We start from the raw sequence: 57671 nt of genomic DNA, 5'->3' as shown, positions 1-57671 counted from the left end.
CTGAATACCCTGATCAATTATGCTGACTTTGTCACCAGCCAACCAGAAAAAGATTTTCCACTGCGCCAATTCCGGGGTCGTCACAACTCCAGCTCTCAGGCTGTGGGCTATGGCAAGTCGATGATGCTTTTCCACATGCTCGAGTTCCGCTTGGGAAAAGAGATCTTCACCAAATCCCTGCAGGATTTCTACACACAAAATCTTTTCAAGAAGACTTCCTTCCAAGATATTCAAAGAAGTTTCGAGAAGGTCGCGAATCAAAACCTGGAACCCTTCTTCAGTCAGTGGCTGGATCGCGTGGGCGCCCCCCAACTGGAGCTCAGCGATGTGAAACTGATGAAGTGGTATGATGGCTCGGTCACGGCCACTTATATGCTGAGCCAAACCCAGGAAAGACCTTATGACCTGAATATCCCTGTCGTGTGGACGCTTGAATCTGGTGCGGAAATCCGACAGATCGCACGTTTGACGGAAAAAAGTCAGGTGTACTCTTTCACATCTCACTCTCGCCCTGTGAAAATCGCAATTGACCCTGACTTTAGAATCTTCCGCCATCTTTACAGCGAAGAACGCCCGGCAACGCTGTCCTCGGTTTTAGGCAGCAGTGAAATCCATTACTACTTTGACTCCAGCGATAAAAATGCGCGCAGGTTTGCCGACGTCTGGTCTGCCAAAACTGACGGCAAAGACGTCTATCATGACCTCACTCAGGACATCGCGATCCCGGAAAAAGGTGCGCTGGTTTTCATTGGGGATCAATCCACCTTCGTGAACTTTATAAAGCAGGAGCTGGCGGATCAAAAGTTCAACATCACAGACAAAACTCTGACAGTGGATGGGCAGACCTTTAATCTGAACGAGGTCAGCTCGGTTTTTGTCGCTCGTCTTAAACAGCGTCCCCAGCAGACCGTGGTATGGGTTCGCTGGAGTGCTGACAACAATCCTGTGGAATGGGCCGGACGCCTGACCCACTACGGAACTTTCGGTGTGCTCGTCTTTAAAGGCCGCCCGGTTGTCCTGAAAAGCACTTGGCCGGTTCTGCAGTCGCCTCTGCAGAAACCTCTTTAAGCAGATCTTCCATCGCTTTGACTTCGGCCTCCAGGGGGCCGAAGCGCTTTTTCAGCTCCCGGCTGATTCTCATCGTCAAAGCAGCGTAACCGCGGCGGGATGAAAATCTCCAGGCCGGATGTTTACGATAAGAGCGAAGATTCTTTTTCAAGGTCTCCAGCTCTTCGGCAAAAACCAAAGAACTTTCATAGATCTCATCCAGCGTCAGATTGCTGAGATTTCCCAGCTCGGCCATACAAATCAGTTCCAGTCGTCTGATCCCCTGATGGTCCCGGGCCTTATAGCACGTTTGCACCTTTTGCCACATTTTCAAGGACCACTGCTGAAAGGTCTCTGAAGATTCAGATTGCATATCCGGATGCAGCAGGCGCGCCAGTTTTCGATAGGTCGAGCGCAGGATCAGATCCTGTTCTGCGATTTCTGAAGAGGGCGCCTCTTCCTGTGAAACCTGACCAATCATTTGATGCAAAAAATCCTTCAAATGCGAAGGCATGGGCTTTAAAAGCTTCTGCTGGTAGGACTGGCTGCTGTTTTGCCAAAGGCGCGCCAACAATTTCCAATCCCCGCACTTCATGGCAATTTGAAACACCTCTTTAAAAAGATCGTATCCCACGGCAGGATCGGCAAAGTGCCGGCTCATGACGTCATCCCCGGCCTCACTGAAATAGTAATACAAAGAACGGGAATGGCGATTCAAAGATCCCAGCCCGCCCTCGGAACTCCCCGCCAGTTCAGCCGCAGGAAAAAGACTTCCTGTCACAAAATGTTCAAGTCTGTTTTCACCTTCTGGAGCGGGCTCTTTACTGGCCCACTTCAAACGCTGTTGCCGCAGGTTCTCGATGACAAATTTCCAGTCCTCGTCCCCTGCCTGATACTGGTGTTCTTCTTCCTTCAGCAGTGCATAGGCCTGCGCCAAACTGACGTTGGCGGTTTCAGCGACATGTTTTAGATGAAGATGAAAGGTCGTGAGGGTGCGGTACCGGCGCTCCAGCTGCTCGCCGGCCAAGCGCTCTTTGCGGAAGGTCAGATTGTACCAGTCCTCGTAAAGCAACTGATCCCAGCGCAAAAAATCAGCATGGTCTTTTTCCAGCTTGCGGATTTTTTTCAGCAGACTAGCTGTGGCCGAAAACATTTCCGTGCGTATTTTATAGTCATCGATCACCGAAAGACAGCGCGACGCACAGGAACCCACAGGTTCACCATCAAAGTTGAGATCATCAGGATGCATAAGGAGCAATGCCATATCACGGCTCCCTGGACACCGCTAATAAAATCAGCCTTTCGCTGAATCATTCAGCAATGATGACAAGCGCTATGAGGGCTTTGCTGGGCATCTCAATTTGAGACAAGATTAAACTCCGCCCATGGACCTTCCGCCCGTGTTCAGACAAACCCTTCAAATTCCGATAGGTTCTAAATGAAAAAGACAATGACCAAATCCGTGAACGTGATACTTTTGGGCCTGACTCTTTCTTTGATTTCTTGCCAGACCACTCCGCAAAGACAGCCCAGTTCGGTGAATGTACCATCGGAACTTAAACCTGTTATTGAAAATCTTTATCGCGAAAAGTTTCAGTCTGAAATTACCAAAGAGCAGTTGGAAATCATCAAACGTAAACGCGGCAACGGACACTCTCCGCGTAAGAACGATGCGTTTCCTCCCCCAACACCTCCTTACGAAAAAGAGTTCAAAACCCTGACGGCCCAGTATCAGAAAAGTCAGCAGAAGCAGGATGACGATTTGAAAAAGGCTCAGGCCCTACTGTCCTCGGTTCGCACCGACACTCCGGTATCCATTTTGGCGCAGGATACGACACCCTGGCGCCAGCAAAGGCAGGAAGTGGAACTGAAGAACCCCCATGATTTTTTGCTGACTCAGGGCCGCCCCAACCACGTCTTCAATTTTGACCGTGTTCGCAGCTCTGATTTTGAAATTCGCATCAAAAACTATTTACTCAGCCATGATGATCCTTATGAGGAAAGAAAGAATGATTTCCTGGAGGCCTCCATCACGTGTGATGCTCCATTTGCTGTGAAACGAACTTTCTCGAACAAAAAGTATGGGGCTCGCCAGACGGCGACCTTCCGCCTTTATGACAGCAAGTACAATGGCGAAAACCTGCGCCTGGTGCCGAGCCCATGGGTGAAGGAATGCGAATTCAAGGCCGGGGAAAAAGGCGCTGCTGCTCTGTACGGCGCTCGCTTCGTGGAACCAAAAAACCCTTATCTGGATCTGCACAGCTTGGTCGAGGGTTGCCTTATGCCTCGCACGGACAACCTTTCAGGTATTCAGAAGTTCTTCCTGACCGACAAATTTGATTCCATGACCTGCCCCGAGGCCGTGCCGGCTGTCATCAATCTGCCAGAGGCGGAGGATTCTTTGAAGGCCAAGGCGGAGGTTCTGCTGGGTCAGCCTTTGCCGACCAATTTCATGGGTCTGCATGATCCGCTGGCGCCTTTGGATTTTTCAAAGGCTCCGTATTTCGACAGTATCTATGTTTCCTATCTTGTGTTCCGTGCGGATTACTATGGCACCTTTATGGCGCGCCTGCTGGAGTTTCATGCACAGCGTGGAACGAAAATCAAAATTCTGGTGGCGGGTGTGATCACTTTGGAGAAGGACGTCAAAATGCTGCACGCCCTGGTCGCACGCAACCCCAACATTCAGCTGCAGGAACTGAAATATCAGATTCCGGCCGGAGGCTCGTTGGGAGATCGTTTTGATCGCCTGCACCGCTCTATGCACGTCAAACTGCTTTTGACCCTGTCAAAATCCCAGCCTCAGAACAACGTGGCCTTCATTGGGGGCCGCAATATTCATGACGGATTTATCTTCAAAACCCCCTACGATTATCCGAACCCTGACATGGTCAACTACGTCAAGGGAGACGAAAGTTTCGTACACTGGCGGGATTTCGAGTTTAAAATCCACTCTCAAGATTTTACCGAAAAAGTGGCGGCCCACTTCCTGACCATCTGGGACCGGGATGCCAAGACCATGCAGTTCCGCAGTATCAACATCAATCTGCCACTGGCTTCACAGGCCTCGCCATCCTACTTTAACAACCGCGAGCCCCTGATTCGCCACTATGTCTCTGTCCCCTACAAAGACGAACAGCGCCTGATCGACCTGTATGTTGAGATGCTCGACAGTGCAAAGAAAAAGATCATGATTTCCACCCCCTATTTCCGTCCGCCCAAACCCATCTTTGAGGCCCTGGAGAGAGCGGCCGCCCGCGGTGTGGAGGTGACCGTCATCACACGCTTGGATCTTAAGGGCGACACCGTGGACTGGATTTTAAGTGAATCCAACAAACCCACGGTTAACAAACTATATGAAAAGATCGCCCTTTACGAATACACCGAACCCAAGGTGATTTTACACTCTAAGATCGTTTTGATCGACGATGTGTTTTCGTTCCTGGGATCTGTGAACTGGAATAAGCGCAGCTTCTTCCACGACATGGAAAACGGCACCATGATTTATGGAGCGGCCTACAACCGGGAAATGACGGACATCTACAATCAGTATAAACGCGATTCCCGCCTTATTGAGGAGAAACTGAAAAGAAACTATTTCAAAGCTCTGATTGTCGGAATTTTTGACACTGAATTCTAAAACCGGAATTTTTTATTAAAAGCCCAACATGACGTAAAAGAAATTTGGGGGCTCCAGCCCCGTCTGATAAAACAAAGGCCTTCAATTAACAGGAGGCCTTTTGTGCTTAAGTTCATTCTTCCCCTGATCTTATTTGGTGCCACATCTGCTCAAGCATCTTTCGTTGCGGTGACTGAGTGCAAATCAGCCTCCAGCACCCATACACTCAAGCTGATTCAAGTCGGCGCCGACGTTCTGGCAAAACTAGACAATAAAAGAGAACTCAATGGCGGTGAATTTGGCGGCCGCAACCCAGGGCAAAAGAAGTACAAAATTACCGGCAAAACCCTGACAACCTATCGGGTGCACGGCATCAGCCTGCCGGAACTGCGTGAAAGTGGTCACGCCACAGAATTGGTCGCAGGCATGATGTTTTCGCGATCAGAATTCGATGGCGAGTACGACATGGTCTATTCTTACGCCAGTGAACTGATTCACGATCTTGAGTGCAAATAAGAAAAACTCATCCTCTGATGCAGAGAAAAATAAAAAACCCACAGTCCTGACAGGCTGTGGGTTTTTGCTATTTGCTCCTTGAGGACTCTTTTAGTGAGTGGTGTCGAGCATTTTAACGACTTCCTCGATATGCTCTGTCTCCATGCGCACCATTGAGCGGATCAATTCTTCCAGAGCAACATCGTCGTGACAATGCTTCAGAACAGCTTTGTATTTCTCCAAAGCTGCCTCTTCAAATTCAAGGCTTTCTTTAAGAATATCCAAAACCTTGTGAGTTTTAGTCTCTGGCACTGGGGATACGCGCAAAGTGGGATGCCCACCCAAGGCTGTCACTTTCTCACCGATAATGGACGCGTGCTGATAACCTTCATTGGCCTGGTCGTGGAACCATTTAACGATAGGAATACGATTAGGCCCCTTCACCATCAAAGCGTAGTGAAGATAACGAACCACGCCGGAGATCTCCATCTCGATAATTTCATTCAATAGATCAACAACGATTTTATTTTTATCTGTCATAAGACCTCCCTGTCCATTCATAGGAATGATTGCAGAAAGCAGACCTCAAAGCAACAAGTGAAAACTTACTGAAAATAACCAAACTTGATAATCGTTTTCGATAAAAGATGTTCTAAAAAACAAAAGACCTTTTTTAACCGGAAAACCGTTCAAAAAGGTCGCAGCGCAGGCGTGCTCTAAGCACTTCGAAGCGAGAAAGCCCCGACGACAAGAATAACATGATATTCTTGCGCAACCGCAAGAAGAACACGGGCAGAAGCCCGCAGCACAACGCGGTCGATGGGGCCTATTTTAACATATTTATTCATCATCCAATTCGTCGTCACCCACCACACCGAGATTGTACTTTTCTATGCGATATCGCATGGATCGGAACGAGATGTGAAGCAATTTAGCCGCTCTCTTTTTCACTCCACCGGCAGCATGAATGGCCTTGATCAAAAGTTCTTTTTCAATCTGACCCATCACCTTATCCAGATCCACCCCATCGTCACCGATTTCGATTTCATTGGAAGAGGCCATCTTGCGCCCTGACGATGTGTTGACCATCGGAGGCAGGGATTCCGGCAGAATCGTCGCCCCACCTTCCAAAGCCACAGTGCGCTCGATCATGTTTTCAAGCTCACGCACGTTTCCTGGGTAGTCGTACTTTTTCAGAATCTCCATGGCTTCAGCGCTGATCGCACCGATATTCTTGTTCAAGCGCTCGTTGTACTTTTTCAAGAAGTGATTGGCCAGCAGCGGGATGTCATCACGACGATCGCGCAGGCTTGGAGTTTTAATATTGATGACATTCAAGCGATAGAACAAATCCTGACGGAAGCCGCCTTTTTGTACCATTTCCTCAAGATTACGGTTGGTTGCCGCGATGATGCGAACATCCACTTTCATATCGTCCGTCGCACCCACACGACGAATCACGCGTTCCTGAATCGCACGAAGAAGCTTTACCTGAATCGTCAAAGGCAACTCGCCGACCTCATCCAGGAACAATGTTCCGCCGTCTGCCACCTCGAAAAGACCCGCTTTATCAGCCACTGCTCCGGTGAAAGAGCCTTTTTTGTGACCGAACATCTCTGATTCCATCAGGTTTTCCGGGATCGCACCGCAGTTCACGGTCACAAACGGACGATCTTTCAAAGGTCCGTTATAGTGAATCGCCTTGGCGACCACCTCTTTACCCGTACCGGATTCCCCGGTGATCAAAACATTTGTCGGTGTTTGCGCCACACGTTTTACCATATCGTAAATTGCGTGCATCGCCTGAGAGTTCCCCACCATGTTCTGGAAGGAGTACTCTTTCACCAATTCCTTTTTCAAGGATCTGTTTTCCACTTCCAAATTGCGGGAACGAAGAGCATTTTGAATGTTCAAACGAACTTCGTCGATCTTAAATGGCTTGGTCAGATAGTCATAGGCACCCATTTTCATGGCTTCCACGGCTGTTTCGGTTGTACCGAAAGCTGTGATCAGCATGAACACTGTGTCTGGATAGGATTCTTTGACATGCTTTAAAAGTTCGATCCCCGTTACATGAGGCATCTGCAAGTCAGAGATGATCATATCGAATGTTTTTTTAGTCAGAAGGTCTTTAGCTTTTTGGCCGTCTTCAGCCAAAGTGATCTCATAGCCTTCTTTTTTCAGCATGATCTCTAAAAACTCGCGGATTGATTCTTCGTCATCGACAACAAGAATTCTCGACTTCATGTTATGTGCTCCCACGTCCTTGTGTTAAAAACTATTCTCTCAGTTCGCTCTGGGGAAAGTCAAAATAAACTCAGTACCTGCGCCCACTTCACTCTCGACAAAGACTTGTGCCCCATGCCCCTCAAGAATCTTATGTGTCACAGCTAGACCAAGGCCTGTGCCTTTGGGTTTCGTTGTGTGAAATGGTTCAAACATTTTCTTCTTCGTGACTTCACTCATCCCGCTGCCAGTGTCACGAATGCGCACGCGCACTTCTTTATCCGTGACCAGGGCCTTCACCGCCAACTGCGGATTCTGAGAATCATTCATAGCCTGGTAAGAATTGATGATGATATTTAGGAATGCCTGCTTCAGCTTATCCCGGCGCCCCAGGATCTTCAGCGAGTCGCCGTACTCACGGACTTGCTCAACATCCGCACGAACCTGGGCATTGAGCTTCATGGAGTCCAGAATCTCGGTCAAAAGAGACGACAAGTCCACCGGATCTGTCGGCGGCACTTCCGGTCGAGCATAATCCAGGAACTCGGTGATCAGGTTGTTCAAACGGTCAATTTCACGCAGAACAATCTTCATCAGACGACGGTCATCATCATTGGTCACTGTCTGCGTCAGCAGCTCGATACTGCCACTGATACCCGCCAGGGGATTGCGGATCTCATGGGCGATCCCCGCCGCCAGTCCCCCCACCGCCGCCAGTTTTTCATTTTGACGGGCAGCATACTCCAACTGACGAATTTTGGTCAGATCATCAAAAAGTCCGATCGACAGATGAGCTTTCAGCTCGGGACTGTAGATTTTCGACAGGGTCATGCCCAGTATCTTTTGATTGGCGTCATTGGGGGAAGTGTATTTCACATCGCCCTTGAATAGACCTTCGGTCTTTTTTGTCTCAGGGAACAAGGCATACCAGTTCTGATTCACAAGATCCGGATAGCCCAGGATTTCGGCAGCAGAGGAATTGGCTTTAACCACCTCCCCTGATTCAGTGAACGAAACCATTCCGGTGGGAATATTTTCGACCAAAACTTCGTTCAGCTCCTGGGCCGAACGAAGACTCGCTCCGGTCTCTGTCAACTCTTTACCCACAGACTGAAGCTGTTCGCTCAGATATCCCGAAAGCGCCGCCACCGAGAAGAAGGCAATGTTGTTCAGCGCCAGAAGAAAAAAGAAGTTCAGAGCCTTCATCTCTGGAGAGAACAAAGCCGCAATGGTAAAGAAGATGCTTGTGAACAACGCCAGTGTCACCGCACCCACCCCACGGCAGGCAATGCCCGCCAGCAGGATATTCACCAGATGCATGAACAAGAACAGGGACTGATTGATTCCCGAGTGATAAATCAACAACGAGATCAAGAGCGAATCAACCACAAAGCCGACAAAAAGCCAGCTTGGATTTTTAAGCAGGCGCTCCCATTCGGCAAACCACATGATGTGCAGGCCGAAGGCAATGCTTAAAATTCCATAAAACGGCCCCAGCACCTGCCAGTTGATGAAGCCCTCCTGAAACACACTGGAAATCACACTGATCAGAAGAATCAACGCAAAAAGGCTGACGCGTGCAAATTCCACCGTCAGCCCCTGATTTTGACTTTTCTGCAAAGCAAAACTTAAACGCATCTATTGAACCACATCCGCCATGTTGAAGATCGGCAGATACATCGCAACAACCAGAACCGCGATAATCCCGCCCAGAACCACCATCAAAAGTGGTTCAAGCAAAGAGGTCATGGCTTTTACGGCCGTCTCAACTTCATCCTCGTAGAAATCCGCGATCTTACCCAGCATAATATCCATAGTACCGGACTGCTCGCCGATGGAAATCATCTGAACGACCATGTCCGGGAAGGCTTTTTCCTTCGCCAGAGGAGACGCAAAAGTACGCCCCGCAGTCACAGACTCTTTACAGCGCAACAAGGATTGTTCAATCACCGCATTACCTGCAGTTTTCGCTGAGATCTCAATGGCTTCAATCAACCCCACCCCGGATGCCAGCAAAGTCGACAAAGTTCTTGTCAAACGGGCAATGGCGGATTTTTGCACCACTTCACCAAACACCGGCGCTTTCATGATGAAGCGGTCAAAGGTGTCCTTCCCGGCATCCGTTTTCAGCCATTGCATCAATGCCATAGGGCCAAGCACAGCAATCCCCAGATAGATGTACCAATTATTGATCATGGAGTTACTCAGGGAAACCACCATCATGGTCAGCATTGGCGGTTCTTTGCCAGAGGACGAGAAGAACTCCATAAATTTAGGAATGATAAAGACCAGGATACCCGCGATCACAATCATCGCCACAATGATGATGACAATTGGATAAACCAAGGCCCCCTTGACCTGGGCTTTGATTTTCTCGGACTTTTCCATGTAACTTGCCAGACGCTGAAGAATACCGTCCAGAATACCGGCCTCTTCGCCCGCCTGGATCATATTCACATACAATTTATCAAAGACATTCGGCACCTGGGACATGGCCTCCGCCAGACGACGCCCGCCTTCGATCGAGGTCTTAACCTGAGCCGAGGCTTCCTTCAAAAGGCCCGGACGCAGACCCTCTGAAAGAATCTTCAAAGAATCCACCACCGGAATACCAGCGTTGATCAGGGTCGCAAACTGACGCGTGAAGATCTGCAAATCCTTCCCCTTCACTGACGGGGCAAAGATGCTGGCACTTTTACCGACCGAGGCGCGAGTCGCGCCGAAGGCCACCACACGAACCGGCAACAGCTGCTGCGCACGCAGACGGATGATGGCTTCCTGCTGGGACGCCGCCTCGATCTCGCCTTGAACCATTTGTCCGGTTGCATTTTTAGCTTGGTACTGAAATTTTGCCATCTTAGATACCTACCTTCTTCAGAAGCTGATCCAGGTTATCAGGTTGTCGGGACACCTCAAATGCGGTCTTCAGATCCACACGTCGGCGAATCAGATGCTGCAACAAAGACTGATTCAAGGTCAGGATGCCGGAGTTTTCCGGAGCCTGAAGCAACAGACCTTCCAGGGCTTTAAAATCCTGCTCTTCAACCAGGGCTCGCACCTGAGGTTTCATCAGCAGAACTTCGTGCGCGAAAATCTTTTCGCCACTCAGACCCGCCACAGGATACTGCCCTGAAGCCACGGTCAGCACTTCCGCCAGCCTTGGAGCTCCGTGCTCGGCATAGCGCTCTCCCAAAGTGGAAAGCACACGACGAAGAGCATTGGTCACAGACGGTGCTTTCATCGAATAGATCACAAAAATACCTTGTTCTGCCAAAGACATGGCCTCTAACAAAGAGTCCTCGTCTGAATAACCATCAAACACCACCATGTCCACTCCGGACATCAGGCATTCTCTTTCTTCGGCACGGGCAAACTCACCGCTGTGATAGATGTAACAAGCCTTGGCTTCCTTGACCTGTGGGAAGGCCTTGCGTGAATAAACAACACCCAGGAAAGACTTTTCCTCGGAAAGCTTCTGCAAAATACGATGCAAAGCCCAGACCTGCCCTGCTTCTCCGGGGCCAGAGAGCAGAACCAACCCCTTCATGCGCAGACACGCATCAAGAAGCGAAGGAGGCAGTTGAATTTCCTGCTTTCCTCCATCCAGATCCATATCCAGAACGGCTTTCATGGTGCTATCGTGCTGGAAAAATGAAAAACCAATTCTCAGACTGTCCAGAGCGGCCTCGCCCTGCACGACGCCGGTTGTTTCAAGCACCGCCTTTTGCTGAGTGCTCAGCAAGCTCTGCTGCAGCAGATTCCATTCCGTCATCAATGCCGGCGATGAACGCAAACTGGTCCATCCCGATGAAACGCGAATTCGCGGCTCGCTACCGACCAAAAACAAAAACTCTTCAGCCTTCTTGGCTTTCGCCTGCAAAAGTAGTTCGGTCAAACTCATTAGGTGTCCTTCACTGATGCATTGAGCACTTCTTCAATAGTTGTTACGCCACGTTTTAGCTTTAACAAGGCACTTCGACGCAAGGTTCTCATCCCTTGTTCGCGTGCCAGATAACGAAGTTGTCCCGTGGAAGCACCCTTTAAGATGGCTTCCTTCATTTTCTCGGTCATAGCCAACAATTCATAAATCGCCAGACGTCCCTTGATGCCCGTGTTGTTGCAGTTGGCGCAGCCTTTTCCACGCATCAATTTGTAATCGCCGATTTCCGCCTGTGGCACACCAAGGTTCAACAAGGTCTGCGCTGGGACTTCCACCGGAGCCTTACAGGACTCACACACCTTACCCACCAGACGCTGCGCCACGATCAGATTCACAGTCGATGTGATGATATAAGGGGCAACACCCATTTCTGTCAGACGAATGACCGTGCCCGGAGCATCATTGGTATGCAGCGTACTGACAACCAAGTGCCCCGTGGATGCGGCCTTAAAGGCGATCTCTGCCGTTTCCAGGTCACGAATCTCCCCCACCATGACGATGTCAGGGTCCTGACGAAGAAACGATTTCAAGGCGCTGGAAAAATTCAGATCAATATCCGGATTCATCTGAACCTGATTGATCCCCTCAAGGTTGAACTCAACAGGATCTTCCGCCGTGGAGATATTCACATCAGGTTTGTTCAGTTCTGCCAGTGCCGAATAAATGGTCGTTGTCTTACCGGACCCCGTGGGGCCCGTGATCAAAACCATCCCCTGTGGCAGATTGATAGTGGCCTTAAACAACTTCAGATCGTCTTCTTCAAATCCGAGCTTGGTCATATCCAGCTGCAAATTGGATTTATCCAATAGACGAAGAACCACTTTTTCGCCCCACAACGTGGGCAGCACGCTGACACGGAAATCCATTTCTTTAGCTTTGGTGCGCACTTTCAGACGACCATCCTGAGGACGGCGCTTTTCCGCAATATCCAGCTTGGACATGATCTTGATACGCGAGGCGATGGCCGCCGCAGTTCCTGCGGGCGGAGCCGTTGCTTCCACTAGGTTCCCGTCGATACGAAAACGCACGCGGTACTTTTTTTCATAAGGTTCAAAGTGGATATCAGAAACCTTTTTGCGAATCGCATCAGCCAGAATGGAGTTCACGAACTTGATGATCGGCGCATCTTCCTGACCGCCATCCTGATCGATGATTTCGGCCTGAGGGCCGATACCGAGAATAAGATCATCATCATCCCCGGTGCTCATGGTATTCAGCGACTTGGTATTGATGCTGCCGCCGTAGTACTTTTCAATACCAGAAGTGATGGCACTCTCTGTCCCCACCACAGCCTGAATGCGGCAGCGGGTGATAAAGCGTAAATCTTCTTTGACTATAATGTTGCTGGGGTCAGCAAAGGCGACGACAAGCGTGTTGCCTGCTTTCTGCAAAGGAATCAATGTGTTCTTTTCACATATATCCTTGGGAATCATTGCAATGACGGACTGATCAATCTCAAAGGTATTAACTTCAACCCCCGGAACTGCGAAATGCTTTTCAACAGCACGAAGGATCTGGTTATCTTTTAAGAATCCCAACTGGATGATGGAATTGGTCAGTTTTTGGCCGGTTTTCTTTTGCTCTTCCATTGCAGCTTGCAATTGGTCAGGCTTCAGCAAACCTTGCTTAACTAAAATTTCCCCGATTTTGAGTGAAGACATTAGGACTCCCCTGGACTAAATTTACTCCAGGGTGCCATTTTTTGTAACTAGACGGAGGAAGAGTTTTCTTCTAAAAACTTGGTCCAGCTCTGACGAATCTCTTCCCTACCAAGGTCATGGTCTGGTTTTAGTCTCTGCAACCACAACAATGTCAAAGCTTCTGCCACAAGAACAGGATGCAACACCCGAAGGTCGGCCTTCTCGGCTTCTTCCAACAGAAGATTCTGCAAAGGCAGCAGGTTCAGATCCAATGCATATCCCGTCACATTCATATAATTAAAATAAGACAAGTCCGCAAGCAGCGCCTGCTGCGCGGATAGATCCACGGTGTTGACCACAATTCCGGCGCTCACCGCTTGCATTGTCAGTTCATCCGTAGGCAGAGCATGAAAGCGAATTCCCAGATGTGAGCGCTGCAAAGCCTGTTGGTGATCCCATAGCCCGTCACGATCCCCCACAAGATAAATATCCCCAATTCCCATCAATGCCAGAACCGAGGCCACCACGCGCGCTTCTTCGTTGTGCCCGACAACGAACGCTGGCGCCCGGATATCAAGATCTCGTGCCTGGGATACCAGAACCTGCCGTAAAGCCTCATGCAGCAACACTCGCGGATACCAGGCCCCATCTTCAAGGAAGAAGGAATCCAAAACATCCACCAAGCGCACCTGAGTGGTGGACACTTTCATCGCGGGCAAAATCACCGGAGATAACTTGGGCTCCACTTTCACGGCTGCGGCGTCAGCGAAAACGTCTTCTGAAAACTCGCTGAAAACTGCAAACTCCCAGCCCCAGCCCTTTTCAGACGACAGTCGCTGCAGAAATCTAACCAGCTGACCGTGAGTTCCCGAGGTGCGAACCTCATGTATTTTCAGGGTGCTCATCAAAGTACTTTCTGGCTTCCGCCATATCCCTCTGGATTTGATTTTTCAGTTCATCGATGCCGGAAAATTTTCTTTCCTCACGCAAGAAGTGCTTCAAATACACTTCGACTTCCACCCCATACAAGTGGGCGTCAAAATCAAACAAGTGGGTTTCAATTTTAACCGGGCCTTTGCCATTTTCCTGAAATGTCGGATTGACACCGATATTTGTGATCGACGGATGCAGGTGGGCGCCAATCCGGGTCAGCGTGCAGTAAACCCCCTGGCGTGGCATGAACTCCACATCCGGGTGAATATTCGCGGTCGGCACACCGATGGTGCGCCCACGCTGAAAACCCTTCTCTACGTGGCCACGCACGTAATAAGTTCGACCCAAAAGCTCATTGGCTTTTTCAACCTCCCCGGTCTTCAGATGTTCGCGAATGCGTGTGGAGGACACGACGATGCCCTCTTTCTGAAACGGCGGAATGATGATCAGGCGAATTCCTTTTTCAGCACAATATCTTTCCAGGAAGGGAATGTTCCCCGCACGGTCTGCACCGAAGTTGAAATCATGACCCACCACCAAAGTCTTTGGATGAAGCTGAGCCAGAACATACTGATCCAGGAACTCTTGTGGGGTCACCTTGGCAAAATCCCTGGTGAACTCCTCAATAATGACGTTTTCAATGCCACGTTTTTCGAATTGTTCCTGCTGGTCCTTAAGATCAAACAGACGGTAGGTCGCCCGTTCGGGATGAAGAACCTTCACAGGGTGAGGGTGAAATGTATAAACCACCGAGGGGACGCCAAAATACTGAGCTTCGCGAACGACATTCTCGATAAGTTGCTGATGGCCCAGATGGACCCCGTCGAAATTCCCTATAGTGACAACAGAGGCCGCCAACGGCGCACTCAGGTGTTTGGCTCCTGGATAAACATGCATATTTTTCAATATACCCCCTTCCCCACTCTTCGGTAAATCGTTTTGGCGCTTCTGGGCCCCTCGCCCCCGACGCGGAAATACTTCTTAGGCCCCCCTGTTAAACCTTGAATTTTTTAATAAATTTGCTATGTTGCGACGCGTGCAAAAGGACCTGATTCAGCATCTTACCTTCAAACTCGAAGTCCTGCTTCGTTTCTTCTCCCGACGCCGGGGATTTTGGCTTCGTTGTATCCTGTGCTGGCTGATTGGCTGTCTGGCTCTGTCCAATGACGAAATCACGTCCTACGACCAGCGCTTTCAACTGCGTGGCGACCAAAAGACCTCATCCCAGATTGTTCTGATCACGATTCGTCAGTCCGACTTTTCCATGATCTATGATTCCCGCACCAACTTCCTGGACAATATGAGCGAAGTGACGGACATCACCGACAGCTTCTTCTGGAACAAGCCCCTGTGGTCCGAACTGCTTTTGCGCATTCTTCGTCAAAACCCAAAGTCTGTGGGTGTGACACTTTACTTCGGGGATAACGTCGGCTCCGTGCGAATGACCCCTGAAGAACAGCGGCTGTTCCTGGACCCTCGGGTGGTTTGGGCTTCCACGACCAACTCTTTGGAGCGCATCCTGATGCCTGTGTTCAGCAACCGCGAACACACCAATCTGGGTTCAAATGAACTCCGACGTGACGAAGACGGAGTTGTTCGTCGGGTCTTCCCCCAAAGAGCTGAAATGCCTCATCTGGTGGAAAAAATCACGGGCAAGAAGTTTCCGACCCAACTGGCAGGACTTCCAATCAATTATCGCGGTTCCAGCCGGGTCTTTAAGCAATACAGCCTAAGCGAGATCCTGTATGACGAACTTCCGGCCAACGCCTTCACCGACAAAATCATCCTGATCGGTGCGGAAACCTCTTCGGCTCCCGTGTATATGACACCGATGGGAACACTTTCCCGTACAGAGATTCTGGCACATATCACGGACACTGTTCTGGGTAACAAATGGATCCAGCGCCTGCCGTTTATTTGGTATGCTGCGGGATTCTTCGTGCTGATGCTGTTTGCGGTTTTTGTGATTACCACTTACCCGCAGTCTGTGGCCTTGTTCTGTATTGTGTGGATCGGCACCCTATTGGCGGCCCTGTCGGCCTGGGTGTTTGACAGCTTCTATTTCTGGTCCCCGGCCTTTTCTCCGTTTATTCTTCTTGGCGCCAGCTGGATCATCTTCATCGGATATCAGGCCACGAAGATTGAGCAACAAAACTTCCGCCTGCAGCAGGAACAGGAATATCTGGCCGAGCTCGAGCAGCTTAAAAACAACTTCGTCAGCCTGATCTCCCACGACCTGAAAACACCGATCGCCAAAATCCAGGCCATTGTGGATCGACTGCTGACCCAACACTCGCAGGAAGAGGAGCTGGGACAGGACCTGAAGTCTTTACGCCTGTTCAGTGAAGAACTGAATCGATACATCCAGTCCATCCTGAAGGTCCTGCGTGTGGAGTCCCGGGACTTCAAGATCAACAAAGAAGTGGCGGACATTAACGAGATCATCGAAGAAGCCCTGCAACACCTGCGTCCTTTGGCGCGCGAACGGGGCATTGAAATACACACCGCCCTGGAACCGATGTTCTCGGCGGAATTCGATACGACACTGCTTAAAGAGGTTGTGATCAACCTGATTGAAAATGCGATCAAGTACACGCCTCGCGGCGGTCAGATCGAAGTGATTTCCCATGAGTCCGAAGAAGATATTCATGTTCTGGTGAAAGACACCGGTGAAGGAATCAAACCCGAAGACATGGAAAAAGTCTGGGGCAAATTTACTCGCGGAAGCGATCAGGACCTGCGCACCAAGGGAACGGGACTGGGTCTTTATTTGGTTAAATATTTTATTGAACTCCATGGTGGTAAAGTGACGATGGAAAGTAAAGTGGGCCAAGGCACCACTGTTTCCTTCACCTTGCCGCTGGAATCTGAAGATGATGAGGTGCTGCTATGATAACAAAACTCCACACACTGATTGTCGATGACGAGGCGGAACTGCGCCGCTCTGTGATTTCCATTCTGAAATCCACCATGCCGGAAATCGAGTTCACAGTCGAAGAGGCGGCCACGGGTCGTGAAGCTTTCGAAAAAGTGAAAGAGCAACAATGGGACCTGGTTTTGATGGACGTAAAAATGCCGGAGATGAACGGCCTTGAGGCTTTGACCGCCATCAAGGAACATGATCCCCGCACCTTTGTGGTCCTAATGACGGCTCATTCGAATTTGAATGACGCGGTTATTGCGATCAAAGAGGGCGCTTACGATTACGTTGAAAAACCCGTACAACCTCAGCGTCTGACCGAAATCGTGCGCAAGTGCCTGGAAGCCCGCGACCTGATTTCAAGCCTAGCCATGTCCAACCCGGTTTTCGATGACGACATCGAAAGCGAGATCGTTGGTGGCTCCTCTAAAATGAAAGAGGTCTTCAACCTGATCTATCGTCTGTGCAAAGTGGACACCACTGTTCTGGTGCGTGGTGAAAACGGTACGGGTAAAGAACTGGTCGCCCGCGCGATCCACTTCAACTCCCCTCGCAAGTCCGGCGCCTTTGTCGCGATCAACTGCGGCGCCATCCCGGAAAACCTGATGGAAAGTGAGCTCTTCGGTCATGAAAAAGGCGCCTTCACGGGCGCTGTGGAAAGAAAGATCGGTAAATTCCAACTGGCCAACAACGGAACTTTGTTCCTGGATGAAATCGGCGAGCTTCGTCCCGACATGCAGGTGAAACTTCTGCGCGTTCTGCAAGAGCGCAAGTTCACCCCGGTCGGCAGCAACCGCGAGGTGAAAACCACCACCCGCATTATTGCCGCCACCAACCGCAATCTGGAAAAGATGATGGAAGAGGGCGAATTCCGCGAAGACTTGTTCTATCGCCTGAACGTGATGCCGATCTTCCTGCCACCGCTGCGCGAGCGTGCGGATGATATCGAGGCCCTGGCTGGAAACTTTATTAAAAAATTCTCCAAACAACATGGTCGTCAGATCACCGGTATCACTCCGGAAGCTTTGGATATGCTGAAGTCCTATCGTTGGCCGGGCAACATCCGTGAGCTGGAAAACATCATTGAGCGCTCCTTCATCGTGGAAAACAGCCATCAGATCACCGTGGACTCCCTGCCGGATTCGATCAAGCTGGCGCCTAAAGAAGGTGCTGATAAAACCGCGAGTGTTGGTTATTCAGGTCCCTTGGATTTTGATGCCTTCAAGGAAGAGATGGAAAAGGAATTTATCATCAGTGCGCTGAAAGCCAATAACGGCAGAATTAATCAAACCGTGGCGCAGGCGAATATTCCCAAGAACACTTTGCTGAGAAAAATCCGCAAGTACGGCATCAATGTGAAAGAATATACTAACGAAGAATAAATCCGGCGGTGCGAAGGACTTCCTCAGCCGGGATGTCCTTCATGCACACATGGGTTTTGATTGGACAGACCTTGTGGCCATGCTTGCCGCAAGGCCTGCAGCGAAGATCACTTTTCTGCACAACGTAACTTTCCGCAGACCACGGACGATAGCCAAACTCCAGAATCGTCGGACCAAAGACCGCAATCAAAGGCGTTTCACAGACCGCCGCCAGGTGTGTCGAGGCACTGTCATTCCCGATCAATAAAGCCGCTCGGGCGATCAGTTGCGCTGATTCGATGATCTTGGTTTTCCCTGCCAGGGAAACAGAGCCCGGTATCTGAGATGCCACTCGTTCGGCCAGCGTTTCTTCCCCCGGCCCGCCCATGACATAGATTTTATAACCTTGCTGCTGCAGAGCTTTGCCCGTGCCGACAAAGCCCTCTTCCGTCCAGCGCTTGGTCGCCCACACGCTGCCCGGGAAAATCAGAATGGCTTTGCCGTCCTCGAAACCTTCCAGCTTGAATTTGTTTTTTAGCTGTTCAAAGAGCTCTTGATGCTTCATCACCTGCGCACGCTGAGACATGGAAGCCCACGCCGGAGGCGCGGAAAGCTGCCCCTGCTCAGAAGGCAGATAGGGTCTGGCGGCGTGAACGTAGTCCTGCAGATGTTTTTTTAACTCAGCATCAAAAGATGTCAGAAGACTCAGCTGCCTCATCGCATCCGGCAGACGCACATCGCGCACCACCCGTTCGCCAAAGACAAAAAAGTTCCAGGCATTTTTATAAGAAATCTTATGCTGAGCCTTGATCTGCGCACAGAATAAAACCGTGCGTATGGATTCATGGGGAGAAATCAGATGATCGACTTTTTCTGTTTTAAGCTGCTGCAGAATGCGGCTGTAGGTGTCTTTCTTGCCTTTTTCGATCTCATAGATCTGATCAACAATCCCCGCCTTAAGAAAGAAGTCACCCAAACCTTTACGGCATACCAATCCCAGCTTGTGCTCAGGCCAAAGCGCCCGGCACTTTTTAAGGAGCGGGATCGATAGCAGTAAGTCGCCCAGAAAGGCGGTTTGAACAACAAGATTTAAGGGCATTCAGAACTTCCTCTAAAGAGACCTGATCGTAGCACATAATCGACTTTTCACAAGTCCTCTTCCAGCAAGGACTGCAGGGGCTTTGTGCCAGAAGCTTAAATCCTCTGTCATAGATGTCGATCTCGTGAGCACAAGTCGGACCAAACCACGCCACCACCTGCTTCTTTTGCGCGATCGCCATGTGCATTCCCAAGCTGTCCCCGGTGACAATAACATCGCATGCCGCCACACTGACCAAACCATCACGCAGACCGGATTCTGTCGCCGATGACACCACCGGCAGACCCCGAGCAATTCTCTGATTGCGTTCTGTATCTTCAGGGCCTCCCAATAAAACTATCTCCGCCTGAGGGATTTGCTTCGAAATCTCGGCAATGACCTTGCGGTGAAATTCCACCGTCCACTTTTTTGCCGCAATCACGTTGCTGCAACCTGTGTTGAGGCCCACGATGAGGTCTTTGCCGTTCACTCTCAGCCACTCGGAGCGACGTTCAAGGGCTCTGTGTTCTTCTTCCTGCGTGATTGGCAACCAGTACTCGTCCCGACGATAGGGACCGATTTCCAAAGCTTCCACCATCAACTGTGTTTCAGGCTTCTGGTTCACGAAAAACTTTTTATGGTTATCAAGCCCCAGCTCCCACAGTTCTGTGGCCGCGGGTGTGGCTGGAACAATGGCGCCATTGCGGCCTTGAGCTTTGAAACCGAAAACCTGATCCACTTTGGTACGGTTCACAACCCCACAAGCTTTCAGGGACTTGTCGATCACAAAGCCAATTTCGAACTCCAGGGAGGATAACTGCAATAAATCCGCTTCACTGGTTGTCAGAACTCGATCGATGGCAGGATGATTTTTTAGAAGATGATGTGCGGGAGCATCTGTGACCCAAGTGATCATCGAAGAGGGGTATTTACGTTTCATCGCCCGCAACAAGCTGGTGCTGCGGACCACGGCCCCCAGGGCTCCGAGGTGAACAACCAAAATGGAAAGCGCCGGGATGTCCTTATGCTGGCAACCGCTGTCGCAGGATTCATTTTTTGAACATGGTTTATAACCTGAGAAATATCGACAATCCACAATGGCCATAGTCTGATTCTATGTCAGGTGAAAGCTGAGCACAGGTCCAGCCCTGTATTTAAGACCTTTGTATTGTCGTCATTTGAATGCCAGAATCATTTTATGAGATTTGAAAAAGAACAGGTCCAGCTCCAACCCTTGCAACTGCAACCTGCCCCAGATGGCGGTCTGATGTCCGTTCTGGCCACGCGAAAGAGTTTTCGCCTGAGTCCCTTGCAGTATTCTTATCTCGATGTTCTAAAGAACGGCACCTCCGTCGAAGGCTTGGTGCAGTTCTTTCTGGGACAAGGATGGCTGGTCAACTTCCGCGAGCTATCCTCTTTGCTTGAGTTTTTGGTGCATGAGGGAATTCTGCTTAATCCGGTGATTCGTGATTACTTTAACAAAGCCGCCACTCTGGCCAATGCTGTCGGCTCCAACCTGGGGTCACAGCTCACTGGAAGCCTTTCGGTGTCAGCCCAGCATCTGCCCTTTTTCCGATCGCTGGATGCAGAGCTGGCACAGTTTCTTTTACAAAAGGCCGAGCGCTTTCAGGTTCCCGCTCACATCAAAGTCATTCAAACCGGCAAGAACGACCGTGATCTTTTTATTCTATTAAAAGGTCAGGCCGGAATCTATCGCGTGATGGATGCACAACACCGTCAACTGATTGCAGCCCTGGAACCAGGAGCCCTGTTCGGCGAAAGTGGTTTTTTGCTAAATCAACCACGCACGGCGGATGTGATCACTCTGGCTCCCAGTGAAATCCTGCGGGTTCGTCACCTGCCCGAGTTTGATCAACTGATCAAAACTGAAAAAGCCCAAACTCTGCAACATCGCTTCTGGATACTTCAGGCTTTGCAGTCCTCGCCTGTTTTTAAAAGACTTCCGGGGGACTGTCTGGACAGTTTGATTTTCTCGGGCCGCCTGGTAAAAGCGCCCGCGCATCAACGACTGTTCAACGAAGGACAAGCGGCGAACACCTGCTATATTGTCGTCCAGGGCAGTGTTGTAATAAGCCAGCAAGGCAGAAACATCAATGTGATGGGCCAAGGCGCCTGCTTCGGCGAGATTTCCTTGCTCATGAGCGGCGGCCAGCGCACAGCCAGCGCAACCACACAACAAGAAACAGTCCTTCTGGAGATCCAACAGAAAGACTTCTATCGCGTTCTTTCCCAAAACCTGTTTCTGGCAAAAGAAATCGAAACACTTGCCGTCCAACGACTGCAAGCTGACCAACAACGCTAACAAATTAAAAAATTGGCCCGCGCAAAAATGCGCAGATCCATGACAGAAGTTCCCCGCAGCATAACGCCGGAAAGAGACCGCTATCAGCGGCCGGGCTTGATTTCGACGACTTCAGAGATCAGAGTTCCGATCTTGATCTTAGATTCGATCCTTAGAATATATTTGCGGTCATCGTCCGACAACCAAATGAAATTGTCGCCGATAGGTTTGAATTTTCCCTTTAAGGTGATATTAGGCTGAACCACAATGGCCTTCATCGGACCTAACTTGGTGTCCAGAACCTCACGACGAATGGCTTTACCGGAGAACACCAGATTTTCTTTGTCGTTTCCAACGCGGAAGGAATACTCTTTTCCGGTTTCCCACTGGAAGTTTCGCATGTAGAAAATGGCGCTATAGACGTTCTGTGTGTAAGGCAGAATTTCCCAGGTTTCCTTCTTTTCCTTTTCGCCGTCCTCTTTGGTGACCTTCTTTTCCCAGAAGGTCGCAAGGCCCTTATCTGTATCGAAGAGCATTTTTGCTTCTCGCAACTGGCCGGATTCCTTTACATGCAACTGGAAGACACGCGGCACCAGATCCTCGTAGTCCACAAAGGTCTCTACTCGGTCTTCAACGCTGTAAAAGGTTGAGAACAATGAACTGGTTTTGATTTCCACGGCAAAAGTATAAGCTTTGCGACTATTGACCATGGCAAAGGGCTCAACCTTCATGCGAAGCTCTCCGGCAGAAACCTTGAAGTAATGCACATTATGCACGACCTCTTCACCTTCGCGGAAAGGATCCACCAACGGACGACGTCCGTTAAAACCTACGGAGTCCTCCAGTTCCGGCTGTCTGACGGCCACTTCAGAAACACTGGACTTTTCTGCCATCTTCTTTCCTTTAGCATTGTCCGTTTTCTTTGCAGGTGTTTTGCTTATCTGGGCGGCAGCCTTTTTTTCCGGGGTTTTTAAAGCCGCCTTCGAAGGTGGCACAGGCTTGACAGGTTCGGTCTTTTCCGGGGCCACCGGAGGCGCCGAAGGCGTTGTTTCCGCTGATTCTGGCACCGGTTGCTTGACGATCTTAACTGCTTCTTCGAACTCTTCGTTTTTCTTGAGCTGATCGGTCTTGTCATACTTCAAAAACGAAGTCGAACAAGCTGAAAACAACAAAGCTGAAGTCAATGCACCAAGAAGCAGTCTAAAATTCACCGGAAATCCTTCCAACGTCGATGCACCCACATCCATTGTTCCGGGTGCTTTCTCACAATCTGCTCCAGCTTATCACAGAAAGCCTGAGTCATATTGAGAGTCGTCTGATCCTTATCATCAGTCACACAAGTGGCCGTGTCCATCGCTGGCTCAACTACCACGTGAAGTTTCTTGTCTTCCCCCTCATAGGTATAGATCGGCAGCACTGGAGCTTTGGTTTTTTGCACAAACAGAGCTAGACCATAGGCCGTGCCCGTTTTCTTGCCGAAGAAGCGGGTCTCAATCCCAAAAGGCCGCCCCATAAACTGATCAAGGACAAAAACCAAAGCTTCATTTCGCTTCAGTGCTTTAAGAATCTCAAAGGCATTATTGGGAGCATGGGCATCGATGTACTTCACACCTTTTGCCCCGCGCACTGAGAACCATAGATCATCAAACCACTTTGTTTTGAATCTTTTGGTGATGATATTCACATCCTGCCCATTCATGACAATCGCGTTGGAGGCAAGGTCCCCATTCCCCAGGTGAAGTGTCAGGAAGAACATTCCCTTCCCCTGGATGCGGGCTTTTTCAATGTTTTCCCAGCCATGAAAGACCACATTCTTCTGAATCCAGTCTTGCGTGACCGAGGGAATGAAAAAGAACTCGGCAAAATTGTATCCCAACTGATACACCGACTCGCGCCCGATTTTTTTCTTTTCAATCGCGGTCTTTTCGGGAAAAGCGATGTCCAGATTATCCAGAACAATCTTTTTTCGGAATCCGAAAACATCAAACCACAAAAAGCCCACCCATGACCCGGATTTGCGCAGCCACTGGCGCGGAATCAAAGAGCTGAAGAAAACCATCACACTAACGAAGAACTTGATTAATAACTTCATGAAGACGTCCCTTCTTTCCCGCTTCCGCCACCTCCAAAGAGGCGCTCCACAACAAAGAAGCATCATTGAACAACTGGCGCAACTTCACCGCATCTTTTTCCGTGGTAATCAGATAGTCCGCCTGGGATTTTTTAAACTGGCTTTCGATTGTTTTCACATCTTCAGCCGTGTACTGATGATGATCACGGAAATGCCTGCTTAAAGAAGACACCTCACCAAGTTCACGCATCATTTTTTCAAACACGTCAGGTCGAGCAATGGCCGAAACCAGGAACAGTTTCTTGCCTTTGAGATCCGCTCGCGACAACGCCTGCTGGGTCTTCTGATTACGACACTGCCGAATCTCGTAGCCAAAATAAAGTATTTCCTTATCCTTTGGCAGACGCGCCTCAAGCTGCTTAAGTTGCTCTTCAGGGGCCAGATTGCATTTGGATAGAATCAACAGGTCCGCACGTCCAATCCCCTGCCAGGACTCACGAGCTCGCCCCTCAGGAAGAACCTCGTAGTTCGCAAGGCTTTCGGTGGCATCCAAAATGACGATATTCAGATCCCGCGCCAGGCGACGGTGCTGAAAACCGTCATCGACAATCAAAAGGTCGTACTTGCCATTTTCAACGGCATATCTGGCCGTTCGCCACTTACTGGGACCCACGTAAACAGACACCTGCGGATTGGCCTGGGCCAACAAGACAGGTTCATCACCAAAATACCGAGCCGCAAAGGGATGGTCCACATCCACCAAACAGGGCGAAGAGGCATCCGCGCGGTAAGAACGACTGATCACCGCCACCTTTTTCCCCTGAGCCACCAAAGACTTCAGACAAAAATCAGTGATCGGCGTTTTTCCAGTGCCCCCGACTGTCAGATTTCCGATGCTCACCACCGGAACCGGCGCTTTGTAAACTCCGAACACGCCCTTGTCGTAAAGGTTGTTTTTCACCCCTACGACCTGATCATACAGAAAAGAAAGTGGACGAAGATAAAGTTTCATCAGGTGAAATACTCATCAAGGGCTTTCACCACCCGCTGAGTGGCCCCCTTGTCGCCAAGATATTGACGAAGCTGCGCCAGATCTGACACGACGGAATCGTGATACTGTTTGTCCACAACATAGCGTTCCAACAGGGCCGCCAGTTTTTCTGGCGTCACTTCGGATTGGAATCTTTCAGGCACAGCCTCTTTGTTCAAAATCAGATTCACCAAACCAAAATATTTGGTCCCACGCACGAAGAGTTTTGCAAAAACACCTGTCAGCCATTTCATTTTGTACATGATGACCATCGGTTTTTTCAGCAATCCCACCTGCAGGGTCGCCGTTCCAGAGGCCACCAGCATCATGTCCACCAGATGAATCATGCGGAAAGGTTCATCCTTCAACAGCATGTACGGAAGACGGAAGTCCTCCAGCAGATCCTGCATGTATTCCTTGGTAAAGGTTGGCGCCGTCAGAATAACAACTTTCAAGTTCGGGAATTTCTTGGACAGAATACGAGCCGTGTCCAGCTGAATCTGGAAGTGCTGTTTCACCTCCAGACGACGGCTGCCCGGCATCAGTCCCAGAACGATTTCATCGTCTCGGATACCGCATTGATTGCGGTGAATCTTCAAATAGTCCTTGTCGTCGATAAGACGCTCATCCAATTCATCCAGAAGCGGATGCCCGACAAAGTCACAAGGCACACCATGCTCTTCATAGAAGGGCACTTCAAACGGGAACAGAACAAAAACTTTTTTGCAGTACTTTTTGATCGTCTTCACACGGCCTTTGCGCCATGCCCAGACTTGCGGAGAAATATAATAAACAACCGGGATCCCTAATGCGTGCAGCTTTTTTGCCAGCATCAGATTGAACTCCGGATAGTCCATCACAATGGCCACCTTGGGACGGCGTTTTTCAGCCTCGGCCACAAGGCTGTCAAAGACACCTTTCAGGTGACTATAGGCACTGATGATTTCAGCGGCGCCGACAACAGCCATCTCCTCGGATTTGCCCAGTCGTTCAAAGCCGATATCTTCCATATCCTGACTGCCCACGCCAAAAGCATGTACTTTGCGTCCCTGCTTTTTCCAGGCCTCAAGAATTCTTTGCGCATATGTTACGCTGGAGGCTTCCGCCGCCACCATCAGAACCTGATCCATCAACCCTCAATCATTTTTTGAATGTCTTCGATGGCCTTCAATGCTTTCAAACCATCAAGACCAGTCACAACCGGTGCTTTGTCGTGCAAAACACAGTCAACAAAGGCGTCCGTTTCTTTTTGCAGAGCATCGGCTTTTTCAACACTCCACTTGCTGACGGAAATGAATTCATCACCGCCCGCCCCTGGAACCACCTTTTCAATCTCCAGAACTCCGGTCTGAGCAAACAAGGTGCAATCATCCTGCAAGATCCGAATGGATCGCTGAGCCACCGGAGACACGCGACTGACATTGATCACCGCATGCACGCCGTTTTTCATTTTGAAGGACACAGAGGCCGTATCCAGATGTTTGGAGATAAGCTTCGTGCCGGAAGCCACCATGTATTCAATCTCAGACCCCGTCAACCAGAACAAAAGATCCATATCGTGGATCATCAGGTCATGCAGAACACTGACATCCGAACCGCGTTTGTTATAGGGAGCCATGCGGTTGAGTTCGATGAACTTCGGATTCTTCAGATGCTTTTTCAAGTCATTCACTGCAGGATTAAAACGTTCGATGTGTCCCACCGCCAGCTTCACGTTGTGCTTTTGCGCCAGAGCCAAAAGCTCTTCAGCCTGAGGAACCGTCGCCGTGATTGGCTTTTCCACGTTCACATGGATGCCATTTTGCAGGAACATTTTGGCCAGCTCGAAATGACTTAAAGTGCTGGCCGCGATCGTGACCAAATCCACCTGACCGACAAGGTCTTCCGGTTTATGGAAGCTTTTAACTTCCAAGGTCGACGCAATTTTATCCGCCTGTGCCGGGAAATGATCGCAAACGCCGACCAACTCCACATGGGGGTTGTTTTTGTATTTCTGTGCGTGGAAGTTGCCCAGGTAGCCAACCCCGACAACCGCCGCACGAAGCTTTTTGTTACTCATCGTCCTGCCATCCTTTTGGACTTCTATCGACAGCAATGCCACGCTTGGAACTTCTGATAAAGTTGATGAAGTACTCGATGTTCGGGCTCATCGCGCACTCTTTCAGGATGCGCTCAATACCCTCTTCCACCGTGTGAGACCCCATGATGATGATACGAATAGCTTTGTGAACATTTGAGATCTCTTCACGCGGGAAGCCCTTACGCGCCAAACCAATCTTATTGGTCGCACGAATCGTCGCATACGTCCCTTGTGCACGACAGAACGGCAAAATGTCCTTGTTCACAATGGACGAGCCCGCCACAAACGCGCCTTTACCCACTTTTGTAAACTGATTAAAGGCACACACCCCGCCGATCGTCACACCGTCTTCGATCTCGCAGTGCCCGCCCAGATGGGAGTTGTTCGCAATCGTCACATTGTCACCGACCTTGCAGTCATGCCCAATGTGCGTGTATGCCATGAAATAGCCGTTGTTGCCGATCTCAGTCTTTCCATCACCTTTGCTGGTCGCCAGATTGGCGGTGGAGAATTCACGGAATGTATTGTTGTTACCAATGATCAATTTGGTTGGTTCACCTTTGTAGGAAAGATCCTGAGGAGCCCCCCCAATAACAGCACCTGGACAGAAATGATTATTTTCGCCGATTTCAATGATCCCGTGACGTGAACCCAGTGTCACATGACCTTCAACGAACGTGCCTTTTCCAATAAAACCTTTACCCTGGATCAAGCAGTAAGGACCGATCTCGACGTCGTCGGCGATTTGGATGTCTGGAGAAATAACACTGCTTGGATGAATTTTATAATTTGCCATGGATTTTAATTCCTAAATGGAAAAGGGCCTTTTCAGGCCCTTTTCGTTTTATTATCAACTACTTTTCTTTTTCAAAGGCCTTGATCACTTCTTCTGTCAAATCTGCGTCAGAAGTTGCGTAAAGAACCATTTGCGAGTTTTCGATCACCATAGTGTAGCCTTTATCTTTGGCCAACTTAGCGATCACTTTTTTCATTTTTTCCAGAATCGGAGCCGTCAACTCACGCTCTTTTTTCTGAATTTCGATCTGGCTTTTTCCAACCACATCACGGTACTTCAGCATTTCTTCCTGGAACTCAGCTTGTTTTTTGCCAAGTGCTTCTTCAGAAAGAACAGACTTTTTCTTTTCAAGGTCTTCACCCATCTTTTTCAAGTCAGCTTCTTTTTTCTCAAGTTCTTTTTTCTTTTTATTGAAATCAGACTCAAGCTCCGTTTTCGCTTTCTTACCTGCAGAAGTGGATTGAATCGCTTTTTGCATATCAACGAAACCAATTTTTGCTTCTGCCTGCGCCAAAGATGCCGTCAATAGCATGCTTAGCACGATCAACATTCTTTTCATTCCCAAATCCTCCTTAAAGGTTTTTAAATTTTTTAAGTCCAGCTTACGCGCCTACAGGCGCTTCAGCATCCTGCGCATGAGCGCGAGTCCAGCTTACGCGCCTACAGGCGCTTCAGCATCCTGCGCATGAGCGCGAGTCCAGCTTACACGCCTAACGGCGCTTCAGCATCCGGCTGCCAGCGCTGGTTCAGCTACGCGGGCTAGGCCCGCTGCGCTCTCCGCCTGTCGGCCCTAGAACGACGGGCCGATGGAGAATTCGAAGACGGTGGCGTCGTGGTAGATGGAGTTACGATTCAGCGGGAAGCCCCATTCGAAGCGCAAGACCCCGATTGGAGAGTACCAACGGATACCGAAGCCCACGTCCGCGAAGAATTTATCCTCGGTTAGAAGATCATCTGCCGCACCGACGTCGAAGAATCCAGCTCCCATGATGCCAGCTTCCTTCACCAAAGGGAACTGTAATTCCGTCTGGTACATCGCCTGCTGAACACCACCATAGAAACGCATAGACTGCTCTTTGGCCTTCTCTGGTCCCAAAGAAGGTTCAAGCTCGTCATAGATCATCTTGGACTGTTTCATTTTTCCCACACGGTAGGATCGGTAACCACGCAGTGAGTACGGTCCCCCTAGCAAATACAGCTCACTGAATGGCACTTCCTGGCCTTCCAAAGAGTCAATGCGGGCGTATTGGATGTTATTTCGCCACACTACGTCCCAGAACAGATTCTTGTAGTAGCGGAAGTTCGCCGTTCCGCGAGTATATTTCAGATCTCCACCCAGACCGGCGTATTCATAAGAACCACTCGTATAAATACCCTTACTTGGCATCTGACGATCGTTGCGTGTGTCATATTCGATACTAGCCGTCAAAGAACTCGTGACGCCAGAGGCCGTTTTCAACGGGAACAAATCCGGATCCGTGATCAACTTGCCGTTTTCGTATTTTTCCTCAAGCTCCGTGTCATCGTACTTGTACTTCAGGAAACCGCGAGTGTACTCAGCGATAGGGTGACCCAAGCGGATCGCGCCCCCGCGGTGATTCTCGTCATAGTCCACACGGCCGGAGTTGGCACTTTGATAGATGTCCGCTCCCAATGACCACAAAGTGTCGCGGAAGTAAGGCTCTGTGAAAGACAAGCTATAGTAACTGCCTGTGTTGCTCAGATTCAGGGACGCACCCAAGTTCTGACCCTTACCCAGGAAGTTGGCCTGATTCACGGACCCCTGCAATGTGAAGCCCTGAGACGTCCCGTACCCGGCCCCCACCTGGATCTGTCCGGTGTTACGCTCTTTCACCGCGATGTCCACATTCATCACTTCGGTGCGCTCTGGATCAATCGACGTCTTAAAGTTCACTTCCTCGAAGAAGCCCAGGCGCTGGATGTTTTCCAAAGACTGACGACGACGGGTTTCATTGTAAAGCTCACCCTCGTGCACCTTCAGCTCACGACGAATGACTTTGTCGCGGGTTTTGGTGTTGCCGATCATATTGATCTTACCGAAGTAAACCTTGTTCCCTTTGTCGAACTCAAACACCAGATCCACACGGCGCTCTTTATCGTTAAAGCGTGTGCGCGGGATCACGTTGGCATAAGCGTATCCAAGATCCCCGTACTTTGCCGTCAACTCGCTGATGTCCTTCTGCAGAACATCGTAGGCAAACACACCGTTGTCGTCGATATTGATCACTTCACGCAGTTCAGACTTCGGGAACAGCAGGTCCCCGGCGAAATCCACGTCACCGACATTGTACTGTTCACCTTCCTCGATACGGATGGTGATATAGATGTTTTTCTTATCCGGAGTCACCGTCACCTGAGGACGATCCACCTTGGCCTGAACATAACCCTGATTCCAGTAAAGGAAACGCAGGATCTGCACGTCACGCTCAAACATTTCTTGTTTGTATTGGCCAGAACCACTCAAGCCCGAGAAGAAGCCACCTTCAGAGGTCAGCATTTTGGATTTCAAGGCGCTGTCACCCAGGTGTTTATTCCCCAGGAAAGTGATCTTTTTAACTTTCACCTTATCGTTTTCACGAACTTTGAAAACCAAACGAACTGTTTCATCCTTGGTCACTTCCTGAACTTCGTAATCCACCTTCGCCAGGAAGAAACCTTTGTCCTCGTACAGCTTTTGGATTTTTTCGACGGCTTCTTTCACCTTGGCCATATTCAAAAGCTGATAAGCCTTGATCCCGGATGCATCCGCCATGTCTTCTGATTTAACTTCACTGTTGCCTTCGTAAGTGATCTCCACGATGGAAGGCTTTTCCAGAACTTTATACGTCAACGCGACGTCTTTGCCAGTGACTTGACGACTGACTTCGATGTCGTTGAAGAAACCAAGATTGAACAATGAAAGCACGTCCGCACGAATATGGTCGGCTGAATACTGCTCGCCCACTTTGGTGGTGATCTTTGCAAGAATAGCGTCTTTTTCAATCTTGCGGTTGCCAGAAACTTCAATGGTTTTGACAATCAACCCCGAAGAAGCTTCGGCTGCTGCTTGCACAGGAGCTTTCGCCTTCGTGGTCTTTTTGGCAGGAGCCGCCACAACCGCAGAAGTTAAGAATGTGATTAACAGTGCACAAAGAAGCTTACTCAAAGTTCCCATTCCCCATCATCGGGCCCGGCCCGGATTTTTAAAAATCTATAAGATTTCTAAGTACTTACAATTTCGATGAAGAATCGTAACTTAAGACCAAGGTCCTGTCAAAGCTGCCAGACCGCCACCCGCACTTTTTTAGCCGCAAAGCACAACCCACAAAGCAGCTCCCCCCCTGCAGTCCTTAAAAAAAGACTCGAGCAAAAACCCTGAGTGGCGAGAAGGCTCCAGATGAAAGGCGGAGAAGCTCCCCGCAGCGGAGGCGTGCTCAATGCACGTCGGAGCGAGGAGAGCGCACGACAAGAATAGCAGGAGGCTATTCTTGCGCGTCAGCCCAAAGGGCAAGGGCAGGAGCCCGCAGCACAACGCAGTCAGCTGGGGCCTTATCGACCCTCAGGCTTAGGATTGCCATTGGCCGTCTTTCATTCGATAGACTTTGGGGAATCGTGTCGCAAATGTCAGGTCATGCGTCACAATGACCAGTGCGAGCTTCATTTCTTCCTTTAAGCGGAAGAACAACTCCTGGATCTTCGCGCTGGTATGCGAATCCAAGTTCCCTGTCGGCTCATCCGCAAACAGGATCTTCGGATGCCGCACCAAGGCACGAGCAATGGCCACACGTTGAAGTTCGCCCCCCGAAAGTTGATTCGGGTGGTGATCGCGGCGATCGGCCAATCCCATAAACTCTAGAAGCTGCAAAGCTTTTTCACGCGCAACTTTGATGGACTCACCGCCGACACGGCAAGGAATCATCACATTCTCCAATGCCGTAAATTCCGTCAGAAGATGATGGGACTGAAAAACAAAACCCATCTCGGCATTGCGGAAGCGGGACAGCTCCTCATCATTCATCGCCAGCAAGTCACGACCTTCACAGTACAGCTCGCCCTTATTTGGACGATCCAGGGTTCCCATGATTTGCAACAAGGTGCTTTTCCCGGCGCCCGAAGCGCCCAGAATTGCAAAGGCCTCCCCTTGGCGAATATCCAAACTTACACCGCGCAGAATTTCTAATTCTCCCACACCTTGAGCGTAGGATTTATGAATATCAATGGCGCGCAGAAGAATATTTTCATCACTCACTTCGAAGGCCCTCCACCGGATCCAACTTTGCCCCACGACGAGCTGGCGCAATGGTTGCGATCAAACATACCAGCAGTGTCGCAACGCAAATGGCGATGCTGTCGATAAAACGAATTTGCAGCTTAATGTTTTCCAGACGATACACTTCACCAGAAATCAGATTCAGACTGCTTTGCAGCCATTCAAACAAGTAAGCAATCCCCACCCCAACCAAGAAGCCCAAAATCAGACCCACAGTGCCCATGAATAGACCTTGGAAGATGAATATTTTCTGGATGTCTTTTTGCGACAGCCCCACGGTCTTCAGAATCGCAATATCCTTATAACGACGAAGCACATTCATGGAAAGAGTTGCTGACACATTGAACGCCGCCACAATAGTGATCACCAGAACAACAAAGAAGATACCCGGACGCTCGACATTGATGGCTTCAAAAAGGTTTTCATTGGAATCACGCCAGTCCCGTACCCAGTAAGGAGACCCGAGCGTCGCACTTAAATTAAACGCCGCATCTCGAGCATGATCCACATCTTCCATACGCAGAATCAATCCAGAATACCGATCCCCGATGTCAGCCAAGGCTTGCGTCGCATTCAAATCTGCCAGAATAAACCGCTCATTCCAGTCATGTTTTCCCAGATCCAGAATACCTTGAATTTTAAAGGTCCCTACCCGGCGCTGAAACTTGGACGGATCCACCGAGTCCGCGACGGGGACGACCACCCGGAAGGTATCGCCGACATTTAAATCCATTTTTTGCGCCAGATTTTTACCTAAAAGAGCCAAAGGGATTTCACTGGGCTCGGAAAGATTGTCTGATCCCGACATGATCCGGCGTTTGAAATTCAAGACCTGCCCCACACGATCGGTATCCACACCCTGAATCAGGACACCGGAAATCTGTCCTTTGTGTGCAAGCACGGCTTCGATAAAGACAAAGCGAGAGGAGCTGACCAGCGTGGGTTCGGCCTTGCGGATGCGCTCTTCCAGCTCTTTCCAGTCATCCGGAAAACGCGAACGCTTCACCACCTGGATATGACCTGACACCTCGGCCATCGCCGTTTTCAGCGTGTTTTCAAACCCGCTCATCACCGCCATTGAGGCCACCAGAGCGGCCACCCCGAGCACCAACCCCAAAAGGGCTAACGGAGCCGATCCACCAAACAAAGTCTGGCGGGAAAAAAGCAATCGTGCAGCAATCCAGGGAAGTGAGGACTTCACGAAGGCTGGCCTTCTGCCTGCAGCGTGGACTTCAGATAGGCCATGATAAAGCCATCCAGATCACCATCCATGACATCATCCACCTGATTGGTTTCAAAGTCCGTGCGATGGTCCTTCACCATTTGATAAGGATGCATCACATAAGATCGAATCTGCGAACCCCATTCGTTGGCTTTCTTCTGAGAGTTCATTGCATCCTTTTCGGCGTTGCGCTTTTCAATCTCCATCTCGTACAAGCGGGCTTTCAACATCTTCAAAGCCTTTTCACGGTTCTGAATCTGTGAGCGCTCTACCTGACAGGTGACAATCACACCCGAAGGAATGTGAGTCATGCGCACGGCCGAATCCGTTCTATTGACGTGCTGTCCACCGGCTCCGCTGGCGCGGAAGGTATCGACTTTCAAATCTTCGGGGCGAACCTCGATATTGATATCGTCGTCCACCTCCGCCCAAGCAAAGACAGAGGCAAAAGACGTATGGCGGCGAGCATTTGAATCAAACGGAGAAATACGCACCAGACGATGCACCCCGGATTCCGCCTTCAGGTAGCCATAGGCATAAGGGCCTTCAATCAAAAGTGTGCAGGACTTGATCCCGGCACCCTCGCCCTCGGTCATCTCAATCACCTGAACTTTGAATCCATGTTTGTCGGCGTAACGCGTGTACATACGCAGCAGCATAGAGGCCCAGTCACAGGACTCTGTCCCGCCGGCACCGGAGTTGATCGACAAATAGGCACTGTTGCTGTCCAACTCGCCATTCAAAACTCGCTTCAACTCCAGATCCTGCCCCAGCTTTTCAAGAGCTATCACTTCTGTTTTGGCCTCAGTGAAACTGCCTTCATCCTGAGCCTCTTCTGCCATTTCCAGCAGAACTTTGGCATCACTCAATCGACCTGCGAATGCGTCGAATTCCCCCACCGCTCTTTCAAGTAGGGTCTTTTCTTTGTTGAGTTTTTGCATTTCCGCAGGTTTTTCCCACAGCGCGGGATTCTCGGCCTGAATGGAGATTTCCTCCAGGCGCTTTTTCTTGCGATCTAAGTCAAAGATACCCCCGAAGCTCCTTGGAGAAGGCTTCGAGAGAGACGATTTTGCTTTTAATTTCAGAGGCTTCAGTAACGATAGACATAGGCCCAGTGTAATCACCAAGCCCAGTCTGTCAAGAAAAACGCCTTCGAGAGAAGGGAGGGGATATCTCTCGAAGGCGGAAGTCAGGGACGACACAGACCCCTATTACAAACTCGATGCCACCCCCACAGCCCTCGACCATTTGCAATATACCCCCACACACCCCGGCACCCTCGCCCCAATTGCCCAAAGCTTCGACAAAACAGTTGCCGCAGAAGGACTCTTTTCGCCCTTCCGAGTGTTTTTTGGGTTTTATAGCAATTTTAAAAGGAGAAGAGCCCCTAAAGGGCTGAGATTTTTTTCAAAAGGACCTCGAACGCCGCATCCTGGATGCTGAACATTTCACGAGCGTCTTTTTCATTGGTTTCATGATCGTAGCCCAACAAGTGAAGAACTCCGTGTAACAGCATGTACCCCAGCTCCTGTTGATAGGTCAGCCCATGTTCAACGGCCTGGCGTTTTAAGACTTCAGGACACAGAACAAGCTCCCCTAAGGAGGATGGGTCCATCGAATCAAAACTCAGAACGTCCGTAGCGTAGTCCTTGCCCCGGAACTCTTTATTGATCTTTTGCGCCGGTTTTTTATCCAAGAACACCATAGTCAGCTCGCGACGTGCCTGATCAGCCCGCAAAACCTTTCGCTTCTTCAGCTCTGCTGTCAGAAGCTCCATCCAATTCAGAATGAACTTGCGCGGAGCTGCGTGTTTAGACTCGTTAACAATCAGAACTTCCATGATCAACCTTGAGAGGGAGTGGTTTGAGCAACGTCACCCAGGCCACCGCCCGCACTGCGTGGATAGTCGATGCGCTGGTGATAGATCCCTAGCAGAATGCGAATAAATGCGGCCTCCACTTTGGAAATATCCTTCAGTGTCAGATTACATTCATCCAACTGTCCGTCAGAGAATTTTCTTTGCGTGATGTTTTTAACGATATTCTGCAAGCGAGTCGGAGTGGGCTCATCCAACGAACGCGCGGCTGCTTCAATGCTGTCAGCCAGCATACAAAGAGCCGCTTCCCGGAACTGCGGCTTCGGACCCGGATAACGGAAGTCCTGATCGCTGATTTCCGGATCGTCCTCTTTCTTCAGATCCAGGGCCTTGTTGTAGAAATAAGATATCAACGTCGTTCCGTGGTGCTGCAAAACCCCATCAATGATGGGTTTACCAAGTTTATAAGCCATCCCCATTTCCACGCCGTCTTTGACGTGAGCAATGAGCAGCGTCTTGCTCATAAATGGCGAAATATGATCATGTGGATTGTGGCCGGGCTTCTGGTTTTCGATGAAGTAGTTGGCATGCTCCATCTTCCCGATATCGTGATAGTAACACATCACCTTACCCAACAGCGGATTTGCTCCGATCTCTTCAGCCGCCGCCTCCACCATGGATCCCACCATCATCGAGTGATGATAAGTTCCCGGAGCCTTGACGATCATTTCTTTCAGCAGCGGATGATTCAGGTTGCTGAGCTCCAAAAGCTTCACATCGGTGGTGTAGTTGAAAACGGATTCCAGCAACGGAACAAACATCATCGCCACCAGGGCCGAGAAGATGCCACCTATAAAGCCCGCTGGGATGGATAAAAGAATCTCTTTCACCCCACCCTCTTGATCGAACTTGGTCATGGTCAGGATGAAGGCGATCATGGCAGCGTTGACCAGCCCCGTGCGCACACCGGCAAAGTAAACGTCGTTTCGGGTCTTGCAGTTATACACTCCCCGAGCCGCGGCAATACCACCCACCAGACTGACGAACATGAAGTTGAAGTTATAGTCGACCATGATCCCCAGGCAGACTGAAAGGAAGGCTGTGAAGAGCCACACGATCTCGCCATAAGTGATCAACAGACCCACCAGCATAGGACCGGCCGCCACTGGAGCTGCAAACAAGAAGATCGACGGCGGCAGAAAGTGTCCCAGCTTCGAGGCAAATGCAGCATCGGTGATGAACAAATAGATCTTGGTGAAGAAGATGACGCCAAAGGCAATCAACATCATCACAGAAACGTCTTTGAATTCGATTTTAACTTTATTGATGGTGAAGCGCTTCAGGTAAGAGAAGAATACCAAGATCGCCACTGAAAGCATCAGCGCCATCGCCAGGGACATGATGTCCTTGCGCTTATCCGCGCGGATGTTTTCGATCTGCTTGATCACCGCCATCTGGAATGGCTGCACAACAGAGCCTTGAGCAATGATATTTTGATTCTTTTTGATAGTGATCGTCACCGGAATCACCGCATCGCGGGCGGCCTGACGACGACTGGCCGTTTCCTGCTTATTCAGGGTCATGTTTGGCACGACCAGGGATCTTGCGAAATACAGAATATTGGCCTGATCACTTTCTGAGAAACGATTCAGATCTTTTTTCAGATCCAATTCAAAGTTTTCCGGCGACTGAAGATCCAGGATTTCCTCGCGCGGAATAGAGAACTCTTTACCCAGGTTGTTTTTATGAACAACCCGACCGAGGACTGCGGACTGGCTGGCTGGGATAAATCGATCCGGGGCTTCTGCCACCTTACGGTCATACCAGTTTTCCAGGTTTCGGATCACGATGGCTTCGATGCGCGGACTGAACTTTAGATCAATCAGCCACTCAAACATGAAGTCAGAAACCCCCACACCCAGTTCTTTTTCGAACTGCTTTTTATGCTGGAAGAAGTCCTTCACTGCCGCCCGGTACTGCGCTGGTGCTGTCGGCCACTTGTTTTCGCGATAATAGGCCCGCATCGTGCGGAAAGAGTGAATCAGATTAACAGAAACCCGCTCAAACACGCTGGTGTCGTAGTCATACACGATGGGAACGGAGTACTCGGCCTTAAGGCGTTTTTCCTCGGTGGTGACCTCATCGGTCATTTCAAAGCCCATCGGCGAGACCACGTCAAATTTAGCCACATCACCGACAGTAAAATTGTAAGGAATATCGAACTGATAGAAGATGGTGTAAGACAACAGAACACAGTACAAAAAGATCAAAGCAGCCCGACGAATGAAGAATCTTTCTTCCATCAGCTGCACGATGCGGCCGAAGAAAGTTTTCTCCAATCCGATGGAATCAACCCAGTCTAAAAACTTAAGACTGTGATCCTCGTAGTTCACACGCGTGGCTGGGCTTTCGCCCTTTTTCTGATTCTTACCTCGTTGCATATCTGGTTTTTCTACGTTACTCCAAAATGCGAAAATTGTCGAAATCACTATGCATTTGTGCTAGCAATAAAGAGATTCCATCAGAAAGTCGAGGGGTCCCCATGCCACAAGCACCATCCAACTTACGTCATATTGAGTCCTTAGTCGAGATCGTTGCTCATCTGCGCGGACCGGAAGGATGCCCTTGGGATAAGGAACAAACCCACGAAACATTGACTCAATACGCAATCGAGGAAACCCACGAACTCGTCGAAGCCCTCGAGGACCCTCGCCCCGGCCCAGACAAGGACCAAAAAATCAAAGAAGAACTCGGAGATGTCCTCTTCCAAGTGGTTCTCCACACTCAACTTGCCGCCGAACGTGGAGCTTTTACTCTGGAAGATGTGATCGCGGAGATTTCGAAGAAGCTTGTCCGCCGACACCCGCACGTTTTTTCTGACACCAAGGTCGCCGGCACCCAGGACGTCATCCGCAACTGGGAAGAGATCAAGAAACAAGAGAAGGCCTCGTCTGCTGCACCTGCGCCCTACTCCCTGAACGTACCACCCTTGCCCGCCCTGCAAAGAGCCTACAAAATCGGCAAACGCACCGAGAAACTGGAGTTTGACTGGAGCTCGGTGGAAGAGGTCATGACCAAGGTGGACGAAGAATACAACGAACTGCACGAAGCCCTGGATGAGGGTTCGGACGCCGAGATCGAACATGAATTGGGCGATGCCCTGTTTTCCCTGGCACAACTAGGACGTCATCTGGAGTTGGATCCAGAACAAGTCCTGCGCAAAGCTAACCTGCGCTTCGAGGAACGCTTCACAAAAATGGTCGAACTCGCCCACTCCGACAACAAAGACTTCAGCACCCTCGCCCTCGAGGAAAAAGAAGCCTACTGGCAAAAAGCCAAATCTCTATTGAAAAAGAAGTAATCCTTCCGGACTTCGGAAACGGAAGCGAACTGCGTCCCCCATCCTTTCCCCGGGGACCCTCGCCCTCTATTTGCTGATGACTTGCTCCAAAACAAAAAAGGAGCATCCATGGCAAAAAGAAAGTCCTATCGACAAAACTATCATGACTTCGATGGCACTTCGCACGGCGGGGAACTGTCCCGCGGAAAAAGAAAGTCACAGAGACCACTCTGCACGAATTCTCCCATTCACCTGGTTTTAAAGAGCAACAAAGCATTCGGGCGAAGGTCCCTGCTACATCCACAGAATCGAAGAATGCTGCTGAAGTACACGCGCCGATTTGTTTTCAGGTTTCATGTACGACTTTATAGCTTTGCCAACGTCGGCAATCATATTCATATCGTCATCCGGGTGCCGGATCGCCAAGCCTACGTCAGCTTCATCAGCGCATTGACCGGGACTATTTCAAAGATGATCTTTAAAGCAGCGGGCATGTGGGATCTGCTGCCTTTTACTCGTGTCGCCACTTGGGGGCGAGGGTTCCAGATAGTGAAGAAGTATGTTGAGAGGAATGCTGAGCAAGGGTTGATGGTCGTCGAATCGATTATGAAGCGCGATGTGCGATGGCGCTGTGCCGGACTTGAGGGCGTGCTGTGGACATGGTCGTAGCCTCTGGGGCGAGGGTTCCCCAAAAGAGGTGGGGTTAGAGATGGATAGAAGTTTGGCAGTTTGTGGGATCTTCTAATTTCGACGCGTAGTTAGGACCTACAGCGGGCCCCAAAGCCTCACAAAGTGTTGAGAGGTTCGACACAAGAATTTTTTTTTGAAAGTGATTGATTATATAACTTCCTTTGTTTTCAAACACTTAGCATGTCTCACACTGAGACCACTTAAAAATAAAAAAACAAAATCACACAGTTATCGCAAATTTCAGTTTTGTGTCCTTTTAAACGAAACTGAATCCATCAAGTAGCGTGGTGGGGCTCAGGAGGGCATAACCGTATGAGAAAAACAGTGGCAAGCAAAGCAGCAATGATGGCTTCAGCTGTGGCACTAATTGCAGGATGCAGTAAGGGCACAGGTTCCTACTCCCTGCTGGATGATGGCGCTGACTACAAACAGCAGGCCGTCTTCATCCCCAAGCAGATCGACATCCTTTGGGTTATCGACAACTCCGGCTCCATGGCAACTTCCCAAGACAACCTGACTCAAAACTTCGCCTCTTTCATCAGTCGCTTCCAGACCTACAACTATGACTTCCACATGGCCGTCACAACAACCGAGGCCTGGAGAAAACAATTCGATTCCACTTCAACTCTTGCACGCATCAAGGACGGTGCGGGCACCAATCACTCTGGCGTGTTCGTAATGGACAAGAACACTCCAAACCTTTCTGATGTCTTCGCCATCAATGCCAAGCAGGGCATCAATGGCAACGGAGACGAACGCGCCCTTTCCAGCATCAAGGAAACGCTGCTGGATGCGCACAACCACACCCTGGGCTTCCGCCGTCCCGAGGCCTTCCTGGCCGTAATCGTGGTAACAGATGAAGAAGATTTCTCTTCCTCTTCTGCACAGTTTAGCGAAAGCTATTCCAATCCAAATCTTCACACGGTGCAAAGCTATGTGGACTTCATGGACCAGTATGTGGGTAGCCGCAACTACTCCGTGAACACAATCGCCATTCTCGATGATGCCTGCAAAACATCCCTGAACAACACCTTCACAGAGCGCAAGATCGCCAACCGCCTTATCGAGATGGCCAACCTGACCGGTGGCGTAAAGGCTTCCCTGTGTTCAAACTTCGGCCAATCACTGGAACTCATCTCTGACTCCATCATCCAGCTTTCCAGCGTCTTTAAACTGAATCGTGAGCCGCAAGAAGACACGATCACAATCACAGTCAACGGAGTTTCTGTGCCTAATGATCCAGTCAACGGATGGACTTACGATGCATCCAATCTGACCATCACCTTCCATGGAAGTTCGGTGCCGGCAGCGGATGCTAACATCACAATCGACTTCTATCCTAAGTCGATCAAACTGTAAAAGGATGTTGTAATGGGTGGGGTACAAACAGCAACTAATCAGCAGCAGTGGTATATACTGCGTGGGGAAATGAAATACGGTCCCTACGAGTACAGATCACTGATCACGATGATCCAGAATGGCGAGCTCTATGACTACAACTATGTCTGGGCATCGCATCTGGAAAACTGGACCCTGCTGGGCGATCTTCAGGAGTTTTCCAAAGACCGCCTGTGCAGACTGATCGAAACCAAAGACCATTTGGCGGGTTCCTTCAAAGACCGCAAATGCCCGCGCGTGGATCTGATCATCCCGGTCTACGCCCACAATGATCACAACTTCTTTGACGGCCACACTTTAAGTGTGAGTGAAAACGGGGCCCTGGTTCTGCTGAACGATCCCCTGCTTCTGCCCGGCCAAAAGATCTTACTCAACTTTAGAACATCTGAGGAAAACCCTCAGACCTTCAACGCGCTTTGTGAAGTTATTCGCAAGAACTACTCAAAGCAAAGACTCAACGTAAAATCCGGTTTGCATTACGCTGTTCGTTTCCTCTCAGTGCAAGAAATCGGTATGGCTCAACTAACTAAATGGACACGCGGTGGCGTTTCCAAGGAGGAAACAAATGGCATTCTTAAACTTCATGAATGATTCCGGCTTCGTCGGTTGGTGCATCCTGCTCGTGGGGATCGGTTCATTGGTCCTTGTCGCCGAGCGAGCTAAAGCTCTTTACAAAGACTACGGCATGAACGTCGATGAGTTCATGGGCAAAGTACAGAATCTGGTTTTGGCTAAAAAACTGGATGAGGCACTTCTGCTGTGCGCTCAACTTGAAAAGAAGCCACTTGCATCCGCTTTCAAAACCATTTTGGAAAAAGCCGATCGCGATGACGACACCATCTTCCAGGCACATGATATCGCCTTGAGTGAAAATGTGCCTTTGTACACCAAACGCCTGCACTACCTTTCCATGTTGGCCAACGTGGCAACATTGATGGGTCTTCTGGGAACGATCCACGGTCTGATCTTGTCGTTCCAAGCGGTGGCAACAGCCGATCCCGCACAGAAACAGGCTTTGCTGGCCCACGGTATCTCCGTATCCATGTATACAACAGCATTGGGTCTGGCCGTGGCGATCCCCGCGATGGTGTTCTTCTCGTTCCTAACCGCTCGTCAGAATCAGCTGATTGAAGAAATCTCCGAAAAGACATCCAAACTGACAGAACTTCTGACCAGCGCCCATATCCCGAACCTGACTCGCCAGAATGTGTTCCCTGATCACATTACGGCTCCGACAGTGACTCCTCCGTCTCCAGGTCAAAAGGTCTCTTAACAGAGACCTTTCCCGAAGTGGTGGACCTTATTTAACTAAGGATGGGATAAAACATGAGACGCGCACGCAAGATTAAAGTAGATCATAACAGCGAGTTCGAACTGGATTTGGCTCCGCTGCTGGCCGTGATGGTTAAGTTGGTACCGGTCCTTCTGGTTTCTTCTGCCTTTGTGCAGATGATGGTGATTGAAACTGAACTTCCTCAGGTTGTCAGCGAAGCCATTCAGCGCCAGGAAGACCAGAAAACACCCACGAACGTGGCGCTGGAAGTCGATCCACAAGCCATCCGCATTGTCGTAACGGAAAAAGGCCAGGAGAAAGTAGAAACCATCGCAATGAAAGATGGCGCCTACGATCTTCAAGGGCTGCACAACAAACTGGTCGACATCAAGAAAGCACATCCTGAAGTCTTCAAAATTGAACTCAGTCCCGATGGCAAGGTGCCTTACGACGTCATTGTAAAAATCATGGATGAGGCCCGTCAGGCCCGCGATGCCAAGACCAAGTTCCCGGTCTTTGACACCAAACAAGGCAAGAACGTGGAAACAAACTATATGTTCCCAGAGATTGTCTTTGCGAACACCATGGAGGGCTAACACATGTCACGTCGTCGTAGATACGAACCCACAACAAAAAAGAACTCCACATTTGGCTTGAATATCACATCCATGACCGACATGTTCACCATCATGCTGGTGTTCCTGCTGCAAAGCTACTCAACATCCGAGGTTCAGCTGAATCCGGATAAAGAGATTCGCTTGCCTTCATCTGCATCAATGACCAACGCCACAGAAGCCATCAAGCTTTCCCTGAGTGGCTCTGCTTTGAAAATGGATGAAACCAAAATAGCCGATGTCAAAAATGCGGATTTCCTGCCACAGGATCTTGAGGACAAGGACACCAACTTCATCAAGCCCCTGTTCCAGGAACTGGATAGAATTGCCAAGTCTGAGGATCAAAAGGACAAGGCCCACGTAAAAGAAGGACGAATCCTTCTGCAGGCGGACAAGGATCTTCCTTACGCCACTCTGAGAAAAGTCATGTATACGGCATCCATGGCAGGCTTTCCTCAGTTGAAACTTGTTACCATGGTCGGAGAATAAGTTTATGATTCGCACAGTAGTTCTGCTTCTTGCATTTCATCTGTTTTCATTGTACTGCTTCGCGGCTGACAAAAATGCCAAAGGGCTTTTGCCTGAAGTTCGCATGGACAACGGCAGCGAAAGCGAAAATGAAAAAAAAGCCTTCAGCAGCGAGATCATGATCACTCGCTCTGAAAACAGAGCTATTGAGTCCCTGCAAACAATCATCAAAAAGAACAAGGGCGCTGCCAACGAAGCCGATCTGTGGTACCGACTGGCAGAGCTTTACATGCGTCGCTCCAAATCGGGCCGATTCTTTGATCTTCATCAGAACACACCTCTGATGAAGCTTTCGCCGTTTCCAGTCCCCAACGAACGTGGGGCTGAGGCGATCAAACGCGCCATCAAGATCTATACAAAAATTGAAATGGAATTCCCGAAATTCAAACAGATGGACGCGGTCTTTTTCAACAATGCTTTTGCCAATCAGCAGATTGGTCAGTTTAAAGTTTCAGAAATTTTATATCACAAACTTTTGACTCAATTCCCCAAGTCCCCCCTGATTCCCGACGGTACTTTGGCCGTCGGTGAGTTGCTATATGACCAGGGCAAGTTCGAACAGGCTCTGGAACATTTCCTGCGCGTGGAAAAATTCCCAAACAGCCGTGTTTATTCCTACGGCATGTATAAAGCCGCTTGGGCTTATTACAATATGCGCGACAGTGAAAACGGCATCAAAAAACTGGTTCAGGTCGTAAAAACCAACCCTCCGCTGCAAGAGGGCGAGGTTCCTACCAACCGCCACAACTTGCGCCGCGAGGCCATGCGCGATCTGACCATCTTTATTGGCGACACCTACCCTGCCAACAAACTTTATTCTTTCTTTGAAGACATCGCCACGGAAGATGAGCTGGGTCAGTCCATGATTGATTTGGCAAAACTCTATGAGTCCCACAGCCGTCAAAAAGAGATGAACATCTTCCTGGAAGAATATATCGACAAACGCTCTTCCGGACCGGATGTGGTGCGCTCTCACCTGTTCCTGGTGGATGCCAATGAAACTCTGAAAAAACGTGATAAGGTGATCGACCATCTTCAATATGCCAGTGACCTTTGTAAAGCCGACTCGGCCTGGAGAGGGCTGCAAAAAGTGGAAGTCGTAGAAGCCTCTTGCGTGGAAGGCTTCCGTCGCACCAGTCTGGATATGGCGAAAAAATGGTGGGAAATCTGGCTGAAGAACAAACAAAATGTCGCGTTCTCTGACCTGACACAGCGCTTGTTCAAATTGATTCTTGAAAATGAAGATCCCGCCAAACCGGATCTCAAAACTCGCTTTGCTTACGCGGAGCTTCTGTTCCAACTGGAAAAATTTGACGAAGCCAGCACCCAATACAAAATGGTGGGCGACAAGTCTTCCGAGGAACCACTGCGCCATGACGCCAACTATGCCGCTCTTTATTCCAAAGAGAAAAGCATCGAAAAGAAAAAAGATGCTCTCAAGGAAGCTGAACGCAAAGAGCTGGCTGCCAACTACCTGGCCAAACATGCCAATGGCAAATTCGCCACTTTGGTCAAATTCAAAATGGGCCATATCGCCTATGAAGAGTCCAACTATCCAGAGGCTGAAAAGTGGCTGACTCCGCTGGCGTCCTTGAAAGGCAGCGAGAATGCTGACATCAAACGTAAGTCTGAAGACTTGATCCTGGACATTCTGAACATCCGCAAAGACTATGCAGGAATTAAGGCCTTCTCCAAGAAAGTCCTGACCTCCAGCTCTGACGAAAGCCGCAAGAAGAACATGAACAAAATCATGGAAGAGGCTCACTTCACAGAGATTCAGGAATTCGCCAAAACCGGCGACAAGAATCAAGCTTCTGACAAGTTGATTGCGTTCGCCAAAGAACACGAAGGCTCAAAACTTTCCCAGGATGCTTTGTGGCAGGCTTTAAGCTTGCAATACACCGAAGGAAAAGTCTTTGAGGCAGCAGAACTGTCCCTTAAGTTTGTGCAGAAGTACCCAGACGACAAACGTAATCTGGATGCCTTAAAAGAAGCGGCCAAAGCTTATGCCGACGTCGGCCAAATTTCAAAATCAGCTGAAACGCTGGTCAAAGTTGCCGATCTGGACAAGAAGGGCCGCAACGCCCACCTGGAGCTTGCAGCCGATATCTACCTGTTGGAAAAGAAGACCAAGGAGGCACGAGCTGCCTACCACGGAATTCTAGCCGGGGCTGACAACAAGACTCTGGAAAGAATCTATGGCAAGCTGCTGGATTCCTATAAGAACGAACCACGCTCGACTGAACTTGAGAAACTGCAGAATCAGATTCTGGCTAAAGGCATAGAGCCGTTCACAACCCAGATCATGATTGATCGCGCCAAATCACTTCTGGACTCTGGCAAGAGCACTGCTGCTTTCGATCTGGCAATGAAAGCCAACGGACGCAATGTAGCCCCTGAAATTCGCGCGGAGGCCCGCCTGATCCAGGCACGCATTCTGGAAAAAGAGCTGGTCAGCCAAAGTGTCAAGGCTCGCGAAGAAAAATTCGCTCTGGTTCTGGCAATGAAGACCGAAAAGCTCGACAAAGCTCACACGGCTTACTACACCACTTTGAAAATGTCGAAGGATCCGTTCCAGCAACTTGAAGCCATGCGCGGCATTGACCGCTGTTATGCGAACTTCATCGACAGTCTGACAACAATGCCGCTGCCAGCGTCTTTGACTCCACAGGATCAGGAAGCCCTGCGCGCTGAAATCGCAAAACTGACGACTCCGATTCAGGACAAGAAGAATGATAATGAAGCGAAGTTGAAAGTTCTGGCGGCCTCCAAAGGACAAACATCTTCCAGTGAACGCAGCTTTGCCGCCATTCGCGTGGATCAGACGGTGCCACCGCAAGTGCAGTACCCTGCGCCTGACAAAATGGCGGTTTTCCTGCCGGAATCGACAGACATGACGATCGGCAAGGTGTCTCGCTTTGAGACCCGCACACCGAAAGCCTGCAACAAAAGCGCAATCATGACTGGGCAACTGGCCAATCTCAACGTCACTGAAGTTGCGGGAAATTGTTATTATTCTAGACAGTACGAAATGGTTGAAAAACTGGGTCTTGAGCTTGCCAAAAACAAAGACTCGCGCGCCCTGGGTCTGTTCTATGCCAGCGTTGGTTCCGAAGCTCGGGGTTTCAATGACAAAGCTTTGTGGATGGTGGAAGCCGCTTTGAAGACGCAACCCGAAGCATCGCCTTACGTCTATCAAAAAGCCCGTCTGCTTTACAAGGAAGACGGTATGAATTCCGCGATGCCATTTTTCGATAAAGTTTTAGACATGCAAATGGCTTCGACGGAAATGAAAACTTTCGCTGCAGTGAAGGCTTTCTCAGAGGGAGATTTTACGAAAGCCCTTGAAAATTTCTCTGCAATGCCGAAAGAACAATTGTATACTTTGAATGTAGGAACCGTGATGAGTGAAGCATACGCTCAGAAGGGTGAAGTCGAGAAAGCGCTGAGTGTGGTGAAAGACCTTCTTAGTCGCAAGAAAGACAATGTCGACTTCCTCTTGCAGCAGGCTCACTTGTTCGAGACTTACAAAGGCAGTCCAACGCTTGCGCTGGATTCCTACGAAAAGGCACTTAAAGCCAGTCAGCAATTGGAAATGCGCGACTGGTTGGGTAAGAAGATACAGTATTTGAAAAATCAAAACAAAGTCGGTCAGCACGTTATCTCGGGAGACTTGTAGTATGGAGGGTACAAGTGAAAACTATCATCACAGCGATGGTCGCTTTCATTCTTCTGGGAACATCGACTGGCTTTGCCAAACAAAGAACAGTCCGTAAAGTCCAGGAAGTCAATTTCGGTGACATGAACCTTAAGGGGACGATTCGCAACCCTGACGGCGCCTATCTAGTACAAAAAAGAGGTATCAAATTCATGCCTCTTTACGATGTGCAAAAAGATATGGATGGCCGTATCCGCGAATCAGCTCTCTATCTAAATAATTAGATTTCATGAGGTGTCACATGCTCACGTTGATTGTACGTCAATCCCTGAAAGATGGGACTGCAAAAACCTGGAAGTTAAGATCCAACAATAAAGCACATACCTTCGGGTCCTCCCGTCTGGCCGATGTTATTTCCATCGCTCCGGACTCCAAGGGCATCCAGGGCATGTTTGAATTCCGTGATGGTGCCTGGTGGTATGTCGATCTCGATATGAACTCCAGCGCTTCCGGCAAGAACTCCCCTGCTTTGCGTCTGGACGAGGAAAAGTCCCTGACTCTTGGCGACTGCGTGCTGAACTTCACGCCGGTGACCAAGGAAGCAGATCTTTATCTGCGCCTGGAACAGGCAGGTCGCGAGCAACGTGAAGCCGGCAAACAGTTCCAGCTCTACATCGTCAAACAAAACGATCAGGTGCTTGAAACCAAAATTCTGCCGATGAATAAGAAGTTCAAACCTCTGTCTGCTTTGACACCGACTACGGTGACTTGCGTCCCTTCCCAGGAATGGCATAAGCAGATGGTGGGTGACCTTGAGGTCAAACAAAGAACCGTCTCTCTGGAAGACGCTGCCCGCATGGCTCGCCTTTCAACAGATCAACTGGTCGATGAAGACTCGAAAAAAGGTGTGTTTGTCGTTCTTGGTGCCGCTCTTCTTCTGGTGACAATTGGCATCTTCTCGCCAAAAAGTCAGGAACTTGAAGTGGTGGCAACACCACCGAAGGCAGCACAAAAAGTTATTGTAAAAACTGAAATCAAACCCAAGCGTAAGAAAGCTGAATCCGCACCTGCTCAAAAAGTGGTTGTGAAAGAGGCTCCTGCAGCTGCCGGTCAAAAGCAGGCACAAATGCCTACAGGTGGCGGCAGTAAGGTTTCTCAGATGATGAAGTCGATCTCTGGCGGCCGTATTTCACAACTGATCGGAAAGGTTTCCGCGCAGGCCGCAAAAAGCGGCAACGTGGTCATCGCCAATGGTGTTAAAGCCGGCAGCGGTGCATCCGGACGTGCCTTGGCAGCCGTTGGCAGCATGGAACGCTCAGGTCGTGACTGGGGTCGTGAAGGCACCGGATCTGGCGGTGGGGTTTCCACTGTTGGTCGTGGTGGTGGCGGAAGTGCCTCCAGCATGGGTGGCTTGGCGGCTGGCGGCACCGGATCTGGTGGCGTCGGTCTGATCGAAGAGGAAAGTGAAATTATTGGCGGTTTGGATCGCGAGATCATCGCTCAATACATCAAGTCCCAGCTGGGTCAGATCCTTTATTGCTACGAAAGACAACTGAGTGCCAAACCGGACTTGTTCGGTAAGGTCGCAGTTAAATTCACCATCGGACCATCTGGAAAGGTGGAACAACAACTGATTGGTGACACAACACTTAAGAACGCAACCGTTGAGGGATGTATATTGAATAGGGTTGCCGCGTGGAAGTTTCCTGCTCCACAGGGGGGAACGCGCGTGCTTGTGACTTATCCATTCTTATTCAAGAGTACAAACTAAGGCGGGGGTAAATTATCATGTTGAAGAAGACCATTGTAATGTTCATCTTGACGGCATCTCAGGCATTCGCACAACAAGCGGCCGACAGCAAAGCTGATCAACGCGGTAGCGACAAGCTGGACATCAAAAAACTGGAGCAAAAATACTGGGCAGCCAAAGACGATGACTTTAGCGTCGTGCAAAATCGCCGCTACGTCAAAGCCGAGCGTTTCTATCTAACCGGAGCCGCCGGCATTCCTTTTAACGACCCCTACAGCACGGGAACTATCGCCAGCGCAAGTCTGGGGTATTTCTTCAATGAGCGCTGGGGTCTGGAGGCGAGCTACAACTCCGCCAGCATGAAGGACAACGATGCCGTAGGCCAGTTCGTCAACACTTACGGCGTCATGCCCGACCATAACATCTTTAAGTCCTCTTATTTTGTCTCGGGCATCTGGGTCCCCTTCTATGCAAAAATGAGCGTGGTCGACAAGGCCATCATCTACTTCGACATGGGGATATCCGTTGGAGCAGGAACCTTGGACTACGAGATCACACAGAAAGAAGGTAATGTCAGCAAGAACACATTCGCCTATAAACTGGGAGTGTTCCAGCAGATCTTCTTCTCTGAGCACTTCGCGATACGTGCAGATCTGATCAACACCTGGTCCAGCCAGGATAAAATGAAGTTCTATGCGCCCAATTCGACCATCAACTTACCTGGTGGCGGGACAACAACGACAAGTGGCGGAGCTCGCGATCTGGGATCTGAAACAATCAACGATACATCACTGATGATTGGTATCACGTACTGGCACTAATTTTCTCCAGGGTGGGGGGATTTATGAGTAAGTCACTAAGTATTTTAATTGCACTTTCTTTCCTGGGCAGTTCAGCTTTTGCTGATCCTGCCCTGAAAGTCAAAAAAAGCGGCCGTTCTGCGGACCCCAGTCTGAAGGTGAAATCCAGTCTGGTCCCAACCTTTGATGTCTATCAAAAGCGTGTCGTCAAAGGCAAAACGGAAGTCTTCAAAGTTAAAAACATTCCTTTGCTTAACGTCGGGGAAGAACGTGAAGTGGAAGCCGCAGTGCTGAGTCCACTTCGCCTGCCCGCCTCTCGCGAAGTGGCACTGAAAGAAACCCGCCGCCGCGAATCCCCGCCTGTCATCAACTTTGTGCTGAAGCCTTATACTGATGTTGTGGCGCCAGCAAAGAACCTGACCAGCGCGGACGCCTTCAAAAAGATTCCGGATGTCAAAGTTCTAAATCCTGTGATGGATCCCGTCACCCAGGAACCTCTGGTTCAACTGACAAAGCTTGAAGACCTGCAGCCTAATGACTACAAACTTTTGCAAGCGTTGATCTTTCTGGAAATCCAGAAGAACTACGAACTGGCCATGGGTCTGTTCTCTGAATTGATTGAGGACCCGAAGCATCGTATCGAAGCCTTGTACCACTACGCCATGACTGCCAAGGGCCTGGGTTTAAACTCCGAATTCCGCCAGTATATGATCCAGGTGGCTCAGGAAACCAAATCCAAGGAATGGCAGCAAAAAGCCACAGAAGCCCTGGTTCAGCACATCAACGTTCTGGAGACCTCTGATATCGCCTTGATTGATCCTTTGGTCATCAAGTACGACATGGACGTCACCAAGAATGACGACTATCAGATCACGCGCGCAAAGTACTATTCAGACAAAGGCCAATTGGGTCTGATGGAAGATGCTTTGATCTTTATCGGGGAAAAATCACCGCGCTATCCTGAGGCTCTGCTGCTCAACGCCCTCTTTAACTATCGTCAGGGTAAAGTCGAAGAGGCCACAATCTATCTGGATAAACTGATGGCAGCAACCGAGAACGACAAAACATCACAACTGCGTTCTGTGGGAGCGTTGACCCTGGCTCGGATGCAATTCCAGAAAAGCCAGTACAAGGAAGCCTTCCAATCCTACCTGAAAGTGGATAAATCCAATCCCCTGTGGTTGCAAGCCATGGTGGAAAGTGCGTGGACCCAGATTCTGGGCGAGGACTACGAAGGTGCGGCCGGGAATATGTTCTCGCTGCACACGGACTTCTTTAAAAACGCCTTCTCTCCTGAATCTTATGTGGTTCGCACCGTGGGTTATTTGAATCTGTGTCAATACGGTGATGGTGTCCAGGTGCTGAACGAGATGAAAAAGAAGTACTCTCCCTGGAAGAAAAAGCTAGAGGACTACAAGGCGTCTCACAAGGATTCTTCTGCATACTATGAGACCGTGAAAAGCTGGATCAAGAATTCAGACCTGAAGGAAGTCGACGGTCTGCCCCGTTCATTTATTGTAGAGCTGGCCCGACATCCGGCTTACATGAGCGTGCAAAAGCAGATCAACGCCTATGAGGATGAGATCGTAAAATTCAACCGCATCGCTTTGACTTTGGTCAAAAAAGAGCGCGATCTGATCGCTCGTCAGAACGAAGCCAACAAAGAACTTGCAGAGGCCAAAAAAGGTCTTAAAGGCCAAAGTCCCTCTGACAGTGACATTGCCAGAATTCAAAAGGCCGAGCAAAAACTGTTAAGCTACCGCATCCAGTATCACATCGCAAAGAAAGCCCGCACCTCGATCAAAAATCTTCGTGCAACCGGTTTAGCCCGCATCGAAAAGGAAAAAACTGTTCTGCGGGCCCAGGCGTCCCAGGCTCTTCACAACCGTTTTGGCGAAATGCTGGCGGGTCTGGACAAGGTACTGGATCAAAACGATGTCCTTCAGTATGAGCTTTACTCCGGCGCGGGTGAGCACATCCGCTATCAGATGGCCGGCGGTGAAATCAACGAAAAGGAACGCCCTGAATTAAAGGTTCAAAAGGAAAAGAGTTTGAACTGGAAATTTAAAGGCGAAATCTGGGAGGATGAGGTGGGTCACTACCGCTCCTCTCTGAAAAATGTGTGCGCTCAAGATGGCAATGTAGCCGGTTTGTCTGAACAATAAGAAAGGGACTTTCAAGATGAAATTCACTCAAGCACTGACAACTTTTAGCCTATTGATGAGCCTGGCAACAACTGCGGCGGCACAAAACTCCGCCAAAGAAGGCCTGGAAAAAATCAAAGGAAATTTGAACAACTCCAAAGCCAATTTGCAGGAGTATGAGAAGAATCTGAAAACGGTGGATTCCAACCTGGCCGAAGTGGGTAAAGCCAAGGCCCAGGTCGAAAGCCAGCAAAAGCAAGTTTTGCAACAAGCCGAAGAAAACAACCAGGCCATCAGCCGCGTCAATGGCCAGGAGAAAGAAATCCAGGCCCTGATCGCGGATGAGCAAAACAAAATGAATCAGGAAAACCAGAAGATTCAAGAGCTGGAAGCTATGATTGCCAAAATCAAAGAGAACCAGAAAAAACGCGAACTCAACATCAGCGACTATCAACTGCAACTGAATCAGCTCGGTGAGGAAAAGAAAATCTGGAGCTCTCGTCAAAGTACTCTGAAAGAACAAAACGAACAGGTAAACCAAAAACTGCGCAGCTTGGCCAGCGAAGAAAACGAATGGAAAGCCAAACAGCGTGGCTATCAGGGCGAAGTGAAGCGCTGGGGCAAAGAAGTTGAAAGACAGCAAAAGATCAGCGACAGTTACAACTCTTTGGCAGAAGTAAAATAAATTCGTGAGTTCATTTTGATTCCACCCAGGGACTCCTTCTTAACTGAAGGGTCCCATTTCTTTTTACCCGACTTCGATCCCCAATCATTACACACCTGCGTATAATCTAGACTCCACCCCACTAGTATATGCACCGAAATGCTGCTGGTATTTATTAAGCAACCTAACCAATTTAAAAATCATAGGGACCACATGAATCACACGGGGATCAGTTCCTGGTTCACAGGGATCAAAGGTAAACTGTTAATAGCAGCGGTGCTTCCGGTTGTTGGATTTGGAATCGTCTTTTACATCTCACACACAGGGATGAAGGAATTCGAATCCTATCTGAAGAACTCGCACACCAACATCATTCCAAATCTGCAGGCTTTGGCAGAACAACGCCAAGCCCGCAATTCCTACGGCTATCAGCTTTTTGCCGCCATGAGCATGAAGACAGCGGAAAAAAGAGAAGAGCGCCTGAAGATTGCCCGCGAAGCAGTTGAGCAATACAAGAAGGCTTTTGAGGATTATGCCTCTACCCCATTCACTCCAGAAATGGAGAAAGTCTTCGAACCGGCCAAGGCGGTGCGCGATGAGTACCTGAAGCTGCTTAACGCAAATATCGAACTGGTCAGTCAAGGCACGCCCGAGGCCTTTGAAAAAGCGCAGGCCCAAATGGATGGGCGTCTGTGGGAACTCGGCACGATCATGCACAAGATGAGTGCAACCTCCGTGGCCTACTACAACGAAGCCGCAGCTACTGATGCAAAAGATGCCCTTGCGGCCTCTTCACGAATAAACACTATGACAATGCTGGTGACCCTGGCCTCCACGTTTGCGATTTTCGGTATTTTGCTCTGGATCGCTGCAAGAATTTCTTCATCCGTCAGCTCCATTGCTTCGCGCCTTTCACAGGCCGGAGGACAAGTGGCGGCCGCTGTTGAACAGCTCAACGAAGCCGGCAATGCCCTGTCACACTCCTCTACAGAGGCCGCCGCATCCTTGGAGGAAACCGTGGCAGCCCTTGAGGAAATGAGTTCGATGGTTCAGATGAACTCTGACAATGCCAAACAGGCCGCGGCTCTGTCTGCGTCTTCCCGCGATTCGGCCGAACAAGGGGAAAAAGAAATTCAATCTTTGATTTTGTCCATGACCGAAATTTCCCAGTCATCCAAAAAGATCGAAGAAATCATCTCTGTGATTGACGACATTGCCTTCCAGACTAATCTTCTGGCCTTGAATGCGGCGGTGGAAGCTGCACGCGCTGGCGAACAGGGTAAAGGTTTTGCCGTGGTGGCTGAGGCCGTTCGCTCATTGGCGCAACGAAGTGCCGCGTCGGCCAAAGACATCTCCTCTTTGATCAAGGACTCGGTTTCTCAGATAGATGCTGGCAGTGAGATCGCTGATAAGAGCGGCACCGTTTTGACGAATATTGTGAATTCCATCAAGAAAGTGTCTGACCTGAACAACGAAATCGCCGCCGCCAGCTCGGAACAAACCACCGGTATTCAGCAGATCAGTAAAGCTATGAACCAGCTGGATCAAGCGGCTCAAAGCAACGCGGCTTCCGCTGAAGAAATCGCCGCCACCAGTGGCGAGATCAACAGCCTGGCAACAACCAATCAAAACCTGACGGTGGAACTCAACGCCGTCATCCTGGGCACCGGCTCGACAATACCTGAAACTCTTCCAAAGACTCCCCCCAAAGCGGTCCGAACAGCCTCATCCCTCACTAGACCCGCTGCTAAAAAAAGCAATGTGGTCCCGATGAAGACCTCCCCGCCCCGCAATGATTCCCAGGACATGATTCCGTTTGATGAAGACGACCGTGCAAAGGTTGGAACAACAGACGGTTTTTAGTCTTAAAAACACATCAAGATTTATTAACAACCCCTCGACTTAAGAGGGGTTTTTTATGTTTTTTACCTCATTTCTCGTATTAGAAATTCTGGACTACGAAGCACTATTGCAAATTCCGAATGATTATCTGTTAAAAAACCATAAAGAATTATACGGAGGCTCAACAAATGTCAGATTTTAAACTATCAGGTTGGTTCAAAGGTATTAAAGGAAAACTCCTGATGGCTGCTTTCATGCCCATGATCGGCTTTGCAATTCTGGGCTCTATCGCCATCAACGGAATCACAAGCGTCGTCAACCTCTTGGATGTCGCCAACGAACAAGTTATTCCCACCTTTGATATGGTTGGCGAAATGCGCCAGGCCCGCAATAAGTTTCAATACGGTGCCTGGGCCGCGATGGAACACATCGATGAACCTGAAAAACTGACGTCCTATCTAAAGGCCGCCACCGAAGGTCTTGAGGAATTCCGTAAGGCCCAGGAAACCTACGACCCGATCCCAAGAACACCGGAAGAGGACAAGGCCTACCAAGTGGCCAAACCGCTATTCCCGGAATATTACGCCTCGATGGAAAAGATCATCGCCTTGATCCGCTCCGCAGACCCTGCCAAAGTCAAGGAAGCCGAAGTCCTACTGGATGGCCGTTACTCTGAGATCGGAAAGGCCGTCCGTGTCTGGAATAGTGCCGTCACCGACATCTATGCAAAGATGGCCAAAGATGGCGTCGCTGAAGCAAATTCAACGGAAGCCTATGTCAAAAATCTGATCTATCTGGTTTCTGCAGCCACGGGTGTCATCGTGTTTGCTGTGCTTCTGTGGATTGCCGCGCGCATTTCAAGCGCCGTGGGTTCCGTCGCTGAACGCCTGACGACTGCCGGTGGCCAAGTGGCTTCTGCCGTTGAGCAACTAAATGAAGCCGGAAACTCTTTGTCCCAGTCCTCGACGGAAGCTGCCGCTTCTTTGGAAGAAACTGTAGCCGCGCTGGAAGAAATGACTTCCATGGTGCAAATGAATTCCGACAACGCAAAACAGGCCGCGGCTTTGTCCGCCAGCTCTCGGGACTCGGCCGAACAAGGTGAAAAAGAGATTCAAAATCTGATCACTTCCATGACGTCGATCTCCCAGTCCTCCAAAAAGATCGAAGAGATCATTCATGTGATCGATGATATCGCCTTCCAGACCAACTTGCTGGCGTTGAACGCGGCTGTTGAGGCTGCTCGCGCCGGAGAACAGGGTAAAGGTTTTGCCGTGGTGGCAGAAGCTGTCAGAACTTTGGCACAAAGAAGTGCGGCGTCCGCCAAGGACATCTCTTCTTTGATCAAAGATTCGGTGTCACAGATTGAAGCAGGCAGCGCGACCGCCGACAAATCCGGTGCCGTTTTAACCAACATTGTGAACTCGATCAAGAAAGTGGCGGATCTGAACAACGAAATCGCCGCCGCAAGTTCTGAGCAGACCACCGGAATCCAGCAAATCGGCAAAGCCATGAACCAGTTGGATCAGGCCGCACAAAGCAATGCCGCTTCCGCTGAAGAGATCGCTGCCACCAGTGGTGAGATCAACAACCTGGCGACAACGTCCTTAAATCTGACCGTGGAGCTCAATGAAGTGATCATGGGCACCAGTGATGTGGCCAAAGCCACGTCCGCTCCGAAAGAAAAATCGACATCAGAGAAGAAGCAAAAGGCTCCGGCCCCTGCTGCCAAGAAAAGCAATGTGATTCCAATGAAAGCCGCAGCCCCTGCGAAGAAAAAGGAATCCCAGGAAGTTATCCCGTTTGATGACGATGAAAGAGCTAAGGTGGGGACGACCGACGGATTCTAGAAATCTGTTCGCATCCCAAAACGTAAGCCAGACCGAAATAGGCGACAACCGCCAACAGGATTGTGATAAAGAGGGCCAGCATTTGCAGCCCTCTTCCTGTTTGGACCCTCAGCAGCTCGTAAGCCTGCAAAGAAATCACCATCCCCGCCCCTGCCAGCACAAACTTCATTGCCGGACGAAGCAGCACGGAAAGCCGGATTCCCGGAGAGTACTTTTTCAGAAGGACCATCAGCAATACGGCATTTATAAACGCGGCCACCACACCCGAAATCATCAGCCCCTCAAGCCCCCACAGTCGCATCAGCAGCGGCGCCAAAGACACATGCGCCACCAAAGAAACCAAGGCCAGCACCATGGGAACTTTCGTGTTTTTTACCGCATAATAAAGCGGCATCAAAACCCGGCTGCAGGACACCAGCAACAAACTGACGGCATAAACACGCAAGATCAAGGCGGTCATTTTCACGTCCTGCACCGTGAATTTGCCACGCAGAAAAAGAGCCTCAATGATCGGCTCGGCCAAAATATAAAGTCCCAGCGCCGCTGGCCACGCCAGGAACAGATTCATCAGGAAACTCTCTTCCGCGGTTTGCTGAAATTTTTCTTTCAGTCCCCGGTTGGCAAAATCACTCAAGGTCGGCAACAGCGCGGCCCCGATACTGACTGAAATCAACGAAAGGGGAAGTTCCAGCAAACGGTCGGCCCAGTAAATATAGGAAATCGAACCCTGCGGCAGCGAGCTTGCAAAGTACAGGTTCACCAAAGTTGAAAACTGCAAAAGCCCCATGCCGATCAGACCCGGCAGCATTCCTCGCACCACGGCTTTTACTTCCGGCGTCCAGAGCGTCGTCTGCAATCGCGGCAGATAGTTTCGCTGTTTTAAAGCCACCGCCAAGAGCAGCGCCTGCAACAGCCCCCCGATCAGTACACCCCACGCCAAGCCGTCCCCGTGGACGGCAAACCACTGCGGCGGCATAAAGGTGAACACCAGCATAGAGACGTTTAATAGCGCTGGAGCCAGGGCCGGCAGTCCGAAACTGCCAAGGGCGTTCAAAATCCCCATATAGAAAGCATAGGTGCAGACAAAGAAGACGAACCCAAACATGATCCGCCCCATACGCAGGGTGAGCTCCCACTTTTCGGCGGACAGGACATAGTCATCTGCCAAAAGCAGCCGGAACAGCGGCTCGATATAGACAATCCCCAGCAGGGTCACAACCCCCAGAACAATCAAAAGCAGGGAATAGATCGAATTGACCAGATTGCGCCCCCGAACACCGGTGGAGTCTTCCGCTTGAGCCTGCATAAAAACGGGAATAAAACTCACAGACAGGGAGCCTTCCCCCAAAAGACGGCGGAACAGATTGGGCACACGGAAGGCCGCGGTCCACGCATCGGTGACGGCCCGATCAAAGAGAGCCCCCAGCGCGATATCCCGAAAAAGCCCCAAGATGCGGCTCGTTAAGGTACCGGATGCCATAGAAAAAGCCCTTTTGAGGACCTTTTTTCGATCTTCTTTTAATCCACTTGCTTCGTGAGACACCCTATGTTAATCCCTTTGGTTCGTCTATAAAAGTTACTGTGGAGGTTATCCCTTGGCAAATCATAAGTCTGCAGCAAAAAGAGCTCGTCAGTCTATCCGTAAAACTGCTGTTAACAACGCTCGTAAAAGCACTGTAAAAACAGCTGAGAAAAAACTTGTTAAAGCTATCGAAGCTAAAGATCTGAAAGCTCTTCCTGAGTTGTTGAAGAACTTCTCTTCTCAAGTAATGAAAGCTGCTAAAACTGGCGTTATCAAGAAAGAAACTGCATCCCGCAAGATCAGCCGTCTTTCTACTCGCGCTTCTGCAACTAAGTAGTTTCAATTACGTATAAAAACGACCGAAATCGAGGCGCAAGGAAGACGCATACTGACCGTATGCCGACGACGAGCAACGAAGAATTCGGTCTTTTTTTTGGCAATCTTAGTTAAAAGATTCGTTTTGAGTTCGCGCGGATACAAAGGCGCGAATCTGTCTTTTTGTGGAAAACGCAATTTGATTAAAACTCAATCCGTGGGTGACTCTTGGGTCACCCTCTTTTTTTTGCGTTGATCGAACGGTCCCGCGAAGGAAAACAAAGTCCCCACCCGGCACCTGGAAGCTGACAACCAGTTCATGGCCTTCGGTCAGCACATAATCGGACAAGATGGACATGCCCCCTTCACCGATTTCCCCGGAATCACAGACAAAGTACGTCCCATCGCACAGAATACCCACCTTGCGTTTCATCGCACGG

The 57671-nt window shown here is 49.8% G+C and carries 48 protein-coding genes (2 of these 48 only partly in view); 22 read left to right on the top strand and 26 right to left on the bottom strand.

Translation table 11 applies throughout. The features are described from left to right. A protein-coding gene (locus ACZ50P_RS06735) for a M1 family metallopeptidase (RefSeq protein WP_464134502.1) crosses the window boundary here: on the top strand, window positions 1-1068 show its 3' portion. The gene continues 993 nt to the left of window position 1, outside the view; the window shows 1068 of its 2061 coding nt (coding positions 994-2061); its start codon lies off the left edge, out of view; it ends in the stop codon at window positions 1066-1068. Here the strand turns inward: ACZ50P_RS06735 and ACZ50P_RS06730 are convergent. Next, on the bottom strand, window positions 998-2311 hold the full coding sequence (locus ACZ50P_RS06730; protein WP_464134501.1) for a hypothetical protein: 1314 nt from the start codon (window positions 2309-2311) through the stop codon (window positions 998-1000). The two genes, ACZ50P_RS06735 and ACZ50P_RS06730, sit on opposite strands and share 71 nt — an antisense overlap. A 174-nt stretch (window positions 2312-2485) precedes the next feature. On the opposite strand from ACZ50P_RS06730, the gene ACZ50P_RS06725 reads away from it, so the two are divergent. Further along, entirely contained in the window at window positions 2486-4687 is a 2202-nt protein-coding gene (locus ACZ50P_RS06725; RefSeq protein WP_464117306.1) for a phospholipase D-like domain-containing protein, read from the top strand. Window positions 4688-4789: 102 nt separating this feature from the next. Continuing rightward, complete coding sequence (locus ACZ50P_RS06720) at window positions 4790-5182, top strand: hypothetical protein (RefSeq protein WP_464134498.1); 393 nt, start codon at window positions 4790-4792, stop codon at window positions 5180-5182. A 90-nt stretch (window positions 5183-5272) separates the two neighbouring features. On the opposite strand, the gene ACZ50P_RS06715 is transcribed toward ACZ50P_RS06720, so the two are convergent. From ACZ50P_RS06715 to ACZ50P_RS06680, 8 genes are all read right to left on the bottom strand, one after another. After that, on the bottom strand, window positions 5273-5701 hold the full coding sequence (locus tag ACZ50P_RS06715) for a ferritin-like domain-containing protein (protein WP_464117310.1): 429 nt from the start codon (window positions 5699-5701) through the stop codon (window positions 5273-5275). Window positions 5702-6001: 300 nt separating this feature from the next. After that, on the bottom strand, window positions 6002-7408 hold the full coding sequence (locus ACZ50P_RS06710) for a sigma-54-dependent transcriptional regulator (RefSeq protein ID WP_464117312.1): 1407 nt from the start codon (window positions 7406-7408) through the stop codon (window positions 6002-6004). A 39-nt stretch (window positions 7409-7447) separates the two neighbouring features. Next, window positions 7448-9025 carry a two-component system sensor histidine kinase NtrB gene (locus tag ACZ50P_RS06705; protein WP_464117314.1) on the bottom strand — a complete coding sequence of 526 codons (1578 nt, stop codon included), beginning with the start codon at window positions 9023-9025 and terminating at the stop codon, window positions 7448-7450. Then, window positions 9026-10243 (bottom strand): type II secretion system F family protein, encoded by a 1218-nt coding sequence (locus ACZ50P_RS06700; RefSeq protein WP_464134497.1) that lies wholly within the window; start codon window positions 10241-10243, stop codon window positions 9026-9028. It abuts the gene before it with no gap. Window position 10244: 1 nt separating this feature from the next. Further along, window positions 10245-11288, bottom strand: a complete 1044-nt coding sequence (locus ACZ50P_RS06695) for a twitching motility protein PilT (RefSeq protein WP_464134495.1) — start codon at window positions 11286-11288, stop codon at window positions 10245-10247. Beyond that, the gene (pilB, locus tag ACZ50P_RS06690; RefSeq protein ID WP_464134494.1) at window positions 11288-12988 is read right to left on the bottom strand and encodes a type IV-A pilus assembly ATPase PilB; all 1701 of its coding nucleotides are present in this window, start codon (window positions 12986-12988) and stop codon (window positions 11288-11290) included. The genes ACZ50P_RS06695 and pilB overlap by 1 nt, the downstream gene beginning before the upstream one ends. A 47-nt stretch (window positions 12989-13035) precedes the next feature. Continuing rightward, entirely contained in the window at window positions 13036-13872 is an 837-nt protein-coding gene (locus ACZ50P_RS06685; protein ID WP_464134490.1) for a hypothetical protein, read from the bottom strand. Further along, window positions 13850-14797, bottom strand: a complete 948-nt coding sequence (locus ACZ50P_RS06680) for a bifunctional riboflavin kinase/FAD synthetase (RefSeq protein ID WP_464135190.1) — start codon at window positions 14795-14797, stop codon at window positions 13850-13852. The genes ACZ50P_RS06685 and ACZ50P_RS06680 overlap by 23 nt, the downstream gene beginning before the upstream one ends. Before the next feature lie 127 nt (window positions 14798-14924). Between ACZ50P_RS06680 and ACZ50P_RS06675 the strand changes: the two genes are divergently transcribed. Further along, window positions 14925-16793 carry an ATP-binding protein gene (locus ACZ50P_RS06675; RefSeq protein WP_464134488.1) on the top strand — a complete coding sequence of 623 codons (1869 nt, stop codon included), beginning with the start codon at window positions 14925-14927 and terminating at the stop codon, window positions 16791-16793. Then, window positions 16790-18202 (top strand): sigma-54-dependent transcriptional regulator, encoded by a 1413-nt coding sequence (locus tag ACZ50P_RS06670; RefSeq protein ID WP_464134487.1) that lies wholly within the window; start codon window positions 16790-16792, stop codon window positions 18200-18202. Before ACZ50P_RS06675 ends, ACZ50P_RS06670 begins: the two co-directional genes overlap by 4 nt. On the opposite strand, the gene ACZ50P_RS06665 is transcribed toward ACZ50P_RS06670, so the two are convergent. Both ACZ50P_RS06665 and ACZ50P_RS06660 read right to left on the bottom strand, forming a co-directional pair. Next, window positions 18189-19280, bottom strand: coding sequence for a glycosyltransferase family 9 protein (locus ACZ50P_RS06665; RefSeq protein ID WP_464134484.1), 1092 nt, complete (start codon window positions 19278-19280; stop codon window positions 18189-18191). The genes ACZ50P_RS06670 and ACZ50P_RS06665 overlap by 14 nt on opposite strands. Then, complete coding sequence (locus ACZ50P_RS06660; protein WP_464134482.1) at window positions 19213-20364, bottom strand: glycosyltransferase family 9 protein; 1152 nt, start codon at window positions 20362-20364, stop codon at window positions 19213-19215. Before ACZ50P_RS06660 ends, ACZ50P_RS06665 begins: the two co-directional genes overlap by 68 nt. Before the next feature lie 93 nt (window positions 20365-20457). On the opposite strand from ACZ50P_RS06660, the gene ACZ50P_RS06655 reads away from it, so the two are divergent. Continuing rightward, entirely contained in the window at window positions 20458-21582 is a 1125-nt protein-coding gene (locus ACZ50P_RS06655) for a cyclic nucleotide-binding domain-containing protein (protein ID WP_464134480.1), read from the top strand. Between the two features lie 83 nt (window positions 21583-21665). Here the strand turns inward: ACZ50P_RS06655 and ACZ50P_RS06650 are convergent, their stop codons facing one another. The 13 genes from ACZ50P_RS06650 to ACZ50P_RS06590 all read right to left on the bottom strand — a co-directional run bounded on the left by ACZ50P_RS06650 (window position 21666) and on the right by ACZ50P_RS06590 (window position 37287). Next, complete coding sequence (locus ACZ50P_RS06650) at window positions 21666-22772, bottom strand: DUF3108 domain-containing protein (protein WP_464134477.1); 1107 nt, start codon at window positions 22770-22772, stop codon at window positions 21666-21668. Then, window positions 22769-23653 (bottom strand): lysophospholipid acyltransferase family protein, encoded by an 885-nt coding sequence (locus ACZ50P_RS06645; RefSeq protein WP_464134475.1) that lies wholly within the window; start codon window positions 23651-23653, stop codon window positions 22769-22771. The genes ACZ50P_RS06650 and ACZ50P_RS06645 overlap by 4 nt, the downstream gene beginning before the upstream one ends. Further along, window positions 23625-24644 (bottom strand): tetraacyldisaccharide 4'-kinase, encoded by a 1020-nt coding sequence (gene lpxK, locus ACZ50P_RS06640; protein ID WP_464134472.1) that lies wholly within the window; start codon window positions 24642-24644, stop codon window positions 23625-23627. The genes ACZ50P_RS06645 and lpxK overlap by 29 nt, the downstream gene beginning before the upstream one ends. Further along, the gene (gene lpxB, locus ACZ50P_RS06635) at window positions 24644-25792 is read right to left on the bottom strand and encodes a lipid-A-disaccharide synthase (RefSeq protein WP_464134470.1); all 1149 of its coding nucleotides are present in this window, start codon (window positions 25790-25792) and stop codon (window positions 24644-24646) included. Before lpxB ends, lpxK begins: the two co-directional genes overlap by 1 nt. Further along, window positions 25792-26721 carry a Gfo/Idh/MocA family protein gene (locus ACZ50P_RS06630; protein ID WP_464134468.1) on the bottom strand — a complete coding sequence of 310 codons (930 nt, stop codon included), beginning with the start codon at window positions 26719-26721 and terminating at the stop codon, window positions 25792-25794. Before ACZ50P_RS06630 ends, lpxB begins: the two co-directional genes overlap by 1 nt. Next, entirely contained in the window at window positions 26714-27538 is an 825-nt protein-coding gene (gene lpxA, locus ACZ50P_RS06625; protein ID WP_464134465.1) for an acyl-ACP--UDP-N-acetylglucosamine O-acyltransferase, read from the bottom strand. The genes ACZ50P_RS06630 and lpxA overlap by 8 nt, the downstream gene beginning before the upstream one ends. A gap of 58 nt (window positions 27539-27596) precedes the next feature. Beyond that, window positions 27597-28097, bottom strand: a complete 501-nt coding sequence (locus ACZ50P_RS06620; RefSeq protein WP_464134463.1) for an OmpH/Skp family outer membrane protein — start codon at window positions 28095-28097, stop codon at window positions 27597-27599. Window positions 28098-28328: 231 nt separating this feature from the next. Beyond that, window positions 28329-30713 carry an outer membrane protein assembly factor BamA gene (bamA, locus tag ACZ50P_RS06615; RefSeq protein ID WP_464117344.1) on the bottom strand — a complete coding sequence of 795 codons (2385 nt, stop codon included), beginning with the start codon at window positions 30711-30713 and terminating at the stop codon, window positions 28329-28331. Window positions 30714-31103: 390 nt separating this feature from the next. Then, window positions 31104-31787 (bottom strand): ABC transporter ATP-binding protein, encoded by a 684-nt coding sequence (locus tag ACZ50P_RS06610; RefSeq protein WP_464117345.1) that lies wholly within the window; start codon window positions 31785-31787, stop codon window positions 31104-31106. Further along, entirely contained in the window at window positions 31780-33009 is a 1230-nt protein-coding gene (locus ACZ50P_RS06605; protein ID WP_464134460.1) for an FtsX-like permease family protein, read from the bottom strand. Before ACZ50P_RS06605 ends, ACZ50P_RS06610 begins: the two co-directional genes overlap by 8 nt. After that, window positions 33006-34137, bottom strand: a protein-coding gene (prfB, locus tag ACZ50P_RS06600; RefSeq protein ID WP_464117347.1) for a peptide chain release factor 2 whose coding sequence is annotated in 2 segments (ribosomal slippage) — window positions 33006-34055 and window positions 34057-34137 — 1131 coding nt in all. Because the reading frame shifts where the segments join, the coding sequence is not laid out codon by codon here. Before prfB ends, ACZ50P_RS06605 begins: the two co-directional genes overlap by 4 nt. Window positions 34138-34417: 280 nt before the next feature. Beyond that, window positions 34418-34870: an rRNA maturation RNase YbeY gene (gene ybeY, locus ACZ50P_RS06595; RefSeq protein WP_464117348.1), complete on the bottom strand. Its 453-nt coding sequence runs from the start codon at window positions 34868-34870 to the stop codon at window positions 34418-34420. 2 nt (window positions 34871-34872) lie between these two features. Further along, the gene (locus ACZ50P_RS06590) at window positions 34873-37287 is read right to left on the bottom strand and encodes an HD family phosphohydrolase (RefSeq protein WP_464134457.1); all 2415 of its coding nucleotides are present in this window, start codon (window positions 37285-37287) and stop codon (window positions 34873-34875) included. A gap of 101 nt (window positions 37288-37388) precedes the next feature. Between ACZ50P_RS06590 and mazG the strand changes: the two genes are divergently transcribed. The 15 genes from mazG to ACZ50P_RS06515 all read left to right on the top strand — a co-directional run bounded on the left by mazG (window position 37389) and on the right by ACZ50P_RS06515 (window position 55394). Further along, window positions 37389-38207, top strand: coding sequence for a nucleoside triphosphate pyrophosphohydrolase (mazG, locus tag ACZ50P_RS06585; RefSeq protein ID WP_464134455.1), 819 nt, complete (start codon window positions 37389-37391; stop codon window positions 38205-38207). Window positions 38208-38315: 108 nt separating this feature from the next. Further along, window positions 38316-38855, top strand: coding sequence for a transposase (locus ACZ50P_RS06580; RefSeq protein WP_464134452.1), 540 nt, complete (start codon window positions 38316-38318; stop codon window positions 38853-38855). 333 nt (window positions 38856-39188) lie between these two features. Next, window positions 39189-40235 carry a hypothetical protein gene (locus ACZ50P_RS06575; protein WP_464134449.1) on the top strand — a complete coding sequence of 349 codons (1047 nt, stop codon included), beginning with the start codon at window positions 39189-39191 and terminating at the stop codon, window positions 40233-40235. Window positions 40236-40247: 12 nt separating this feature from the next. Continuing rightward, the gene (locus tag ACZ50P_RS06570; protein ID WP_464134447.1) at window positions 40248-40865 is read left to right on the top strand and encodes a PilZ domain-containing protein; all 618 of its coding nucleotides are present in this window, start codon (window positions 40248-40250) and stop codon (window positions 40863-40865) included. Beyond that, window positions 40840-41547 (top strand): MotA/TolQ/ExbB proton channel family protein, encoded by a 708-nt coding sequence (locus ACZ50P_RS06565; protein WP_464117354.1) that lies wholly within the window; start codon window positions 40840-40842, stop codon window positions 41545-41547. The genes ACZ50P_RS06570 and ACZ50P_RS06565 overlap by 26 nt, the downstream gene beginning before the upstream one ends. Window positions 41548-41600: 53 nt before the next feature. Next, complete coding sequence (locus tag ACZ50P_RS06560; RefSeq protein ID WP_464117356.1) at window positions 41601-42143, top strand: ExbD/TolR family protein; 543 nt, start codon at window positions 41601-41603, stop codon at window positions 42141-42143. Between the two features lie 3 nt (window positions 42144-42146). After that, the gene (locus tag ACZ50P_RS06555) at window positions 42147-42650 is read left to right on the top strand and encodes an ExbD/TolR family protein (RefSeq protein ID WP_464117357.1); all 504 of its coding nucleotides are present in this window, start codon (window positions 42147-42149) and stop codon (window positions 42648-42650) included. A 4-nt stretch (window positions 42651-42654) separates the two neighbouring features. Beyond that, the gene (locus ACZ50P_RS06550) at window positions 42655-46368 is read left to right on the top strand and encodes a tetratricopeptide repeat protein (RefSeq protein ID WP_464134444.1); all 3714 of its coding nucleotides are present in this window, start codon (window positions 42655-42657) and stop codon (window positions 46366-46368) included. A 14-nt stretch (window positions 46369-46382) separates the two neighbouring features. Next, entirely contained in the window at window positions 46383-46631 is a 249-nt protein-coding gene (locus tag ACZ50P_RS06545; protein WP_464117359.1) for a hypothetical protein, read from the top strand. Window positions 46632-46648: 17 nt separating this feature from the next. Further along, on the top strand, window positions 46649-48118 hold the full coding sequence (locus ACZ50P_RS06540; RefSeq protein WP_464117360.1) for an AgmX/PglI C-terminal domain-containing protein: 1470 nt from the start codon (window positions 46649-46651) through the stop codon (window positions 48116-48118). Window positions 48119-48135: 17 nt separating this feature from the next. Beyond that, the gene (locus ACZ50P_RS06535; RefSeq protein ID WP_464134442.1) at window positions 48136-48918 is read left to right on the top strand and encodes an outer membrane beta-barrel domain-containing protein; all 783 of its coding nucleotides are present in this window, start codon (window positions 48136-48138) and stop codon (window positions 48916-48918) included. 23 nt (window positions 48919-48941) lie between these two features. Further along, the gene (locus ACZ50P_RS06530; RefSeq protein WP_464134440.1) at window positions 48942-51062 is read left to right on the top strand and encodes a tetratricopeptide repeat protein; all 2121 of its coding nucleotides are present in this window, start codon (window positions 48942-48944) and stop codon (window positions 51060-51062) included. A gap of 16 nt (window positions 51063-51078) precedes the next feature. After that, window positions 51079-51726 carry a hypothetical protein gene (locus ACZ50P_RS06525; protein WP_464134438.1) on the top strand — a complete coding sequence of 216 codons (648 nt, stop codon included), beginning with the start codon at window positions 51079-51081 and terminating at the stop codon, window positions 51724-51726. A gap of 192 nt (window positions 51727-51918) precedes the next feature. Further along, window positions 51919-53568 (top strand): HAMP domain-containing methyl-accepting chemotaxis protein, encoded by a 1650-nt coding sequence (locus ACZ50P_RS06520; protein WP_464134437.1) that lies wholly within the window; start codon window positions 51919-51921, stop codon window positions 53566-53568. 167 nt (window positions 53569-53735) lie between these two features. Next, window positions 53736-55394 (top strand): methyl-accepting chemotaxis protein, encoded by a 1659-nt coding sequence (locus ACZ50P_RS06515; RefSeq protein WP_464134434.1) that lies wholly within the window; start codon window positions 53736-53738, stop codon window positions 55392-55394. Here ACZ50P_RS06515 and murJ read toward each other — a convergent pair. Beyond that, on the bottom strand, window positions 55366-56874 hold the full coding sequence (murJ, locus tag ACZ50P_RS06510; RefSeq protein ID WP_464134433.1) for a murein biosynthesis integral membrane protein MurJ: 1509 nt from the start codon (window positions 56872-56874) through the stop codon (window positions 55366-55368). The genes ACZ50P_RS06515 and murJ overlap by 29 nt on opposite strands. A 115-nt stretch (window positions 56875-56989) precedes the next feature. Between murJ and rpsT the strand changes: the two genes are divergently transcribed. Further along, window positions 56990-57253 carry a 30S ribosomal protein S20 gene (gene rpsT / locus ACZ50P_RS06505; RefSeq protein ID WP_011163955.1) on the top strand — a complete coding sequence of 88 codons (264 nt, stop codon included), beginning with the start codon at window positions 56990-56992 and terminating at the stop codon, window positions 57251-57253. A gap of 105 nt (window positions 57254-57358) precedes the next feature. Here rpsT and ACZ50P_RS06500 read toward each other — a convergent pair whose 3' ends face one another. After that, window positions 57359-57671, bottom strand: partial view of a PilZ domain-containing protein gene (locus tag ACZ50P_RS06500; RefSeq protein WP_464117370.1) — the 3' portion only. It continues 65 nt past the right edge of the window; only the last 313 of its 378 coding nucleotides appear in the window; its start codon lies off the right edge, out of view; it ends in the stop codon at window positions 57359-57361.

The organism is Bdellovibrio sp. CKG001, from assembly GCF_055397465.1.
This window is presented reverse-complemented; position numbering and strand designations above follow the sequence as displayed.

What these genes read in the sequence shown, in the direction of transcription:
- ACZ50P_RS06730 (WP_464134501.1), bottom strand. Translation starts at nt 2,311, where the DNA reads ATGGCATTGCTCCTTATGCATCCTGATGATCTCAACTTTGATGGTGAA.
- ybeY (WP_464117348.1), bottom strand. Translation starts at nt 34,870, where the DNA reads ATGGAAGTTCTGATTGTTAACGAGTCTAAACACGCAGCTCCGCGCAAG.
- ACZ50P_RS06525 (WP_464134438.1), top strand. Translation starts at nt 51,079, where the DNA reads ATGAAATTCACTCAAGCACTGACAACTTTTAGCCTATTGATGAGCCTG.
- lpxA (WP_464134465.1), bottom strand. Translation starts at nt 27,538, where the DNA reads ATGGCAAATTATAAAATTCATCCAAGCAGTGTTATTTCTCCAGACATC.
- bamA (WP_464117344.1), bottom strand. Translation starts at nt 30,713, where the DNA reads ATGGGAACTTTGAGTAAGCTTCTTTGTGCACTGTTAATCACATTCTTA.
- ACZ50P_RS06575 (WP_464134449.1), top strand. Translation starts at nt 39,189, where the DNA reads ATGAGAAAAACAGTGGCAAGCAAAGCAGCAATGATGGCTTCAGCTGTG.
- ACZ50P_RS06685 (WP_464134490.1), bottom strand. Translation starts at nt 13,872, where the DNA reads ATGAGCACCCTGAAAATACATGAGGTTCGCACCTCGGGAACTCACGGT.
- murJ (WP_464134433.1), bottom strand. Translation starts at nt 56,874, where the DNA reads ATGGCATCCGGTACCTTAACGAGCCGCATCTTGGGGCTTTTTCGGGAT.
- ACZ50P_RS06590 (WP_464134457.1), bottom strand. Translation starts at nt 37,287, where the DNA reads ATGCAACGAGGTAAGAATCAGAAAAAGGGCGAAAGCCCAGCCACGCGT.
- ACZ50P_RS06670 (WP_464134487.1), top strand. Translation starts at nt 16,790, where the DNA reads ATGATAACAAAACTCCACACACTGATTGTCGATGACGAGGCGGAACTG.
- ACZ50P_RS06645 (WP_464134475.1), bottom strand. Translation starts at nt 23,653, where the DNA reads ATGAAGTTATTAATCAAGTTCTTCGTTAGTGTGATGGTTTTCTTCAGC.
- ACZ50P_RS06630 (WP_464134468.1), bottom strand. Translation starts at nt 26,721, where the DNA reads ATGAGTAACAAAAAGCTTCGTGCGGCGGTTGTCGGGGTTGGCTACCTG.
- ACZ50P_RS06565 (WP_464117354.1), top strand. Translation starts at nt 40,840, where the DNA reads ATGGCATTCTTAAACTTCATGAATGATTCCGGCTTCGTCGGTTGGTGC.
- ACZ50P_RS06620 (WP_464134463.1), bottom strand. Translation starts at nt 28,097, where the DNA reads ATGAAAAGAATGTTGATCGTGCTAAGCATGCTATTGACGGCATCTTTG.
- mazG (WP_464134455.1), top strand. Translation starts at nt 37,389, where the DNA reads ATGCCACAAGCACCATCCAACTTACGTCATATTGAGTCCTTAGTCGAG.
- ACZ50P_RS06710 (WP_464117312.1), bottom strand. Translation starts at nt 7,408, where the DNA reads ATGAAGTCGAGAATTCTTGTTGTCGATGACGAAGAATCAATCCGCGAG.
- ACZ50P_RS06725 (WP_464117306.1), top strand. Translation starts at nt 2,486, where the DNA reads ATGAAAAAGACAATGACCAAATCCGTGAACGTGATACTTTTGGGCCTG.
- ACZ50P_RS06655 (WP_464134480.1), top strand. Translation starts at nt 20,458, where the DNA reads ATGAGATTTGAAAAAGAACAGGTCCAGCTCCAACCCTTGCAACTGCAA.
- ACZ50P_RS06680 (WP_464135190.1), bottom strand. Translation starts at nt 14,797, where the DNA reads ATGCATGTTTATCCAGGAGCCAAACACCTGAGTGCGCCGTTGGCGGCC.
- ACZ50P_RS06530 (WP_464134440.1), top strand. Translation starts at nt 48,942, where the DNA reads ATGAGTAAGTCACTAAGTATTTTAATTGCACTTTCTTTCCTGGGCAGT.
- ACZ50P_RS06560 (WP_464117356.1), top strand. Translation starts at nt 41,601, where the DNA reads ATGAGACGCGCACGCAAGATTAAAGTAGATCATAACAGCGAGTTCGAA.
- ACZ50P_RS06665 (WP_464134484.1), bottom strand. Translation starts at nt 19,280, where the DNA reads ATGCCCTTAAATCTTGTTGTTCAAACCGCCTTTCTGGGCGACTTACTG.
- pilB (WP_464134494.1), bottom strand. Translation starts at nt 12,988, where the DNA reads ATGTCTTCACTCAAAATCGGGGAAATTTTAGTTAAGCAAGGTTTGCTG.
- ACZ50P_RS06515 (WP_464134434.1), top strand. Translation starts at nt 53,736, where the DNA reads ATGTCAGATTTTAAACTATCAGGTTGGTTCAAAGGTATTAAAGGAAAA.
- ACZ50P_RS06520 (WP_464134437.1), top strand. Translation starts at nt 51,919, where the DNA reads ATGAATCACACGGGGATCAGTTCCTGGTTCACAGGGATCAAAGGTAAA.
- lpxB (WP_464134470.1), bottom strand. Translation starts at nt 25,792, where the DNA reads ATGGATCAGGTTCTGATGGTGGCGGCGGAAGCCTCCAGCGTAACATAT.
- ACZ50P_RS06715 (WP_464117310.1), bottom strand. Translation starts at nt 5,701, where the DNA reads ATGACAGATAAAAATAAAATCGTTGTTGATCTATTGAATGAAATTATC.
- ACZ50P_RS06580 (WP_464134452.1), top strand. Translation starts at nt 38,316, where the DNA reads ATGGCAAAAAGAAAGTCCTATCGACAAAACTATCATGACTTCGATGGC.
- ACZ50P_RS06675 (WP_464134488.1), top strand. Translation starts at nt 14,925, where the DNA reads ATGTTGCGACGCGTGCAAAAGGACCTGATTCAGCATCTTACCTTCAAA.
- lpxK (WP_464134472.1), bottom strand. Translation starts at nt 24,644, where the DNA reads ATGAAACTTTATCTTCGTCCACTTTCTTTTCTGTATGATCAGGTCGTA.
- ACZ50P_RS06705 (WP_464117314.1), bottom strand. Translation starts at nt 9,025, where the DNA reads ATGCGTTTAAGTTTTGCTTTGCAGAAAAGTCAAAATCAGGGGCTGACG.
- ACZ50P_RS06695 (WP_464134495.1), bottom strand. Translation starts at nt 11,288, where the DNA reads ATGAGTTTGACCGAACTACTTTTGCAGGCGAAAGCCAAGAAGGCTGAA.
- ACZ50P_RS06660 (WP_464134482.1), bottom strand. Translation starts at nt 20,364, where the DNA reads ATGGCCATTGTGGATTGTCGATATTTCTCAGGTTATAAACCATGTTCA.
- ACZ50P_RS06700 (WP_464134497.1), bottom strand. Translation starts at nt 10,243, where the DNA reads ATGGCAAAATTTCAGTACCAAGCTAAAAATGCAACCGGACAAATGGTT.
- ACZ50P_RS06535 (WP_464134442.1), top strand. Translation starts at nt 48,136, where the DNA reads ATGTTGAAGAAGACCATTGTAATGTTCATCTTGACGGCATCTCAGGCA.
- ACZ50P_RS06540 (WP_464117360.1), top strand. Translation starts at nt 46,649, where the DNA reads ATGCTCACGTTGATTGTACGTCAATCCCTGAAAGATGGGACTGCAAAA.
- ACZ50P_RS06550 (WP_464134444.1), top strand. Translation starts at nt 42,655, where the DNA reads ATGATTCGCACAGTAGTTCTGCTTCTTGCATTTCATCTGTTTTCATTG.
- ACZ50P_RS06570 (WP_464134447.1), top strand. Translation starts at nt 40,248, where the DNA reads ATGGGTGGGGTACAAACAGCAACTAATCAGCAGCAGTGGTATATACTG.
- ACZ50P_RS06555 (WP_464117357.1), top strand. Translation starts at nt 42,147, where the DNA reads ATGTCACGTCGTCGTAGATACGAACCCACAACAAAAAAGAACTCCACA.